Below are 57,523 nucleotides of genomic sequence, written 5' to 3' on the forward strand. Positions count from 1 at the left end.
GCAGTCAGTCTTAGCGCAGGACCTCGCGCTGCCAGCGGCGGGTCCACTCGGGCAGCTTCTCGGCCATTTCCGCCGGATCGAGGAACAGCATCTTGTCCAGCGCCTCGCCGGCCGGAACGATGGCGGAAACCTCGTCGGAGAGCACGACATTCTTGTTCACCGGACCGATGAACTGCTTCTCGGAGAAGCACTTCTGGTTGTCCGCATCGAGGATCGTGTCGATGAACTTGTGCGCCAGCTCTTCCTGCTTCGTGCCCTTCGGGATGGAGATCGTCGGACGGATGCCGACTGCGCCCTCGGCCGGATAGGCGGCCGCGAGCGGCAGGCCGTTGGCGGCGGCGACGCCGGCGCGATCAGGATACCAGACCGCCATGTCGATTTCGCCGCGCTCGAACAGCGCGACCACCTGGTCGGCCTGCGAGTAGAGCAGCACCGACGACTTCGCGAGCGGCTTGATCTTCTCGATGCCGGGGGTGATGTCGTCGAGCGAGCCGCCCTCCATCTTGTTGAGCGCCGCGAGGAACTGCCAGCCGGTGGTGCCGGAAATGTCGCCGATGGTCACGCGGCCCTCGTACTTCGGATCGAACAGGTCGTTCCACGAGGTGGGCGGCGTGGTGACCTTCTCCTTGTTGTAGATGATGGTCGTGGCGCCCAGCATGGCGGCGACATAGGCGTCGTCCTTGCCCCAGGCGCCGTCGATGATTTCCGGCGCATTGGAGAGCTTGGCGCGGTCGAGCTGCACCAGCAGGCCTTCATTCGCCATCTGCACGGCAAACGCATCGTCGGCGAACACGACGTCCATGTCGGACTGTCCGGCGGTGGCGCGGACCGCGGCTGCATGTTGCGACGAGCTGCCGAGCTTCATGACGACATCGGCGCCGGTGGCGGCCTTGAAAGGCTCGACATAGCAGGCCGTCACATTGTCGGCGAAGGAGCCGCCGAACGCGCCGAGGACGAGTTCGTCCGCAGCCGCGATGCTTGTGGCCGACACGAGGGCAGCGATTGCGGTTGCAGCCGAGAGGAAGGAGTTTGATTTCATGATCAGGTTCCCTTTGCGGATGCAGGCCCGGGCCTCTCCCGCCGTGCATCGCAAGAAAAAGGGCTATCACCTGTCCATTTGTCTTTCAAGAAAGATATTGTGAAGGTATCCTGTCTTGTTACTAGCTTGGTGCGCGGTGGCCGCCTATTAGCTTAGTGCGCGATGGCCGCATTGCGCAGCGAGCGCTGCCCTATGCCCTGCGCGGCCGAGTGTGAAGGAGGGGGACTTTGGAAGCAGGCGAGGTCGACTATTGGGAGCTGGACCGGGTCGGGCGCGGGATGGAGAACTGGCGTCGCGAGCGGCCGGACATCGACTGCAGCGGCAAGGCTGTGGTCGGGCGCATCCTGCATCTGCACGACATCATCCTGCGTGCTGTCGACAGGGCGCTTGCGCCGCACGGACTGAAATATCCCACCTACGCGGTCCTGGCGACGATCCGGGCTTACGGTGCGCCCTTCCGCATGTCGCCGAGCGAGCTGCTTTCAACGCTGCTCCTGTCGTCCGGCGGACTGTCGAACCTCCTTCGGCGCATGGAAGAGGACGGTCTGATCAGACGCCTCGCCGATGAGCGCGACGGGCGGGGCGTCATCGTGGAACTCACCGAGAAGGGGCTTGCGGCCGCCGATGCAAGCATGGCGGACCATGCTGCGGTCGAGCGCGAGCTGTGCAAAAGCCTGCCGCCCGAGCTGCAGCGAACCGTCGCCCAAGGCCTTGGCATGATGATTGGGGCAGCCCAGCGCTAGGCTGCATCCATCAGGCATGTAGCGAGCCGGTAAGTGGTTTCTGAGGCTGTCTGGACGGGGGGATGAACCGCCCGCGGCGGCGCAGCCGCACGTAGTCGAAGAGCGGTGGCCACGAACGCACGCTCCTTTTGGCCGCATGGGGTTGCGAGATGCTGCGGCTCGCTCGCCGGTTGGCGCGGCATGGACCTGTTCCGCGCCCGCTGAGGAAGCAATTCCCGCGAAGTCGTTGGTCGGCGTTGCGGACCCTCCGCACGGCGTCGGCTCGCGAGACCGGGTTGCCGACTATTTGCCCGGCTTGATGACGCCAGCCTTCGGCGAGAACTTGAAGACGCGCTTGTGGGTTTCGAGGATGGCGCGCGTGTTTACCCGCACGATGCCTTCCACATTGGCGAGCTGATTCGTCAGGAAGTCGACGAACTCCGCATTGGAGGCGAAGGTCGCGCCGGCGAAGATGTCGAAGCTGCCTGTGGTGATGTAGACGAAGTAGATCTCCGGCAGGTTCGACAGCTTCTTGGCGACACGCCGGATGCTCTTGGTCTCGACCTCGATCTCCATCATGATCCAGGTCGTGTGGCCGAGATTGAGCGGATTGGTCAGCGCCACGAACTCGATGACATTCGACTTGATCAGCCGGCCGAGCCGGTTGCGGACGGTCGATTCCGGGACACCGAGCGAATCTGCAATCGCCTTGGCCGGCGCGCGGGCATCGTCATGCAGGTGCTTGATGATGCCGACGTCGAGGTCATCAAGGTTGATTGCCGTTTCCATCGGCGAGCTCCGTCTCTGTTTCGGTGGCATTATTACGGAGCGCGTCTCGCGAACGCAACGAAGGCCTCCGGCATCTCCGTCGCTTACATGCCGCATCTGCCGCTTCTGGCCGCCCGCTGCAATCCGCTCCGTCCACGCGGCAGCGGGTCTGATGCGCCAAATTTGGCATTATCAACGTTCGCAAGTACGAATATGTGCGATATCAGCAAAAACAGTTGCGCATATTGGCGAAAAACATCATATTGCCTGAAGTGAAGCAGAGGATTCCGCCAAGGCGCCGTGCCGGCTCAGCGGGGAGAAACGTGATGTTTGGCATATCGCCGGACGGCCGAGCAGGGATGGAGGACGCAGCGGACGAGACGCTGCGGGCAGGCGCGACCGCCGAGGCCTACGGCCGCTGGCTGTCGGGGGCCTATGCCAGCGATCTTGCAGCGCGCGGCCCCCGAAAGTCCTTCCGCACCGATGTCGGCATCGAGATCGCGCCGCTCTATACGCCAGCCGATCTCGATCGCATCGGCTTCGACTATGGCCGTGATCTCGGTTTCCCCGGCGCCTATCCGTATACGCGCGGCGATCGCGCAGGCATGTTCCGCACCGAAAGCTTCGTCGTCTCCGCCTATGCCGGATTCGGCGACGGCGAGGTCTGCAACAGGCGTTTCAAGCGGCTTCTCGGCATCGGCGCGGAGCAGATCCTCGTCGCCCTCGATCTGCCAACGCAGTGCGGCTACGATTCCGACCATGAAATGGCCGCGGCCGAAGTGGGGCAAGTGGGCGTCGCCATCGACACGCTTGCCGACATGGAAGCGCTTTTCCGCGGCATCCCCGTCGACACGGTCAAGCGGGTTGGCACGCTCGGCAATTCGATCGGTCCGATCGTGCTCGCGCTCTATGCGGCGCTGGGCGAGAAGCAGGGGATCGCCTGGAAGGACTATACGGTCAACCTCCAGAACGACCCGTTGAAGGAATACATCGCCCGAGGCACGCAGATCCTGCCGGCGGAGCCCGCCGCCCGCCTGGCCTGCGATGCGGTGACCTGGTGCATCAACAGTGCGCCGCACTGGTCGCCGATGACGGTCTGCGCCAACCACATCAACGCCGGCGGGGCAGGGGCCTCCATGGCGCTGTCGATCGCGCTTGCAAACGCGCTCCACTACATCGACCTCATGCTGGCGCAGGGCCATGCGATCGACGATGTGGCGCCACTGATCCACATGTTCCCGGACGAGCGGCACGACTTCTACATCTCGGTCGCCACGCTCAGGGCGCTTCGCCGCATCTGGGCTCGCCTGATGAAGGAGCGCTACGGCGCCACCCGGGGCGAAGCGCTGGCGCTGCAGACCACGGTCTACGGCCACGGGCAGGAATCGCTCCAGGAACCGCTCAACAACATCGTGCGCACGGCTTTCGGCACGCTGGCCTATGTGCTCGGCGGGGCGAGCTACGTCTATCTCGCCGGTTATGACGAGGCAGTCTCGACACCCGGCGAGGAATCCATGCGGGTCGCCCTGAGGACGCTGCAGATCATCGCCAACGAACACGGGCTCGCCGACGCCATCGATCCGATGGGCGGCTCCTATCTCATCGAAACGCTGACCGCCGAGGTCGAGACCCAGATCCTTGACGGGCTCGCCGAGATCGAGCGAAACGGTGGAGCGCTCGCCGTCATCGATACCGGCTACGGCCGCCGGCTGATGACCGATGGCGCCGTCCGCCGCCAACGGGCGATCGACTCCGGCGAACGGCCCTGGATCACCGTCAATCAATGGCCGGTCAAGCCCAACGTGCCCAATACCGCCTTCCGCGGCGATCCCGAGGCGACGGCGCGCCAGTTACGGCGGCTTGCCGAGGTGAAGGCCGGGCGTGACGGCGCACGCGTGAAGGCGCTGCTTTCCGATATCGACCGTGCCTGCGCCGAGGGGCGCAACTGCACCTCCGCCGTGCTCGACGCTGTGCGGGCCTATGCGACAGTCGGGGAAATCTGCCAGGTCTGGCGGGACCGTTTCGGCTTGTTCACTCCGTCGACCGATTTTTGAGCAGGATCGAGCATGACGGGAAGACGGCTGCGCGTACTGATTGCGAAGGTGGGGCTCGACGGCCACGACGTCGGTGCGCGGGTGGTCGCGCGCGGCCTGCTCGATGCGGGGATGGAGGTCATCTACACCGGCCTGCGCCGAACGCCCGAGCAGATCGCGCGCGCGGCGATCGAAGAGGATGTCGACTGGATCGGCATCAGCCTGCTGTCCGGCGCCCACCGAATACTCGTGCCGCGCATCCGCAAGCTTCTCGACGAAAGCGGGGCGGGCGACATCCGTCTGATCGTCGGCGGCATCATTCCCCAGGAGGACGTGCCGGAACTCGAGGCTGTCGGGGTCGCGCGCGTCTTCCTTTCCGGCACGCCGATCGCAGAGATCGTCGAATTCCTCAAACAGACCCGCACGGACGCCCAGAATGCTTGACGCGAACCTCGGACACGGCAGCACGGTCGGCCGGCTGATGAGCCAGGCGACGCGCCGCTTCGGATCGTGCACGGCGCTGGTCGCAGGCGGCCGGTCATGGACGTTCGCGGAGTTCGAGGCCATCGTCGCGCGGCTCGCCGAAGGACTTGCCGCACGGCTCGCGCCCGGCAGCCGGGCGGCGCTGATGATGCGCAACTGCGCCGACTACATCTTCCTGCAGATGGCGATCGAGCGAACCGGTCTCGTTCGGGTGCCCGTGAATGCGCTGGCGACGGCCAATGACGTCGCGCTGATCGACGCCGATTGCGCGCTGGGCGCCATTTTCCATGACCAAGCCTCGGCAGATCGTATCCCGGTCCGCGACGGGCTGTGGCGGGTCTGCGTCGATGGCGACGGCGCAGCCGGCGGGCCATCCTTCGCCGAACTTCTCGCAACCGGGCTTTCTGGAGACGCTGGCGCGCGCGAGGGGCCGCGCCTCGACGACCTCGCCTCGATCAACTACACCTCCGGCAGTTCCGGCCGCCCGAAGGGCGTGATGCTGACGCATCGCAACTGGGCGGCCGTCTACCGCAACATGCTGATCGACCGCGACATCCGCGCGGACGACACGATCGCCCACATCGGGCCGCTCACCCATGCGAGCGGCACATACTTCGTTCCCTGGTTCCTGCGCGGGGCGACGAATGTGCTGGTCGACGGCGGGTCAATCGACAACCTCCTCGCCGCCATCGAGCGTCATCGCGTCACCGTCTTCACCTGCGTCCCGACCGTCCTGACCCGCCTCGTCAATCATCCACGCCTCGGAGAATTCGACCTCTCGTCGCTGCGGATGATCGGCTATGGCGCGGAGCCGATCCCGCGCAACACGCTGATGCGCGCGCTCGATCTGTTCGGTCCGATCCTCGTGCAGAACTACGGATTGACCGAGGCAATGATGACCTGCACGACGCTGCCGCCCGAGGATCACTTCGACGACGCCGGCAATCCGCGTTTCGGGGCTGTCGGACGACCCTACACCTTCGTCGAGATCGTCCTGCGCGACGAGGCCGGGCATCCGGTGCCGGCCGGTCATATCGGCGAGATCACCGTGCGCTCCGACCACGTCACCAGCGGCTACTGGGGCATGCCCGAGGCGACCGCCGAGGTGCTGCGCGACGGCTGGCTCTGGTCGGGCGATCTCGCGCGCATGGGCGAAGACGGGATCATCTCGCTTGCCGGGCGCTCCAAGGACATGCTGATCTCCGGTGGTTTCAACATCTATCCTCAGGAGATCGAGGCCGCGCTGACGAGCTGCGCCGACGTGGTCGAGGCGGCGGTCATAGGCCTTCCCGATCCGGCATGGGGCGAGATCGCGGTCGGCTATGTGGCGCTGTCCGCCGGCTCGCCGCGCAACCGCGACGACATCCTCGCCGAGATCAAGCCGAGGCTGGGCATCCGCACGCCCAAGCGGCTCGATATCGTCGAGCACCTGCCGAAGAACGCCAATGGCAAGGTCGACAAGAAGGCGCTGCGGGCGGCCTCCCAGGAGGCCGAGGCGCAATGAGCGGCGGCGTCGTCATCGCAGCACCGGGACGCACGCCGTTCGGCAGGTTCGGCGGTGCGCTGAAGGACATACCTGCGCCCGAACTCGGCGCCTTCGTCATCGATGCGATCGTTGCACGCGCCGGCCTGCCGTCCGAGAAGATCGATGCGGCCTATTTCGGCGTCGGGATGATCGGCTCAGGCATGCTGACGCCCGTGCGCCAGGCCATCCTGCGCTCGAAGCTGCGCCAGGAAACGCCGTCCTTCGGCGTCGACCGCGCCTGCTGTTCGGGCATGACGGCGATCGGTCTGGCCTTCAAGGACATCAGGGCCGGCGAGGCGTCGCTTCTCGTTGCCGGCGGCTTCGAGAGCCTGTCGCGCACGCCGCAGCTTCTGCCGCGCAGCCACGTCCATCGCGTCGGCCGCGTTGCACTGGACGATCCGCTGATGATGCGCGGCGACGTGGTGGAGGCATCGATCTCCGGCTATACGGCGCGCGAGGCGCTGCAACTCGGGGTCGACCGGAGGATGCAGGACGAATGGGCGCTTCGCAGCCATGAGCGGTACTTCGAAGCGGACGCCCGCGGGTTCTTCGATGCCGAACGGGTCGCCTACGAAAGAGGTCCGGTGCGGCTCGAGCGGGACGAGCCTCCGCGCCGCGATACCTCGCTGGAAAAGCTGTCAAAACTCAGAACCGTTTATGACAGCGAAACCGTGACCGCCGGTAACGCGCCGGGCCTTTCGGACGGCGCGGCCGCGATGATCGCCGCCGATGCGGTGGCCGCGCGGGAATGTGGGCTGGAAGTCCAGGCGGAAGTTCTCGCCTATGCGCAGGTCTGCGGAGCGCCGACCTCGGGCTCGTATACGCCGGCGGTGGCGATCCGCGAGGTGCTGCGCAAGGCGGATGTCCGGCTTGACGACATCGCACTCATCGAAATCAACGAGGCCTTCGCGGCCACCCCGCTCGTTTCGACGCTGAAGCTTGCCGATGGCGACAAGGCCGGTGCGGAACGCCTACGCGCGCGCACCAATATCCACGGGGGGGCTGTCGCGATCGGCCACCCGCTGGGCGCCAGCGGAGCGCGCCTGGTCATGACCCTTGCCGCCGGCCTCAGGGCGCGCGGAGGGGGGCTCGGCGTTGCCGCCATTTGTGGAGGCTTCGGCCAGGGCGATGCCATCCTCATCAAGTCGGTCGGGTAGATGGAGGGAAGCGAACGACGGCGGATTGCACGCGCGATCAGCGCCGCGGAGAACCGCGGCGACGATTGCGAGGCAGTTCTTCGCGCTGCCTATGCGGCACGCGGGCGGGCGCGCATCGTCGGCGTCACCGGTCCGCCGGGGGCAGGCAAGTCCACTTTCGTTGACCGCCTCGCCACGCATCTCGCGCGCGCCGGACGACGGATCGCCATTGTGGCGATAGATCCGTCCAGCCCGTTTTCGGGCGGCGCGCTTCTGGGCGATCGGGTGCGCCAGGGTGACAGCGCCGCGGAGGAAAACGTCTTCTTCCGCTCTGTCTCGGCACGCGGCTATATCGGCGGTCTCAGCGAGACCGCCGTCGACGTGATTGCCGTCCTTTCCGGCTTCGGCTTCGACTACGTGCTGCTCGAAACGGTCGGCGCGGGCCAGTCCGACGTCGAAATCCGCGAGATCGCCGACTGCACGCTCGTCATGACCGTGCCCGGTCTCGGGGACGGCGTGCAGGCCTCGAAGGCCGGGCTGATGGAAACCGGCGACATCTTCATCGTCAACAAGGCAGACCTGCCCAACGCGGCCGATACGGCCAAGCACATCCGCGCGGCGGTTTCGGCCGCCTATATGGGCAAGCCGGGGCTGAATGACGTGCGGCCGGCCAAGATGGTCGCCGCGCATGGCCAGGCCAGTCCGGGTCAGCGCGCGTTGATGCGCAGGCACGGCGACATGGCTGCCGATCCTTCCATCTGGGTGCCGCCGGTCCTTTCCGTGTCGGCTGCGCGCGGCGAGGGAATCGCCGAAGTCGCCGCGACCGCCGACACCTATCTGGACTGGCTGTCGCAAACCGGCCGGCAGGGAGAGCGGGAGCGCGAGCGTCTCTACCGGCAGATCCTGCGCACGCTCTCGACCATGCTGATGGCGCGCTTCTCCGCGCCGGCCGGTGCGGAGACGGCGGTTGCCGAGTGGGTGGAGCGCATCATTGCCGGTCGTGCGAGCCCGCTAGAGGCCGCGCGGTCGCTGGCGAGCCAGGGGCAGGGCAGATGACAACAGGCACTGAGGGAGGGTGACATGGCGACTGTCGAACTCGAAGGCGTGCGCAAGAACTTCGGCAATCTCGAAGTGGTCCACGGCGTGGACCTCTCGATCGGCGAAGGAGAGTTCACGGTGCTCGTCGGTCCGTCCGGTTGCGGAAAGTCGACATTACTGAGGATGATCGCGGGCCTGGAGGAAATCACGTCCGGCGCGGTGATGATCGACGGCGAGGTCGTCAACCACCTGCCGCCGAAAGACCGCGACATCGCGATGGTGTTCCAGAACTACGCTCTCTATCCGCACAAGACAGTGGCGGCGAACATGGAGTTCGGCCTGAAGCTGCGCAAGGTGCCGGACGCCGAGATCAGGCAGCGCGTCGCCGCTGCGGCCGACATCCTCGGGCTCGGCGAATTGCTGCACCGCTACCCGCGGCAGCTTTCCGGCGGCCAGCGTCAGCGCGTCGCAATGGGCCGCGCCATCGTGCGCGATCCGCGGGTATTCCTGTTCGACGAGCCGCTCTCCAATCTCGACGCCAAGCTGCGTGTGCAGATGCGGACCGAAATCAAGGCGCTTCAGAAGCGGCTTGCCACGACCTCCGTCTACGTCACCCACGATCAGGTGGAGGCGATGACGATGGCGGATCGCATCGTCGTCATGCGCAACGGCCACATCGAGCAGTCAGGCGCGCCACTCGACCTCTACGAAAAGCCCGCCAACATGTTCGTGGCCGGCTTCATAGGCTCGCCGGCGATGAACTTCATGCCTGGCTCGGTCGTGCGCAACGGGGTGGGCCGGGTGCTCCAGGCCGATGGCGGCCTTGTGATCCCGCTCCGCGACGACTGCGCCTGCGACGAGGGGCGCTCGGTCGTCTGCGGCATCAGGCCCGAGCACCTGGCGATCTGCGGCGAGAGCGAGCCGGACGCGTTCGCGGCCCAATTGCGCTACATCGAGCCGACGGGTTCACAGACTTTCGTCTTCGCCGATATCCCCGGGGGGCAGCAGGTTTGCCTCATCGCATCGCAGCCGCGCGCTCTGACGCCGGGTTCCGCGATCCGGCTCCGCGCGGACCGCGAGGCGATCCACCTCTTCGACCGGGAAAGCGGCGCCTCGCTGCAGTGAGCGGCGTCAGCCCGCCGGCATGTCGAAGGGTTCGGGATCGGCGAAGCGCCGAAGCACATTCCCCGTCAGTCGCGCAATGTCATTGTCGAAGCCATTGTGCGACAGGGCGCCCGCATAGGCGATCGAGCCTGTCGAGAACACTGCTCCGCCATTCGGGCATTCGAAGAACACCATGTCGGCCTTGACCGCCGGGTTGAACAAGGCCCCGGTCCCCAGGTGCGGCACCATCACCATGTCGTTCGCTGGCTGGTAGGCCGGCGAGTGGTTTTCAGAGGATGCGAGCACCAGTGCGTGCGCGGGCGAGCCCAGGCGGGGGTCGAAACTGTCGAGTTCCTCGCCTGCAGCCCCGCCCGAGGCGCCGAAGTCGCCGAGGATTTCGCCTTCGATGCCATCGAAGATGAAGGCCGCGCGCGGATCATGGCTGCCGTTCGCGCGTCGAAAATAGCTCGACCTATCAAAACCCTGGCCGGAGAAGCCGATGCCGACGAGGCGATGCGGCGAGCGGCCCTGCCGACGCCAGAGCCCGCTCATTTCGCCGGAGAAGCCCATATAGTATTCGCCAGGGTCGGCGTCCCAGGCGCGCGTGCCGTCCTCGGCGCGGCGGGTCTCGATGATGCCCTGGTTGTCCGGGTGGTAGGCGATGCGCCAGTAAAAGCCGTTGCCGCCGAGATACATCAGCCGCCCGCCGTCCGTGAGATAGCCTTCGACCGCATCGTACATCTCGGTCGAGTAGTATTCAGGGTGAGCACCGGTCAGGACGACACGGTAAGGTTCGAGCAGCGCCTTTCCCTGCACATGCAGGTCGTCATCGGTGATGACGTCGAAGTCGACGCCAAGCATCTCCAGCCACTCCACGACGAACAGGTCTTCGGCGAAATTCCAGAGCCGACCCTTGGGACGGAAATTGGTCACCGGCCTCAGCCGGGTGCCGTAGGCGACGCCTGAGCCGTCGGAGTGGACGCAGTAGGTCGAGAGCCCGAGCGGATAGTCGAGCAGTTGCAGGTCGGCGACGTCGAAATCGAGCACCCGGCCGCGGATGAGCTCCGTCGTGGGCAAGAAGAAGCGGGCGCGGTTGTTGGCGTAGACCGTGTAGGTCGCCGTCGGCGCCAGGAAGGCGACCTTCGCCTTTTTCTTCGCCGGCCGGACGAAGAAGGGGATGTAGGCCTCTGCAGCGCCGCCCCGCAAGCGGCAGGCGTAGACTCCGCTCGGCCAGTCGTCCGCGACACGAATACTGACGTCTGTCCGCCACCCCGCGTCGTCGATGTCGTCGTCATGAAAATGAATTGCGCCGTAGTGCGAGGGAGCGGTGGTGAAGTCCCGCGCCGCGCCGTCCCAGAGATGGCCTGCCATGGCGCGCGCCGGCTGATTGAGGAGGCGTCCGTCATGGCGGTTCGGGCCGACGTCGACGGCCCGGCCCGTGCCGATCTCGCGTGAAAAATCCCAGGCGGCGACGATGTCGCGACGCACAGCGAGCTCGGCGGAGAGCAGCGGAAGTGCGGAAAGGCCTTCGGCATCAAGGGCGGAACCGAGGATCGCAGGGGCCTCCACCTTGCCGTTGAAGTGGCAGCCATGGCTTTCGCCATGCGCATCGTCTTCATGCCGTGCGGCGATGAGGACCGCGCGTCCGGAGGCCGTCGGCGCGAGTGAAATCCTACCTTCCGCCACCGCGCGGCGCGCCGCGACGAAGCCTTGGCCGGGCAGAGGCTCCTGGACGAGGCGGACAGCGCCGGTCGCCGCATCGTAGCTCGCGGCGACGCGGCTCCATGTACGAAGGGGAAGCGCAACGCCGGTGGTCACCTCCTCGACCCGCTCGCCGTCGCCGAGCTTCAGTGTCAAGGCGCCCGCAGCGTCGAGGAAGAGGGTCACGCCGCTTGCCTGGCTCTCGGACCAGTCGCCCAGAAGCGTGCCCGGATTTCCGTAAAGCGTCGGCCAGACGAACACCTGGATGCTGAACGAGGCCGGCAGTTTCAGCGCATCCGGCATTTTCGCGAAGGAGCCGAGGCGGAGCGGCTGCGTTCGCCCGGCAAAAACGCCGAGGCTTTCGATCTCGCTTTCGCGAAAGCCGGCGTCGTTTACCCCTCGCGCCGGCGCGTGCAGCCGCACCACGTCGGCGCTGTACGTCTCTATACCAGGCGTCGAGACCTTGATCCCAACCGTATCGCCGGAACCGGCCGTAAGCGTGTCGGCATAGGCCAGGATCACGCGGCTTGTGTCGGGAGGCGGGACCGCTTCGGATGCAAGCGCTGCCGCCTCGCCGAGATCGGTGGCGAGGTCGTGGCCGGTCAGAACGTGCCAGCGCAGCTTGAACACGGCCCATTCGGCCTCTTCAATCGAGGAGAAGACGTGGCCCGGCACAACCTGCGGGCGCGGCGGCGCACCGGAGATTTGCGCGAGCAGCCATTTCTCGCGCGGTTTCGCGACGATCAGGCAGTGCTTTCCGTCGATTGGCAGACCGCGCATGCGCGTGAGTACGGCGGTCAGCTCGGCGCTATGCGGTCCAAGCGGCGCTGCACGGAACTCGCGGGCCAGATCGAGGCGGCTGGGATCGATCTCATACATGGAAATCTCGCTGATGGCGTGAGGGCGCCGGTTTCCTGGCCGGCGGCGCGGGCTGTCATTTCTTGCCTGATCCCGGCGCAGTGGCAATACCGCCCGCCGGAGGCTCGGGATAGCTGAAAACGCTTCATGAATAATCAAATTCTGCGATATGCGCAATAATTACCATTAAAATATGTTGAAAGCGCACAAATGCTGGCATATGGTAATCGGCATCGGCAAGAGCGTCAGGAGGGATGTCATGTCAGACGGTAGCGTTTATCGAACGACTCGCAGGGAGTTCATCCGCAGCGCCGGCCTGGCAACATTGGGCGTCGCTGCCGGCGGCCTATCGCTGCCAAGCCTGGCCCGCGCCGCGCCGAAGATCGCGCTCGTGGGCTGGACGTTCCGCCCGGACATGGTCCAGGCCTATATCGACATGTTCAACCAGAAGTACGCCGAGGACGTCGACTATTCGACGCTGCCTTGGCCGACCTTCCACCCGACGCTGGAGCAGCGCTTCTTCGCGGGCGACATCGTCGATGTCATGTATTGCACGCACAACAACCGGCAGCGCTGGTTCGAGCGGGGCATGATCCGCAATCTTGAAGATCTTGAAGGGTTTGAGGAAATCAAGTCGGCGATGCTGCCGGCGGCGCTTTCGAGCCTGACGAGCAAGGACGGCAAGCACGTGATCGCGCTGCCCTACTACTCGGCCTATTTCATCATGATGTACAACGACCCGATGCTGAAGCAGGCGGGTTTCGAGAAGCCGGGCGCAGGCTGGGACGAGATCATCGAGCAGTGCGTCAAGCTGAAGAAGGACGGCATCTCGGAATATCCGATGCTGCCGAACTGGAATCCGACGCAGACCGGCACAAATCCGCAATTCCTGAGCGACTGCTTCGCGGAGGGCGTGGCCCTGTTCGACGACGCCAACAAGCTTCAGGCGGACCAGGACGGCGTCGCCCATGTGATGGAGCGGTGGCAGAAGATGTACGAGCTTGAGCTCGTCACGCCGGAAATCTTCACCCAGGCCTCATCGACCGATACGCACCGGATGATGTTCACCGGCAAGTACGCCTTCCATTCCAATCACTGCAATTACCTTCAGGACACGGCCACCGACGAGAAGCAGTCGCAACTCGCCGGCAAGAAGGCGCGCATCACGCCTTATCCGGGCAAGACCGGTGACACCTATGCCTGGACGGACTCGTATGTCCTCAACGCCAAGACCGAGGCGCTCGACAGCGCCTGGAAGCTGATGCGCTTTCTCGGCGCCAACCTGAACAGCGACTGGCATGTCCAGAAGGAGTGGGCGATCTCGTCCGGCGTGCAGAACCCGTATCCGTCCTTCTACGAGGACCCGGCAGTGATCGCATCGACCGACACCTGGGTCGATCCGGAGATCCTCAAGCAGCAGGCGGCCAAGGGCAAGGTCATCAACGCCTTCAAGGAAGCCTGGTATCCGGAATACGACACGAAGGTCGTTCCGATCATGCACGACATGATCCGAAAGAAGGCCACGGTGCCGGACACGATCAAGGCAATGACCGACCTTTACAGCTCGCTCGCCTGATGCGGCCGCATCGCTCGATCCGTTAGCAAAACCAAGGGGAAAGAGCGGCCGATGGCCGAAATTGCGCAACGCGACAGGACGAGGGCGCCGCTGCGTGCGGGCGCGAAGGGAAGCGGCGGACTTGCCCGCCGCTTCCATCTCTACGCGAATTCGCAGGGTGGATTCGCGACGCTGCTGATCCTGCCGGCGCTGACGGTGATCTTCGCCGTCGTGTTCTTTCCGCTCATCTATTCGATCTGGCTGAGCTTCGCCGAAGTCGACCTGCTCGACACCTCGGGTCCGAGCCTCGATTTCCTCGGCGTGACATTGCCGCTCTACAAATTTGTCGGGCTGGCCAATTACCGCGAGCTCGCGGGAGATCCGCTCTACTGGGACGCGCTGTGGCGCACCGTCTATTTCGTCGCGGCCTTCGTCATCGAGGCGACGGTGATCGGGCTGGCCATGGCGCTGGTGCTCAACACCGAATTCTTCGGCCGGCCGTTGCTCAGGGCAGCGTTGCTGATCCCCTGGTCGATGTCGCGCGTCGTCGTGGGGCTGCTGTGGTTGGGCATGCTGTCATCCGATTTCGGCGCGCTGAATGCCGTGATGCACCGACTCGGACTGATCGACGGCTACATCGCCTTCTTCAAGAACGGCTTCTCGGCGCTCAACACGCTGGTCCTCGTGTATGTCTGGAACCAGGCGCCTTTCGCCACCGTGCTCTTCCTTGCCGGCCTCCAGTCGATCCCGAAGGATCTCTACGCCGCGGCCGAGGTGGATGGCGCAGGTTTCTGGCGCAAGCTCTGGCACGTCACGTTGCCGTCGCTCAGGCCGATGATGTTCCTCGTGCTGGTCCTGTCGACGGTGAACGGCTTCCTGATGCTTGACCTGATCTTCGTCATGACCTTCGGCGGACCGGGCAACGATACCACCACGGTTTCCTGGCTCGGCTACCGCACGGCCTTCAGCTTTTTCCAGTTCGGTCCCGGAACGGCGATCCTGTTCACGCTCACGCTGATGTGCGTGGTGCTGACGGTCGTCTACCAGCGGCTGATCCTGGCGAAATTCCAGGCGGAGTAGAGAATGGCCGCCGTCGTCGCCAACTACCGCCGCCCGCTCGCTCCAAGGATCGCCTCGGGGCTCGGGATCTATGCGCTCGCCGCCCTGGTCGCGATCTGGCTGATGGGGCCGTTCCTGTGGCTGTTCATCACCTCGATCAGCTACCAGCGCGACCTGATGGCCATGCCGACGCCGCTCCTGCCGGTCAATCCGACCCTGGAGAACTATCAGAAGATCCTCGGCCTGACCGAGTTCGACCATGCCGATCAGGCGCGGCTGGTCATCGCCTCGCTCTCCAATTCCTTCATCGTGGCATTCGCGGTGACCGCGATCAACATCGTCTTCGGCTCCGCCGCCGGCTATGCATATGCCCGCCACCGCTCCCGGGCGATGAGCCTGTCCCTCTACCTCGTCCTCTTCACGCGCATGTTGCCGGTCGTCGTGTTGATCCCGGCGCTGTTCCTGATGCTGAGACAGGTCGGGCTGCAGAACTCGCTGACCGGGCTGACGATCGCCTACTGCTCCTTCACCTTTCCGTTCACGATCTGGATCATGAAGAGCTATTTCGAGACGATCCCGCGCGAGCTGGAGGAGAGCGGCCTCGTCGACGGCTGCACGCGGTTCCAGGTCTTCGTGAAGCTGATCGTGCCGATCTCGGGGCCGGGCTTCGTGGCGGCAGGCGCCTTCACGTTCGTTCTGGCCTGGAACGAATTCCTGGTCGCCCAGGTGCTCAATTCCAAGCGTGGCATGACCACGCTGCCGCCGGCGATCGCGGGCATGCTCGGCCAGGCCAATATCGACTACGCGATCATCGCCGCCTCCGGCTTCATCTCAGCGCTGCCGGCGGCCCTGCTTGCTCTCATCTTCCAGCGATACATGGTGCAGGGGCTGACCGCCGGCTCGGTGAAAAGCTGAACCGTCGGCAAATCGGGCCATGGCCCCAACCATCCATCGGCGCCCCCGGGACGCTCACGATCAGGAGACCGAAACGATGAACGTCATGGCAAAAACCCTTCCTGCCTTCCTCACGACGGGTCCGAAGAGGCTCCTCATCGGGGGAAGATGGGTCGAAGCGGTCTCCGGCAAGACGTTCGAGACGGTCAACCCCTCGACCGGCGAGGTGATCGCGAGGATCGCGGAAGCCGGCCGGGAGGATATCGACCGCGCCGTCGTTGCGGCGCGCTACGCCTTTGACGAGGGTCCGTGGCGGAAGTTCAAGCCGTACGACCGGCAGGACATCATCCTCAAGCTGGCCGACCTCGTCGACCGCAATTTCGAGGAGTTCGCCCTTATCGATGCGATGGAAATGGGCGAGCCGATCACGCGGCGCAACAACGCGCGCCGGCGGGTGCTGAGCCTGCTCCGCTACTATGCCGGCATGACGACCGCGATCCACGGCGAGACGATCGAGAATTCGATGCTTGGCGGCGAGTTCTCGACTTTCACCCGCAAGGAGCCGGTCGGCGTGGTCGGTGCGATCGTACCCTGGAATGGGCCGATGGTGTCGTGGATCTGGAAGCTCGGACCGGTCCTCGCGACCGGCTGCACGGCCGTCTACAAGCCGTCCGAGGAAGCCTCGCTCTCGGCGATCCGCCTCGCGGAACTGCTCTGCGAGACCGGCATACCTGACGGCGTCGTCAATATCGTCACCGGCTCCGGCAGCGTTGCGGGCGCGGCGCTCGCCGAACATCCCGGCGTCGACAAGATCGCATTCACCGGTTCGGTCGAGACCGGCCAGAAGATTCTGATGGCATCGGCCGGCAATCTGAAGCGCGTTACGCTCGAACTGGGCGGCAAGTCGCCGGACATCGTCTTTGCCGACGCAGACATGGATCTCGCCGTGCCGGGCACGGCCATGGCCTGCTTCGGCAATACGGGCCAGGTCTGCTCGGCCGGAACGCGCCTGCTGGTCGAGGACAAGATTTACGACGAGTTCAACGAGAGGCTGGCGGCCTACGCCAAGACACTGAGGGTCGGCAGCGCGCTCGAAGCGGAGACGCAGATCGGCCCGCTCGTGTCGGAGAAGCAGCTCAACCGCGTCACCGGCTATCTCGCTCTCGGCCGCCAGGAGGGCGCGAAGGTGATTTCCGGCGGCGAACGCCTGACCGACGATGGCCGCGACAAGGGTTATTTCGTGCCGCCGACGGTGTTCCGCGACGTGAAGCCCGAGATGCGCATCGTTCGGGAGGAGATATTCGGCCCCGTCGTCGGCACCATGCCGTTCTCCTCGATCGAGGAGGCTGCGAAGCGCGGCAACGACACGCAATTCGGCCTCGGTTCGGGCGTGTGGACCCGTGACGTGAGCAAGGCTCACTACCTTGCGAACAATATTCGTGCAGGGTCGGTGTGGATCAACTGCTATCAGATGATGGATCCCGCCATGCCATTCGGAGGCTACAAGATGAGCGGATACGGACGCGAATCCGGCATTGCCCAGTTCGACGACTATCTGAACGTCAAGGCAGTGTGGATCAGGACCGCGTGACCGTGTCGAGGCTCTTCTCACCGATCACACTCGGCGGCATCACACTGCAGAACCGCGTGGTCGTGTCGCCGATGTGCCAATATCGCGCGACCGACGGATCGGCGCGCGATTGGCATATGGTCCATCTTGGCCAGTTTGCCCTGTCGAATGCCGGGATGGTGATGATCGAATCGACCGGCGTCGAGCGCGAGGGGCGGATCACGCCGGGCTGCCTGGGACTTTACTGCGATGACACTGAGCGTGCGCTGGCGCGCGTCGTCTCCACGTTCAAGTCGGTCGGGCGGATGCCGGTCGGCATCCAGCTCGGTCATGCCGGACGCAAGGGATCGAGCCATCTCCCGTGGGAGGGCGGTCACGGCCTTTTGCCGGGGGAGGGGGAATGGCGGACGGTTTCGTCATCGGCGATCGCCTATGACGATCGCCACCCCGTCCCGGCGTCGCTCGACGAAGCCGGGATGAACCGCGTCGAGACGGCTTTTGTCGATGCTGCGCGGCGCGCCCACCGCATCGGCCTCGATGTGGTCGAGCTTCACGCCGCGCACGGCTACCTGCTGCACCAGTTCGTGACGCCGCTCGTCAACAAACGCGCGGATCACTATGGCGGCAGCCGCGAAAACCGCCTGCGCTTTCCTCTGCGCGTCGCCGCGTCGCTGCGTGCCGCCTGGCCCCGCGACAGGATCCTTGGAGTGCGCATCAACGGGCCCGACGGCCTTCCGGACGGCGCGACGATTGACGACACGATCGCCTTCGCCCGCGGATTGAAGGCACTCGGCTACGACTATGTCTGCATCTCCGTCGGTTCGCTCGCCGGCGGACAGCGTTTTCTGGCGTCGCCCGGCTACCTGCTCCCCCATGCGGAGGCGGTTCGCCGTGCGACCGGAATGACGGTCATGGGGGTTGGCATGATCGTCGACCCGTTCCTCGCGGAAGAAGCTTTGGCGACCGGACAGGCCGACATGGTCGCCATCGCCCGCGGTTTCCTCGAGGATCCGCGCTGGGTCTGGCACGCCGCCGAGCGGCTTGGCGTGAAGATGCCTTTCCCTCCGGAGTATCGCGGCGCGGACCCCGCGATCTGGCAGGGCGCGCCCTATCGACCGCTTCTCGTCGATGGCCAGCGGCACAAGGCCGAGGCTTCATAGGTGAAACATGCATCCGGGCCGCCGAATGCGCGACCCGGAACCGGAACGGAGGCTATGATGACGAAGAACATCCGCCACAACCCTGCCGGCATGGCCCCGCCGACGCAGAACCTCTACTCGCACGGCGTCGAGGTGCCCGATGGCGCCCGCCGGCTCTATGTCGCCGGCCAGGTCGGAGTTCGCCCGGACGGAACCCTTCCCGATACGCTCGAAGGCCAGACCGAGCAGATGATGGAGAATTTCCGCATGATCCTCGCTTCGGCGGGAATGGAATTCTCCGACGTGGTCAAGATCACCGCCTACTGCCTGAAGGCGGAAGACATCATCACCTATGCCGGTCTGCGCAACAGGTATTTCGACGGCAATCCTCCGGCAACCACGGCGGTCGTCGTCGCAGGTCTGGCGCTCGCGGACTGGAAGATCGAGGCAGATCTCGTCGCTGCCCGGCCAGCCTGACGCGGACGCCTGTAGGAGGCCTAGTTCCCCGATGAAGCCGCACAAGGGTCCAGTAGATGTGCGTGGTGCTGAATCGTTATTATTAGTGCCGTCATATGGCTGAATACGCAAAATCAATTGACAATTTTGGGCGATTTGGCAAGATTGTTAGGTGGGGCGTTGCGGAGGGCTACGAGGCGGCGCGAAACATGGAAAGGGCAGGACCGTAAGGGAGCGGAGGGCCGTATCTGGCGGGGAGAGCCGGACGGCCAGCGTCCGTTCCGCATTCTGGGAGGAAACCAATGCGCAGACTTATTGCATATGCCGCCATGTGTGCGGCGGCCGTCGCCGGCTCGGCGACGGAGAGCCGGGCGAACAAGGCAGACGATACGCTGACCTGGGCGACCGGCACGGAAATCGACACGTTCGATATCTACTACCAGGGACTGCGCGAGGTCGTGATCGCGTCGCTCTACAATTGTGACTCGCTGATGTTCCGCGATCCGAAAACCAATGAATACAAGCCGCTTCTTGCCAAGTCATACGCCTGGTCGGACGACAAGACGCTCGACGTGGAGCTGCGCGAGGGCATCAAGTTCACTGACGGAACCGACCTCGACGCCGAGGACGTCGCCTATACGTTCAACCATGTCATCAAGCCGGATAGCGGCATCAACGTGCGCCTCACCGTCGACTGGATGGAAAGCGCCGAGGCGATCGGGCCGCACAAGGTGCGCATCCATGCCAAGGCGCCGACGCCCGCCGCGCTCGAATATCTCTCGGGCAACACGCCGGTCTATCCCTCCGGCCACTGGGATTCGGCGCCCGAGGTGCAGGCCGGCGACAAGACGCGGCGCGACTGGGGTGCGGTTCTGCCGGTCTGCGCCGGCCCGTACAAGATGACCGACTTCGAGCCGGGCCGTTCGGCGACCTGGGAGAAGAACCCGGACTATCCTGCCGACAGCCCGAAGGGGCAGCCGCAGATCGGCAAGATCGTCTATCGAACGATCAGCGACAGCGAGGCGCAGCTGGCCGAACTTCTCGCTGGCTCGGTCGACTGGATCTGGGGCGTGCCGCCGGAGAACATGGATCAGCTCTCCGCCTACGACAACATCACCGTCAGCGCGGCTTCGACCACCCGCATGGCCTTCCTCGCGCTCGACGCGGCCGGCCGCTCGGGCGACACGCCGCTCAAGGACGTGAAGGTGCGGCAGGCGATCGCCCATTCCATCGACCGCGAGGCGCTGGCAAAACTCGTCGGGAATTCGGCAAGCGTGCTCAAATCCATGTGCTACGCCGCGCAGGTGGGCTGCACCGAGGATGTCACGCAATACGAGTACAATCCCGAAAAGGCCAAGGCGCTGCTGGCCGAGGCGGGCTTCAAGGACGGGCTGAAACTGCCCTTCTACGCCTATCGCGACAAGCGCTACTCGGAGGCGGTTCTCGCCTATTTCCGAGCCGTCGGCATCGAACCGGACTTCCAGTTCATCCAGAACGTCGCGCTACGCCCGCTGGTCATCGAGGGCAAGATGCCGCTCGCGCATCTGACCTGGGGATCGCAGGGCATGATGGACGCCTCTGCTTCGGTCAGCCTCTACTTCAGGTTCGGCGTCGACGACTACGCGCGCGACGAGGAAGTGAAGAAGATACTCGAGGCGGCGGACACCTCCATGGACCCGCAGAAGCGCAACGAACTCTACGCCGAGGCGCTGAAGCGGATCGCCGACCAGGCCTACTATATCCCGCTCTACACCTACGGCCGCGGCTACGCCTTCTCGAAGGAACTCGGCTACGAGGTGACGCCCGACGAGATCGCCCACTTCTATCTCGCGAAGTGGAAATGACGGGCTGACCCTTCATCCCGCTCTCCCGGCCGGCGTCGCTTCGCCGGCCGGGCCGCATCGGGCGCAGATGCGCTGCGATCGTGGCGTTTCAGGCTTCGGAGTACGGAATTGTTGGTATTCATAGCAAAACGTCTCGGCGTGACCGCTCTGGTCCTCCTGGTGACGTCGATCCTGTCCTTTTCGCTGGTCCATCTTGCCGGCGATCCGGCGGTCGCCATGGCCGGCGAGCGCGCGACGCCTGAGCAGATCGAGGCGATCAGAGGCATCTACGGCTTCGATCGTCCCTTCCACGAACAGTACCTGCAGTGGATGGGCGATGTGCTGAAAGGCGATCTAGGCCGATCCAACTATCTGAAGATGGACGTGGCGCCGGTGCTGGCGGAGCATCTGCCCGTGACGGCGAAGCTCGGCGTGTTCGCCCTGTTCTTCGCGGTCGTCCTTTCCGTCCCGCTCGGCGTGATCGCGGCGCTCCGGCCCAATTCGCTGATCGACCGCGCGGCGCTGATCATCTCGGTGACCGGCCAGTCGATGCCATCCTTCCTGTCAGCTATCGCCTTGATCTTCGTGTTCGGCGTGATGCTGCGCTGGCTGCCGATCTCGGGCAATTCCAGTTTCACCCACTACATCCTTCCGGCGGTGGCGCTCGGCTACTATGCCTCGCCCGCGATCATGCGGCTCACCCGCTCGGGCATGATCGACGTGCTGCAATCCGATCACGTCAAGACGGCGCGCGCGTACGGCCTTTCAGCGTGGCAGACAATCGTGCGGCATGGCTTGAGGCACGCCATCATTCCGGTCGTCGCGGTGGCGACGGTGCAATTCGGCTACATGCTCGGCGGCTCGGTTGTCATCGAAGCGGTGTTTTCGATGGATGGCATCGGCAACCTCGCATGGCTGTCGATCCGCCGCTACGACGTCGAGGTCATCCAGGCGATCCTCCTGATCGTCGCCGCTACCTACGCGGTGCTCGCCCTTCTCGGCGATCTTCTCAATGCCGCACTCGATCCGAGGATCAAAGTCTGATGAGCGCGACCGTGGAGAATGGCTCCGACATGGCGACCTACGAGACGGCGGCCGCGGACGAGGGGAAACGAATCCTGTCGCCAGGGCGGCTGGCGGTCCGGCGCGCGCTCGGTCATTCCGGCTTCTGGATGGGCAGCGTGATGCTCGGCGTCATCCTGATCGCGATCGTCTTCGCACCGCTCGTCACGGGGGCCGATCCATCCACGCAGGATCTGGCGCTCCGGCTGGCGCCACCGATATGGCACGCGCAGGGCGCCTGGGCGCATCCCCTCGGCACCGATCACCTCGGCCGCGACTACCTTGCGTTGCTTCTGCATGGCGGGCGCATCTCGCTGCTGATCGGCGTATTGACCATCCTGCTCTCGACGCTGATCGGGGTAACGCTCGGCGTGGCCGCCGGCTACTTCGGCGGCACGGTGGATCTTGTCGTCAACTTCATCCTGACGGTGAGGCTGACCTTGCCCGTGGTGCTGGTGGCTCTGGTTGCCGTCGCCGTGCTCGGCCAGTCGCTGCCGCTGCTGGTCCTCGTCATCGGCGGGCTGATGTGGGACCGGCTGGTGATCGTCACCCGCGCGACGACGCAGCAGCTTGCCAGTCGCGACTTCATCACTGCGGCGCGGGCGCTCGGCGCATCGACGCCGCGCGTCGTCCTGCGCGAGCTGCTGCCCAACATCACCGCGCCGCTGATCGTGGTGTGCACGCTCGAGCTTGCCCGCGCCATCCTGCTGGAATCGACACTGTCCTTTCTCGGGCTCGGTGTGCTGCCGCCGCTGACGTCGTGGGGGTTGATGATCGCTGAAGCCAAGAGCCAGTTCCTGTTCCGGCCCTGGCTGATCGCCATTCCCGGGGTGGCGCTGGCAGCGCTCGTGCTGTCGATCAATCTCCTTGGCGACGCCCTGCGCGATGTCACAGCCCCGGACGGAAAGGCGTGAGCATGGCACCACTTCTCGATGTCCGTGGACTCAAGATCTCCATCCCGACCCATGGCGGATTGCTGCATCCCGTGCGCGGCGTCGACCTTTCGGTGGGGCGGGGCGAGACGCTGGCGATCGTCGGCGAATCCGGTTGCGGAAAGAGCATGATGGCGCAGGCGATCCTTGGCCTGCTGCCGCGCAATGCCATCCTATCCGCTGAACGGATCGATTTCGACGGCGCCTCGCTGCTTGGACTGTCGGTGAGGCAATGGCGCCAGATCCGCGGCCGGCGCATCGCGATGGTGTTCCAGGATCCGATGACCGCATTCGATCCTTGCTACCGGATGGGGGATCAGATCGCAGAGATCGTGCGCTGGCACCGGCCTGAAAGCGCCAATCCCCGGGCGATCGCCGACATGCTCGCGCGTGTCGGCATCTCCGCACCGGGCGACAGGCTCGGCCAGTATCCGCACCAGCTCTCCGGCGGCCTCAGGCAACGCATGATGATCGCCACCGCGTTGCTTTGCCAGCCGGACGTGATCATCGCGGACGAGCCGACGACGGCGCTCGACGTGACGATCCAGGCGCAGATCCTGAAGCTTCTGGCCGATCTCCAGAAAGAGACTTCGGTGGGCCTCGTCGTCATCACCCATGATCTCGGCGTGGTCGCCGGCATCGCCGACCGCATCGCTGTCATGTATGGCGGCGAGGTGGTCGAAGCGGGAGCTGCGGACGCGATCCTGGGCAGCCCCAGCCACCCCTACACGCAAGGGCTCCTCGATTGCATCCCGACGCCAGGGGAAACGGGCCGGAGACAGACGCTCGGCTGTATTCCCGGTGTCGTGCCGCGTCCGATCGGCGAGCTATCAGCCTGCAATTTCGTCGATCGCTGCCCGCGCGCCGAAGCTGTGTGCCGCGAGGGCAGGGTTCCGCTCAGCGTCCTTGCCGACGGACGCGCGACGCGCTGCAGGCTTGTCGGCAGCGCGGTGCCCGGCCATCGCCGGGACAGGGAGGTACAACCGGCATGAGTTTCGTCGCTGTCAGGGACGTCCAGCGGTCCTATGTGCTCAATCCGGGCTCGCCCTTCAGGAAGGCGGCGGTGCTGAAGGCGTTGCGCGGCGTCGAACTGGATGTCGCCGAGGGCGAGATTCTCGGCCTGGTCGGGGAATCGGGCTGCGGCAAGTCCACGCTCGCCCGGCTTCTCCTCGGGATAGAGGCGCCAACCGAAGGCGAGGTGAGGATCGGCGGGCGCGCGATTTCCGCCTTTCAACCGCGCGAGCGGGCAAAGCTGATCCAGCCGATCTTCCAGGATCCCTATTCATCGCTCAACCCGCGCGTGACGGTTTCGGCGGCGATCGCCGCGCCGCTCGAGATACAGAAATGGGGCGATGCGCGCTCGCGCGCGGCGGCGGTCAGCCGCATGATGGACGCCGTCGGCTTGCCGCGCTATCTCGCGCATGCCTATCCCGTGCAGTTGTCGGGCGGCCAGCGCCAGCGCGTGGCAATCGCCCGAGCACTCATCGGCGAACCGAAGATACTAGTGTGCGACGAGCCGACATCGGCGCTCGACGTCTCCGTCCAGTCGCAGATTCTCAATCTGCTGAGCGAGTTGCACCAGACCTTCAATCTGACGATGGTGCTGATCAGCCACAACCTTGCGGTGGTCAGCCATCTCGCCGACCGCGTGGCGGTCATGTATCTCGGCCGCGTCGTGGAGATCGGCGAAACCGATGCGATCTTCAGCCGGCCGCGGCACCCCTATACGCGGGAACTGTTGCGCGCCATGCTTCTGCCGAAGCAGGGCAAGGGCTTGCCGGAACTGGCGCTCAACGCCGAGTTTCCCAGCCCCGTCTCGCCGCCGCCCGGATGCTCGTTCCACCCGCGCTGCGCCTTTGCGAACGAAGCCTGCAAGGCCCAGTCCCCAATGCTCTCGCGTGTCGACGGGCGCGAGGTCGCGTGCCACCATCCGCTGAGGGGTTGACGAGGGGCGAGCCGCATCTTCCACGTAAAGAAAAAGCGTGAGGCGGTTGAAACCTCGCGCTTCTTCCGAGAAGCCCGCAGACTGTCCGAATGGCTATTCAGAGACGATACGCTCCCAGGTCAGGGTCGCGCGCACGACGCGGCCGTCCCAGGGATTGTTTGAGGGGCCTGCAATCAGCGTCAGCGTGTTGCCGTCGATCCTGAAGCGGCGCGGCTGGTCGGTGTTCGCCCAGGCTTCATTCCAGGAAATTTCGGTGCGGTGGATGAGCGTGTCGGGGCCGGTCACGACATAGCTGCCCGCATAGGCAGTCAATCCCCTGAACAGCGCGAGCGCCTCCTGGTCGGTGGGCGAGAGACCCTTCGGCGCCTCCCGCTCGCCCGGGACATTGAGGATCGAGAAGCGTCCATCATCGGTATAGGTGACGAGGCCACGCGGATTGGCGCCGCGCGGATAGGTGATGGCGCCGGTCTCCATGTCCTCCTGCTTGTGGCTGGCGAGCCGCCACGTGGACACGAGTGGCTTTCTCGCCTCGAACTGGTCTCGATCCGTCAAGTCCTGCTCCTCATGATGCTGCGTGCGCGCGCGATCATGCGCCCGGCACACCCTGTGTGTTGACATAGAGAGAATAGAGCGACCGGCCGGTCACGATGAAGAGCCGGTTGCGCTTGGGGCCGCCAAAGCAGAGGTTGGCCGCCCGTTCCGGCAGGCCGATATGGCCGATTGCCTTGCCTTCCGGGTTGATCACCAGGACGCCGTCCCAGCCTTCCTTGACCGCGCCATAGGCAGCCCAGACATTCCCGTCGACATCGCAACGGATGCCGTCGGGCGCCTCACCTTCGCCGCAGGTGAAATAGACCCGGCCGTTCGACAGCGCCTTCTTGTCGTCGGAGACGTCGTAGACGCGGATCGTCACCGGCTTCGAGCCGGAATCGACGATGTACATCAACTTCTCGTCGGGCGAGAAGCACAGGCCGTTCGGCGCCTTGACGTCGCTGGCGGCGACGGTTGCTGCGCCGCTGGAAGCGTCGAGCCGATAGACATTGTTCGGCAGCTCCGACTTCGCCTTGACGCCGGAGTAGTTGCCGCCGATGCCGAAGGGCGGATCGGTGAACCAGATGCCGTCATCGGTGGCGACAACGACGTCGTTGGGCGAGTTGAGGAGCTTGCCCTCGAAACTGTCCATCAGCACACTGATCGAGCCGTCATACTCGGTGCGCGTCAACTTGCGGCCGTGCTCGGCGGAGATCAGCCGCCCCTGACGGTCGCGTATCAGTCCGTTGGCATAGTTGGAAGGTTCGCGGAAGACGGTGACCGCGCCGCTGGACTCCTCCCATTTCATGATGCGGTTGTTCGGAATGTCGGTCCACAGAAGGAACCGCCCGTCGCCGTAATAGACCGGACCTTCGGTGTACCGCATGCCGCCGGTGTAGAGTTGTTCCACCGCGGCGAAAAAGACGATGTACTTCGAAAAGCTCGGATCGAGCGCCCTTACGACACTATCAGGGTATCGGGCTGCGGGCGTGAACTCAGCCATCGTGCGCGAGGCGACGGTGGTGGCTGCCAATGTCATACCCAATGTCTGCAAAAGCCTGCGTCTGCTGGTTCCTGACATGATGTTTTCCCCTCGGGTTGCTCCCTCAGCCATATTGCACCATGAAATGCTCGATTCAACATATTTTTGGTAAGTTTATTGCGATAAGCGCAGAATTGTAGCTTTAATGCGGTGTAAACGGTGGATCTTCGAGTGGGCTGTCGTGCTGCGGCGGGCCGCTCGAGTTGAAAATCGTTACAAGTCCGAACGCGGCTGATAGCCTCGCCGCGCCAACGCCGTGGGGGAGCGCGAACAACATGTCCGATACGTCAAAGCCAACCATCGCCATCATCGGTGGAACCGGCGATCTCGGTTCCGGTCTGGCGAAAGGCTGGTCGGCGGCAGGCTACAAGGTCGTGATCGGTTCGCGCTCGCGCGACAAGGCTGTGACCGCCGCGCGGGCGCTTGGCGACGGCGTGATGGGCGACGACAACGTCGGCGCCGCCAGAGCGGCCGACATCGTGGTGATCGCCGTCCCGTTCGCCAGTCATGAGGAGACGATCAAGGAGCTCAGGCCGGTGGTGCAAGGCAAGATCGTGGTGGATGCCGCCGTGCCGTTGGCGCCGCCCAAGGTCTCGACCGTGCAGCTTCCGAGCGGCGGGTCGGCGGCGCAGATCGCGCAGCGCCTGCTGGGTGAGGGCGTGCGTGTCGTCTCCGCCTTCCACAATGTCGGGGCCTCCAAGCTCCATGCCGGGGGGCGCGTCGAGTGCGACGTGCTGGTGTTCAGCGACGACAAGGACGCGCGCAACGCGGTGATCGAACTTGCCGGCGTGGTCGCAACGCGCGGCATTGGCGGCGGCGCGCTGGCCAATTCGGCCGCGGCCGAGGCGCTGACCTCGGTGCTGATCTGGATCAACCGCCAGTACAAGGTTGCGGGCGCGGGCATCGCCATCACCGGCCTCGAGAGCGCCACGCAGCCAGCCTGAACAGACGGTGCGGCAGCGGTCGACCGGGGGAAGCGGAAGTGTTCCCGGCACCGCGCCGCCAGTGCCTGCCTCAGGACGCGTCGACCAGCTCCACGGCCCGCGCCAGCCTCTCGAGCTGATTGAGATGGTCATACATCGGGTGCAGGACGATCTCGTCCACACCCTCGTCGAGGATCTTGCGGAGACCTTCGGCGCATTCCTCGACCGGACCGTAGACGGCAACGCGTTGCGCCATGTCGTCGGCGTCGTAGACGGGGTTGGACCTGAAGCCGGCCGACAGAATCTCCTGCACACGGGTGCGGGCATGTTCGCGGTCCGGCTCGACAGCGACATAGACATTGACCGCGATCTTGAAGGATGCGGGGTCGCGGCCTGTCGCTTTCAACTCGTCGTGCAGGATCGCCAGTTCGGCCTGGCGTTGCTCGGGCGGGATCATTGCCGCGCCGGTCCAGCCGTCAGCGATCGAAACAGCGCGGCGCAGCGCCGGTTCGCTGCGCGCGCCGATGAGGATCGGCGGTCCGGGGAGCTGGATCGGCTTCGGCTGCGAGCGGATGCCGGAGAATGAATAGATCTCGCCGTGAAACGCCGCTTCCTCCTGGCTCCACAGCGCGCGCATGACGCCGATCCCCTCGACGAGACGGATCGCCGGCCGGTCCGTGTCGATCCCGAGCGAGGCGAGGCGAGGGCGATGGTAGGCGTTGCCGATGCCGATGCCAACGCTCAGCCTGCCGCCCGAAAGCTGGTCGATCGTGGCGAGATCGCGGGCCAGAACCGCCGGATTGCGGTAGCCGGAGAACAGCACGGAAATGCCGAGCCGCATCCTGTCGGACACGGCTGCCGCGTAGGAAAGCTGATGCAGCGGATCGAGCGAGAAATTCGTGGGCATCAAGGAATCCTGGGTCCAGACGCCGGAGAAACCAAGCTCGTCGGAATTGCCGATGAAGGTCTTGAAGGTAGCCGGATCGCCTCGCAGGGCGATAGAAAATGCCCGGCGCTTTGATCTCGTTCCGGCCGTTTCGGATGTGGAGTGCGCCAACTTTCTGTCCTCCGTAAGGGATGACGTGGAGCCGTCAGCCGGCTTCCTTCCCGCCTTCTGAACCTGCAGGCAACCGGGGATTGCGAAGCGCGGCTTTCACCGGAACAGCTCCTGATCCAGGGGTCGCAGCACGTCGCGCGCGCTCGCCGTAGGCGTATCCGTCCAGTCGAGCCCACGGATCACCACAACCGGCAGGCCGGCGTCTTTCGGCATGAGCAAACCGGTCGCCGCGGCGACCTCGTCGGCGAATGCCGGCAGCGTTGCCTTGAGGTCGCGACCATAGGCGTCCTGTCGCCCCGCCCAGTCGACCAGAGCCGGCACGCCGGCCACGCCGATGGCGATGTTGACCAGACCATTGCGCCAGGGCCGGCCGAACGTATCGCTGACGATTACGCCGATGGGGTCGCCGAACCGGGTCTCGAGGCTGGCGCGGATCGCGCGTGCGCTGGCATCGGGATCCTCCGGCAGAAGCAGGAGTATCCCCTCGCGACCGTCGCCAAGGTTGGATTCGTCGATCCCGGCATTGGCGCAGATCCAGCCATGGCGGTGGCGGGTGATCAGCAGCCCATCCGGCGGTTGGCGACGCGCGCGCAGCACCTCGCTGGATTCAGACAGGATGGCTTCAACCTTGCCGGGGTTCTTGCCGATCGCCTCTGCCAGTTCCAACGCCCTTTCCGAGGGGTGGAAGGCGGCTTCCGCGAAGAGACGCCCTTCGCTCTTGGAGACGACCTTCTGCGCCACCACGACGATGTCGTGACGATGCAGGCTGACGCCGATCCGTGAGAGCGCGTCCGCAATCAGACGCCCGATGTCGTCGCCCGCCTCGATCTCCGGCACGCCTGCGACGGCGAACGCCGTCACTGATCCCGGGGCAGGTGGGCGGGCTGCGCCGCTGGCGAGATGAGCGGCGAGATCGTTCGGCGTATCGATGTCCCTCGAGAGATGAGGCAGGAGCAATCGTTCGCAGGAGCGCCCGAGCTTTCTTGCGGCCGACTGATGGGAGCGCGCCGAGCCGCTGCCGTAGTGGAACGGGATTGCATCGGGTGGCGTCAGGAGCATCGCATTGGTTCCGCCATCACGCGACGCGCCTATGATCACCGAACGGCGCTCGCCGGCGCGCAGCAGGCACGAGAGCTCGTCATCGACAAGCGTCGGGATGTCCGCATGGATGATGAGCAGGGAGGCCGCGCCGATCCCGTTCGCCCAGTCGACCGCGTAGGTCGCTGCGGCATTGATGTCGCCGCCTGGACGATCGGCGATGACAGTCGCGCCTTGCTGCGTGGCGAGCATCCCCACCCGGCCCGAACTGGTTACAACCCCGATCGGCTTGCCGGCATGGACGCGCAGGAAGAAGCGCAGCGTGTTCTCGAAGAGGAGCAGGGCCAAGCGCTCGCGCGCGTCGTCGCCCAGCGCCGAATTGAGACGCGACTTCGCATCCGTCGGATCCTTCATGAGGATGGCGACCGCGACCGTCATGACCTGCTCCGTATGTTGTCGTTGGCGAGGTTCGCGGCCCCCCAGCCGAGAACTTCGGCGGCCAGCCGCTCGGCATCGGCGGGGTCGCGCATGAGAATGTCGGTCTCCAGCACGGCAAGCCCCGTCTTGCGCAAGCTGTCAGCCTGGGCGCCGTCGGAGGAATCGACGACGAAGGCCTGGAGCAGCCCGGCGTAGCGCTTCGCGACGCTCTCCGCGCAGGCGGTCAACCCGAGATCGGCCATGAGCCGGGCAAGCGGACCCTTGACGGCCTTTCCGCCGATCAAGGGGGAAATGCCGATGCGGGTCGCGCGCGCTGTCGCCAAGGCATTGCGGATGCCGTCGACGGCAATGATGGGCTCGAGCGACAGCAGGGGATTGCTCGGCGCGAAGACGATCAGCTCCGCCGCCGCGATGGCGGCCACTGCCGCCGGACTGGCCCTTGCGGCGGAGGCGCCCTGATATCGCAATTCGTGAACTCTTGGCTCGCAGCGCCTGCCGACAAACCACTGCTGAAAATCCAGCCATCCGTCGTCGGTCCGGATCTTGGTCTTCAGCTCGTCGTCGGTCGCGGGCAGAACTCGCGCCGACGCGCCAAGCCGGCGTGCTGCCTCCTCTGTGATGTCGCTCAATGTAGCGCCCTGCGCCAGCCGCCATGAGCGCCAGATGTGCAGGCCGAAGTCGGCATCGCCGAGCTTCATCCAGACCGGTGCGCCGAGCGTATCGAGCACGCCCAGCGCGCGCACGCCGTCATCGGCCACGCCCCACCCCTGCTTGCGGTCGATGCGGTTGGACAACGTGTAGATCAGCGTATCGATGTCGGGCGAGACGTGCATGCCATAAAACTGCTCGTCGTCGCCGACGTTGGCGATCACGGTCAAAGAGCCCGGCGACAGCGCCCGCGCCAGCCCTTCCGCCATGCGAGCTCCGCCGACGCCGCCGGCGATGAGCACGACATTTTTCGGGAAGCAGGGTATCGTCACTCAGCGGCCTGCACGTGCGCGGGCAGGCGGTCGAGGAAGTCCAGCGGATCGGCCTCCGAGTGCCGCTGGACGAGTGGGGCGACGTCGGGCGGGTCGTGATCGGAAAAATCCTCGATGGCGCCGTAGAGCGTGTTGCGCTGGAGGGGGATGCGGCCGGCGGCGCGGATGATGCGCACCATCTCGGCGGATGTGATCTCCTGGCCATGCCTGGCGCCTGCGGCGCGCGAGATGCTCTCGTTCATCAGCGTACCGCCGAGATCGTTCGCTCCTGAGGCAAGCATGGCGTGCGCCATTTCGGGGCCGAGCTTGACCCAGGACGCCTGGATGTTGTCGATATGCCCGGCGAGCATCAACCTTGCGACGGCATGCATCTTCAGGCTTTCGGCAGCGGTGGGACCCGGGCGCGCATCGGGATGATCGCGATAGAGCCGGGTCTGCTCGTGGATGAAGCCCAGCGGGATGAATTCGGTGAAACCGCCGGTATCCTTCTGGATGGCGCGGATGCGGTCGATGTGGGCCGCCCAGTGAGCCGGTCCGTCGATGTGGCCGTACATGATGGTTGCGGTGCTGCGGATGCCGACGCGGTGCGCAGCGCGGATGATGGTTTCCCACTCCTCGGCGGACAGCTTGTTGCGGGTAAGCTGGAGGCGGATTTCGGTGTCGAGGATCTCCGCCGCCGTGCCGGGCATGGAGCCTAGTCCTGCATCCTTTAGCCTCAGCAGGTAGTCGGCGAGCGGCAACCGGCTCTTGCGGACGCCGTACCAGATCTCGAACGGCGAGAAAGCGTGCACGTGCAAGCCGGGGACGCGACGCTTCACCGCCTCGAGGAGCCCGAGGTAGTAATCCGCCGGCAGGTCAGGATGCAGCCCGCCCTGGATGCAGACCTCGGTGGCGCCGCGCCGCCAGGCCTCCTCGGCGCGATCGGCGATTTCGTCGAAGGACAGCCATTCGGCATTGGCCGCGTCCTTGCGCACGCCGAAATTGCAGAATTGGCAGGCCATGTAGCAGACGTTGGTGAAGTTGATGTTGCGCACCACCACGAAGGTGGCCTTGTCGCCCACCTGTCGCCGCCGAACGGCGTCCGCGACCCGCAGCAATGCCGCCAAATCTGAACCCTCCGCGTGAAAGAGCGCCTCGCCATCGTCGCGTCCGATCTCGTGGCCCGACAGGGCCGCTTCGAGGATGCGGGCGATGGCCGGGCTTGCCGCCGAGAGGCGAGCCTCGAGCGGAAGCAGGGGATCGAAGCCGGTGGGGCGCGGAAGAACCATCGAGATCAGCTCACGATCTGGTGGCGCGCGAAGCCATCGGCCGCGGCATGGCGCGACAAAGCGGCGGCAAGCGGCGAGGCGGCGGTGAGGAAGGCGGGATAGACGGTGAGCCGTTCCACCAGCCGGTAGCCTTGCGCCGCTGTACGGCGGGAGAGCTCTGCGAGCTCGGGCCAGGCGCGCTCAGGGTTGATGTGGTCGATGGTCAGTGGCGAGATGCCGCCCCAATCGTTGATGCCCGAGCCGATATAGTCATCGAAGGCGTCGTCGAGATTGGGCGGCGCCTGCAGGCTGATCGACGGGTCGAGGACGAGCCGCGCCATCGCCAGGGTCCGCAGCATGTCCTCGTGCGTCGGCTCGCTCCATCCGGCCATCGCGGTGCCCGGCTTGGCGCGAAAATTCTGGACGATCACTTCCTGCACGTTGCCGTAGCGCTGGTGGATGCGGTCGATGGCGACCAGGCTTTCGATACGCTCGTCGAACGTCTCGCCGATGCCGATCAGGATGCCGGTGGTGAAGGGCACGCCGAGCCGGCCCGCCGCCTCGATGGTGCGCAGTCTCAGCGCCGGCGACTTGTCCGGGCAGGCGTGGTGCGCCATCCCACGCTTCATCAGCCGCCTGGACGTCGTCTCCAGCATCATGCCCATGGAGCCGGCAACCTCACGCAGTCGCGCAATCTCGGCTTCGCTCAGCGCGCCGGCGTTGACATGCGGAATGAGAGAGGTGCGGGCGAGAACCAGCCGGCAGGCGTCGACCAGATAGTCGATCGTGGTGCTGTAGCCGAGGCGACGAAGGGCTTCGCGCGACTCCTCGTAGCGCCGCTCCGGTCGCTCGCCGAGGGAGAACAGCGCCTCCTTGCAGCCGAGCTGCTCGCCCTGCAGCGCGATTTCCAGGACTTCGTCCGGCGACAGGTAGTTCGCACCCGGATCGTCGGGATGCTTCACGAAGGCGCAATAACCACAGGTGTTGCGGCACATCGTGGTGAGCGGAATGAACACCTTGCGCGAATAGCTGATTGCCTTGCCCCAACTGCGGTCGCGCACGGCGCTGGCCTGGCGTCTCAGACGCGCCGTCTCGGTAACCTCGGCGGCGATCGTTCCGTTCTGCTGATGTTTCATTCCGGCGCGGTCATCACTGGAGCCTGCAGGGGCCGGAAGGAGTGGAAAATGACGTTTTCGGCCCCTGCAGGCGGGTCGTCTGGGAGGATGCTTCCGTGGCGGAAAATGATGCGTGGAATTGCTTCTGGTCAAACGAGTTAAGCAAAGGAGCGATTGAGGCCTGCTCAACGATCGGCGCCGGCTCCTTCTGAGTAACGGTTGATCGCACGTCACTCGCGCGTTCCCTTAACTCGTTTGACCCCGGCGCGGATCAAGCCGCAAAAACAGCCGCTGATGAAACGGGCCATTCCGACATGACTGCCCGATGGATCGAGGCAAATGGCGTTCAACTGCGTTACGACCTCACCACAGGCCCGCGCCTGACCGTCGTGCTCATCCATGAAATGGGCGGCACGCTGGAGAGCTGGGACGATGTCGTCGGGCCGCTGAGTGAATTCGCGTCGGTTCTGCGCTACGACCAGCGCGGTGTCGGCCTGTCGGAGAAGGTTCCGGGACCGGTAACGATCGAGCAGCTTGCCGCGGACCTTGCAGGCCTTCTCGACGCGCTGGGAATCCGCCAGCCTGTCGCTGTGGCGGGCGTTGCAGTTGGCGCAGCCGTCGCCGCTGCCTTCGCCGCGCTCTATCCGTCCCGCATCGCCGCGCTGCTGATGCTGGCCCCGGCGACAGACCTCAGGGGAGCAAAGCGTGTCGCCGCCCTGCGCCGCATCGAGGCGATCGAGCGCGCCGGCGTGCGCGCCGCATTCGCCGATGCGCCGTCGAACGCGCCGGCGCGCTTCGCGGTCCTGCGGCTGACCTCCGACCCGATGGGATTGTGCGCGATCTGGCGCATGCTGGCCGATCTCGAAATGAGCCACCTCTTCTCCAGGATTGCCTGCCCGACGCTGGTGGCGGCGGCAATGCGCGACGCCGCGCGTCCGCCAGAGCACGTCTCGGACGTTGCAGACAGGATTCCCGGTGCGCGGCTGATTGCAATCGACACCACCCACTACATGGCTATCGAGACGCCGCAGCTGGTGGAGCGGACGATCGTCGGCTTTCTGAAGGATCGCGGCCTCGGGTGAAACCTGCTCGACCGAAACTCAAGGATATGCGCGGCCACGTCTGATTGCCCTGGGTCAACGAGTGAGGAAAAGTCAAGCGGCGTCCTGGATTAGTCGTTTGACGCTGCGACCGACCATTTCTACCGTCCGGCTAAATTCGAAACGTGTGTGCAGGGGCCGGCAGGTGGGTACGGTAGGTTTCTCGATAGAGGGGAATGTGGCGACGGTGACGCTCGACCGTCGCGAGGCGATGAATGCGATCGACCCCGAGACCGAGGCGGAGTTGCGCGCCGTTTGGCATCGCATCGATACCGATCCCGCAATCCGCGCCGCCGTGGTGACGGGCGCCGGCGAGAAGGCATTTTCGGCAGGCGCGGATCTGAAGACGATGCCGCCGGCCGAAAGCTATGCGGGCAAGGCTTTCGGAGCGGGCGACGACAGTTTCGTTGCCGCCATGCCCAGGGAGAAGCCGCTCATCTGCGCAATCAATGGCTATGCGCTGGGCGGAGGTCTTGAGATCGCACTTGCCTGCGATATCCGCATTGCTGCGCCGCATGCCCGCTTCGGACTTCCCGAGGTCAAGGTCGGCACCATTCCGGGAGCCGGCGGAACGCAGCGCCTGCCGCGCACCATCGGCGCCAGCGACGCCATGCTGATGCTGCTCACGGGCGACATGGTCGACGCGACGGAAGCCTTGCGTCTCGGCCTCATAAGCCGCATCGTGTCTGTCGACAGTCTCCTCGCCGAAGCACAATCCCTGGCTCACAGGATCGCCTCGAATGCGCCGTTGTCGGTCCGTGCGATCAAGCGGCTTGTCGCCGACGGCGGCGCGCTGCCGATCGACCAGGCCGTCCGGCTGGAGCGGCTTGTCTGGGGGGTGCTACGCGACACCGAAGACCGCATCGAAGGGCGGCGCGCCTTCCAGGAGAAGCGCAAGCCGAACTATGTCGGAAAGTAGCAGCGATCTTCGCGGGGGGGCGAAGGATGACGGACTGTTCCGGTTATCAGAAGAGTTGGAACGCGGGATGATCGACAAGCATGTGGAGGACGTCGCACAAGCGCTGTCGGGCATCGCCGACGGTGCGTCGGTGCTCGTCGGCGGCTTTGGTGCGGTGGGCCAGCCGAATGTGCTGCTGGACGCGTTGGGCGACAGCGGGGTCAGGAACCTCACGGTCATTGCCAACAACGCTGGTTTCGAACCCGAACTGGGACTGGGGCGGCTGATCGGGAGAGGCTGCGTCAGCAAGATGATCTGCAGCTTTCCACGCGGCTCCTCGACCTTCGACACGCTCTACCGAGCCGGCAAGATCGAGCTTGAGGTGGTGCCCCAGGGCACGCTGGCCGAACGCATTCGGGCGGGCGGCGCTGGCATACCCGCGTTCTATACGCCGACCGCCGTCGGGACGCAGCTTGCCGAGGGCAAGGAGACGAGGGTCTTCAATGGCCGCACCTACCTGATGGAACAAGCGCTTACCGCGGACGTCGCCATAATCGAAGCCTGGAACGCGGATCGCTGGGGCAATCTCACCTATCGCGGCAGCGGCCGGAACTTTAACCCGATCATGGCGATGGCCGGGCGGCTGACGATCGTGCAGGCGCAGCACCTGGTTCCACTAGGGAGCATTCTCCCGGACGATGTCGTCACGCCTGGCATCTTTGTGAACCGTGTCGTTCACGTGCCCTGCGGCGACCCGCCCGTCGCCAAGGTGGCAGCCGTGCAAGGAGGCAAGAAATGACCGCGGGGCAGACCTATCGGGCATGGGACAAGGGCGAAATCGCCAAGCGCGTCGCCTCCGACATCCCGGAGGGATGGTATGTGAATCTGGGCATTGGCCTGCCGACGCTGGTTGCCGATCACATTCCGCAGGACCGGGAAGTCGTCCTTCATTCCGAGAACGGCATTCTTGGCATGGGTCCGATCCCGACCCCCGACGAGGTCGATACTTGGCTGGTGAACGCCGGCAAGGAAAACGTCACGCTGGTTACCGGCGCTGCGCTCTTCCATCATGCCGACAGCTTCGCGATGATACGCGGCGGCCATCTAGACCTCTGCGTCCTGGGCGCCTTCGAAGTCGGGCAGAACGGGGACCTGGCCAACTGGACGACTTCCCTCAACGATCGCGTGCCGGCAGTGGGCGGCGCGATGGATCTTTCGGTGGGCGCCCGCAATCTATGGGTCATGACAGCCCACACGACGAAGGACGGCGAAGCCAAGCTGGTGGAACGCTGCAGCTATCCATTGACGGCGTCGCAGGCTGTCACGCGTGTCTACACCGACCTTGCCGTGCTCGACATATCGCGGGGGGGATTTGTCGTCCTCGACATGGTCGAGGGACTGACGCGTGCGGCGCTGCAAGAGCTTACAGCCGCGCCGCTGCATTTTGCATAGGGCAGAGGGGGCGATGGACGTCACCGCGCGCATTCCGCGGGACGACGCCTGACGCCAGCCGGGCGGAGGCCGACCCGGCCACCGCGCGGCGATTGTCGAGCCAGCGGCAGGGAACAAAAAGGGGAAGGAAATGAACAAGGCATCGACATCGACGCTGGAGGTGACCGGCCTCAGCAAAATCTACGCGGTCACCGACGACAGCATCGCCGGCGGCATCCACGAGGCGACGTTCTCGCTGGAGCCGGGGACCTTCTTCACCCTTCTAGGCCCCAGCGGCTGCGGCAAGACGACGACGTTGCGATGCATCGCGGGTCTCGAGCGTCCTGATCGCGGCGTCATCCGCCTGGGCAGCGAGGTCCTGTTCGACAGCGCGCGCGGCGTGGCCGTTCCCCTCAACCGGAGAAACGTCGGCATGGTCTTCCAGTCCTACGCGATCTGGCCGCACATGACCGTCTTCGAAAACGTGGCGTTCCCCCTGCGTGTCTCGAAGGATCGCAGATATAGCAAATCCGAAACGGCCAGCATGGTTGGCGACGCCCTGAGGCGCGTCGGTCTCGACGGGTTCCAGTCGCGATCGTCGACGCGGCTTTCGGGCGGCCAGCAGCAGCGGGTGGCGCTGGCCAGGGCGATCGTGCGCCAACCCAAGCTGTTGCTGCTGGACGAGCCGCTTTCCAATCTCGACGCCACTTTACGCGACGAGATGCGGACCGAACTGAAGCGGCTGCAGCAGCAGGTGGGCATCACGACGATCTATGTGACGCACGACCAGACCGAAGCGCTCGAAATGTCCGATCTGGTGGCGGTCATCGACAAGGGCAGGGTCGTGCAGATGGGGCCGCCCCGCGATATCTACAACCGCCCGACAAACGCGTTCGTGGCGGGCTTTGTCGGAGCCACCAACCTCGTGCGGGGCACGGTGCTGAGGGAAGCCGACGACAGCGGGCTCGGCGCCGTGGTGATCGAGGGCGGGCAGGAAATCGACTGCGCATTGAAGAAGAGACTGCCGGCAGGGCAGGAGATCGCGGTATCGATCCGTCCGGAGTCGATCGACCTCAAGGCGATGTGCGTCTCCGACAAGCCGGGCGTCAACCGCCTGAAAGGGGTGGTCACGCTGAGCGGCTTCCTGGGCAACATGATCCGCTACAACGTCAAAGTCGGCGACCGGATCTTCCAGGTCAACACGGAGCCGGAAACCGCCTTCGAGATCGGAGCCGAGGTTCTGATCGAGTTCCCCAAGACGGCCGCGCTCGGCGTGCCATGGGAAGTGGCCGCAGCTCACCAGCCGGGGATGATCGGACAGGAGTAGAACCACGACCTTGTGGAAAAAAAGCGCGGGCCGGTGATCCGGCCCGCGCTTTCTGATGTCCGGGACTGGCGGGCTCAGGCCGCGAGCTCTGCGACTTTCCTGACGTCCTGCAAATGCAGCAGCCGATCAAACAGACGCCGGGCCTTCGGTTCGTCGAGCTGGGCTCGCGAGCAGGCTGCGAACTTGGTCCACAGCTCGTCCTCGCTCATGCGCCGCGTCCAGTGCCCCCGCGCATAAGGCACGCTCGGGCTTTCAAGCATCGTCCCGTTCTTCAGGTGGATGCGGATGCCGCCGCTGTATCCCAGGTTGGGCTGGGTATCGGCCGGGATCGTCTTGTCGGTCGCCGGCCTGATCACCTTCATCAGGGCCCGCACCTCCGGCCGGCTGTAGAATGCCTCCGACAACTCCTCGAACGTGCCCTGGCGGTTGACGATCGCACCGGCGACGGCGAGCTGGATGCTATGGCTCGGCACGAAGTTGATGGTCGACGGCGACTTCGAGACGACGGCGTATTGCGCTTCGCTGATGAGCACGTCGACATGTTCCACGGCATCGGGTGAAACGTCGTGCTGCTTGACCAGATCGATGGCGCCGTCGATGGCGCGCTGGTTCATGTTGCCGAACGGGTACTGCTTGATGTTTATGCCGACGGTCTCGAGGCGCCATGCCTTGCCGAGGTCGGTGATGGGCGTGTCGAGATCGACTGCTCCTTTCGGCGACAGCGCGACAAGCATGCCGCGCCCCGACCGTTCCAGGCCATCTTCGGGCGCCGTCATCCCGGCCTTGGCCAGGCGCGCAGCCAATACGCCGGCGGCGGACCCGCGCCCTACCTGGAAGGGGCCGACATCCGTGTCGAAGCTTGCGGTGATGCCGCCAGGCATTGCAGCTGCGATGCTGATCGCCCGCAGCGTCGTCTCCGTGTCGTAGCCGTGCAGGCTGCACACTGCGATGGCGGCGGCCGTAGGGCCGAAAGCAGCCGTCGCATGCCAGCCCTTGCCGGCATAGGAGTCCGGGTCGCGTTCGGACAGCCGCGCCCAGGCTTCGTATCCTGCCGCGTAGCCGCGCACCACGTCGCGTCCGGATGCGCCCGCCGCTTCGGCTTCGGCGATGAGCGCCGGCATCAGGATCGTGCTGGTGTGGCATCCCGAGAAGGCGACGTCGTCATAGACCACGCTCGTCGTGGTGGCCGAATTGACCAGCGCCGCATCGACCGTCGAAGCGCGTTCCTGGCCGAGAAAGATGCTCGCGTCGCCCGTGTTGCCGCGTGTCCCGATCGCCTCCAGCGCGATTGTGGATACGGACGTGCCGATGCCCGACATCATGACGCCGACCGTATCCGTCATGCCTATGTTGATCGCCTCGACCGCGATTGCGGGAAGCTCTTCGAACTTCAGATTCGCCGCAAACTCGGCCAGGGTGCGGGAGATAGGTGCAGGCATCGCAATCTTTCCTCTTCCTTGGATCTTGCATCGGACCATTGGACCGCCTGCCGCCGTGAGCAACCGAAGTTTCGGCAAGGGCGCGTGAGAAATCGTCCGGCGATCGTGGCGAGCCAACGCCGCGATCGCGCGAAAACCTGCGCCGCGTCAGGCCAGCTTGAACATCGGCAGACTTTCGTCGTCGGTCGTCTTTCGGATGGCGACCTCCACAGGCTTGCCAATTGCGATCGCCTCGAGGTCGCTGTCGACGATGTTGGTCATCATCGTAGGCCCCTCTTCGAGCGTCACGTAAGCGATGGCATAGGGCGGCTTCGCCACGCGCATGATGCTGTAGGAATAGATGACGCCCCGACCGCTGGCGTTCCGCCATTCCGTGTCCGGGCTATCGCAGAAGGGGCAGATGGCGCGCGGATACCAATGGGCTCGGCCGCAGCCGCGGCAGGCTTTGAACAGGAAACGTCGTTCGCCGAGCGCGGACCAGAAGGGTTGCGTTTCCGGATGGTGGTGGAGCGAACTGGACAAGACTGACATCGATTTCTACTCCCGCTCCATGATGAGTGTCGCCGATCCGTGCCGCGTGCCGAGAAGGCCGCCGGTGCCGTGCGCCAGCGCCAGGTCGCAATTGGCAACCTGTACGGCCGGATGCGCCTCGCCACGCAATTGACGAACCGCCTCGATGATCTTGGTCATCCCGCCTCGATGGTTGGGATGGTTGTTGCACAGCCCGCCGCCATCGGTGTTGAAGGGCAGCCTGCCGACGCCGGAAATCAGGTTGCCGTCGGCGACGAACCGGCCGCCTTCGCCCTTCCGGCAGAAGCCGAGGTCCTCCAGCTGGATGATCACGGTCATGGTGAAGCTGTCGTAGAGCGAGACATACTTGATATCGGTGGGCTTCAACCCGGCCTCGGTGAAGGCAAGCGGGCCGCTGCGCGCCCCGGCGGAATAGGTCAGGTCGACGTCGCCGCCTGATAGGTGCTTGATCGCCTCGCCGGCGCCGCGCACTTTCACCAACGGACGCTTGAGGCTGCGGGCTATCTCGGGCCGGGTCACGATCACCGCGCCGCCGCCGTCGCTTATGACGCAGCAATCCAGGCGTCGCAAGGGATCGGCGACCACCGGCGAATTCGCCACGTCCTCGACGGTGACGACGTCACGCAGCATTGCGTTCGGATTGTGCTGCGCGTGGTGCGAGGCGGCCACCTTCACCCAGGCCAGCTGGTCGCTGGTCGTACCGAATTCATGCATGTGCCGCATCGCGCACATCGCATAGGCATTAAGCGTCGTCATGCCGAAGGCCTGTTCCCAGGGGAAGTCCGGCTGGACGGGGTTGTCGGTGCGCTGAGGCGGACCCTTTTGCAGGCTCTCGCTGCGCGGGCGTCCAGCGAGCGTGATCAGCGCGACATCACATTTGCCTGCGGCGATCGCCTGGGCGGCATGATTGACATGGAGGATGTAGGAGGAGCCGCCGATGTTGGTGGAATCGGCATGGCGTACCTTGAGGTTCATGTACTCGACCAGCGAAAGCGGACCGGTGCCGGGCGCATCGCCGCCGCAGAAATAGCCGTCGACGTCATCCTTGCTCAATCCGGCATCCGCCAGCGCGCCGAGCGCGACCTCGGCATGGAGTTGGGCAACGGATTTGTCGGGGGCCTTGCGGGTAGGATGTTCGTAGGCGCCGACAATGTAGGCCATGCCATTGATGCTCATGTTGTCCCTGTTTTCTCTGCCTGCCCCGCCTTCAAGAGGGCCTGTTCATCGAAATATGTTGTCGCAACAACCGAAGGCCGCTTGCCGATCTCTTCGAACCAGCGCGCCAGAGCCGGAAACCGAACGCGCCACGTCGCTTCCTCCTGAAGACGGAAATCCAGGTAGCAAAGTGCAGCGACAATGGAGATTTGCGCCATGTCGAACGGCGCCCGCGTCATGGCCGCAGCGTCGTCGTCCAGCGTGGTGAAGATGCGCGGCAGTTTATGCCGGATGACGTCGATGCGCCTCTCCGAATGCCCTGGCTGGCGTCGGCTGTATTCCGACAGCAGGGCCATAAGCAGCGCGATGAGGCCGTCTCCCAGCGCCAACCGCCGCATCATGGCAATCTCCGCCGCGGGATCGCGCGGATGCAAAGCGCCGGTTCCGAGAATGAGATCGAGGTGGCGACAGATGACCGCCGAATCGTAAAGGACGGAGCCATCGTCCAGGGCAAGAGCCGGAATCTGGCTGAGCGGGGTGACGTCGAGCAGCGTGTGATTGGATGTCAGCGTGCTGACGACCACAGGCTCCAGCACGATGTCGTCGATCGTTCCCGTCTCGTGGGCGGCGATCAGAACCTTGCGGACATAAGGCGATCTGGACGACCCGTAAAGTTTCATCGTTCGCCGTCTTCCATCATTCGAAAAAGTCAACAATACAGCCGTTTACCCGGACGTGGCGATGGAAGCCTAGCGACTCTGCGGCTGTTACGAAGGGATGTAAGAATCGCAGCTACAACAGTTGATCGACAACCCGAATTGCGTCAACATCGACAACAACCGCGCGCCTAAAGAAGTCGAATTCGCGCCAGCGGTCAATTGACCATTCGGAATGTTCAAATGAGCAATTCTCAAGGATAGGCATGTCAAAACGACTCCCTCCGCTGAATGCGCTGCGCGCCTTTGAAGCCGCGGGACGCCACGTCAGCTTTACCAAGGCTGCCGAAGAGTTGTTCGTCACCCCCGGCGCCATCAGCCGTCAGATAAAGTTGCTTGAAGACGTGCTGGGATTGGAGCTGTTCGAACGCACGAGCCGCGACCTGCGGATTCCCGACGAAACGCGGGAATATGCGATCGCGCTCGGCGACGCCTTCGAGCAGATCAACCGCGCGACCAAGCGGCTGCTGACCGCGCATCGCGCGCGCTCAATGCGCATTCATTGCCCGATGACGTTCACGCTGCGGTGGCTGATGCCGCGCCTCCCGCTGTTCCATCGCCTCTACCCGACGCGGGAAATCCAACTGACGACCACGCTTTTGCCGATCCCCGCCAACCTGCTCTATCTGGGGGATGTCGATGTCGTCATCCAGATGGGCAAGGGCGACTGGCCGGACCTGGTTGCGCATCGGCTTGCCGGCAGTGCGCTGATCCCGGTCTGCAGCCCGGCCTACGTCGCTGCTATGGGCGGAAAGATGACCGTGGAGATGCTGGCGGAAGCCACCTTGCTTCGGTCCATGGCCCGTCCCGACGACTGGCGCGACTGGCTCGACGCCGCCGGTGGCCAAAGCATCGACGACCAACGTGGACTGCATTTCGAAAGCTCGAGCCTCGCCTATCAGGCGGCGATCGAAGGCATCGGCATCGCCATCGGCCAGGTATCCCTGATTGCGGAGGACCTGGTGGCTGGACGCCTGGTGACGCCGATCGATTTCGTCCACGACAACGGCAACGCCTACTACCTGACCTATGCCAAGCACTCGGAGAGCGACCCGAGACTGGTCGAATTCCGGGAATGGATACTGGGTCAGGTGGTCGAGTTCGAGGCCTGGCTGGCGAAATCCGAACAGCGCCCCGCCGGCCTGGCGCTCAGCTAGCCCCGATCTCGATGGCGCCGGCCTCGACCAGCGCGGCGATTTCGCGCTCGTCGTAGCCCGCCACGTCGGACAGGATCGACTGCGTGTCCGTGCCCACGCTTGGTGCGCCTCGTTCGATGCCGAGTGGCTGGCCGTCGATCTGGAAGGGGAAACCCTTGACCATCTTGCCGTCGAAGCGCTGGATGGCGTGCGACCAGAATTCAGTTTCGAGACCCAGGATGCCGCCGCCGTCGAGGACCGGCGCGGCCGCCACGCCGGCCTGACGCAGAGCCGCGATCGCGCTTTCCGACCCAATGCAGGCGATATGGCGTTCAAGCGTCCCCCGCAGCGCGGCAACGCTCGATTGCGGATCGATGCCAAGAAGAGAACAGATCGCTGCAAGTTCGGTTTGGCGGACTGATACGGCGATCCAGGCGTCGTTCCTCGCCTTGAAGCAATCTTGCAGCAAGTACGCCTCCTGCGCATTGCCCTTGCGGCCGCCCGGATTGCCGGCGGATGCGGAGACGAACGCCTCGCCGATGAGGAACGAGGTCAGGTCGCGTTGCGAAAGGTCGAGGTGGACGGCGGGGCCGCCGCCGTTGACCGAGCGTAGCGCGGCCATGATCATCCCCGCGGCAAAGACGGCGGCCACCTGATCGGGATAGTTGACGTCGCGGCCGCTGATCAGCGGGTCTTCGCCGGCATATCCGGTGCCCCACGCAAATCCCGCGACGGCCTCCAGCGTGGAGCCATAGGAAACATGCCGCGCGTCCGCTCCGGTTTCCCCCTGGCTGGACACGGAGGCGAGCACGATCTTTCCGTTCGCCGCGCGCAGTTCCTCAAAGGAGAGCCCGAGCTTGGGCAGCACGCCGCGGCGGAAATTCTCCACGACGACATCGCTTGACGCGACGAGGCGCAGCATGACCTCGCGGCCCCTGGCCTGCTTCAGGTCGATGCTGATTGCCCGCTTGTTGCGGTTGGTGGCGCGAAACAGCGGCGGCAGATCACCGGGATTCGGCCCGTTCCCCGTCCAGACGCGAAACGGATCCCGGTAGGTCGGAGATTCAATCTTAATCACTTCGGCGCCGAGGTCGGCCAGGATGGCGGACGTGGCCGCTCCGGCGGTGATGATCCCGAGATCGAGAATGCGGCAACCCTGGAGTACACTCACGACTGGCCGACCGCGATTGTCGCCGGCCCTGACTCGGGCTGTGCGGAAAGAGAGACGCCGTTCCAGAGCACTGGCAGTCGGGGAGCGTGGACGGAATGCGATTCACCGGGGAACTGGGAAAGTTTCTCGAACAAGGCGCGTTCGACGTTGTGCGGATCCGCGATGACCTCGCCGGGGTTCCATACCGGGCCGAGCGGCAAGCGCAGCAACGACGCTTGCTGGTGGATTTGCTGCCTGGTGCGCGACAGGAACGCCGATTCGACGATCTCCGCCAACTCCACGAGATTGTCGAGGCGGTGCTGACGGGTCGCAAATCTTTCCTGGCGCAGGCGGTGGTCTCCCACCATGTCGCACAAGTGCGGCCAGTCGGGTTCCTGGTAGACCAGCGCGACCCATCCGTCGGCGCAACGCACGACCTGCCATTCCGCGGCTGGTCCGGAGCGTCCTGGAGGAATTGGGGCGTCGCCGTCGAGCGGCACGGCCTTCCAGTTCAACCACACGACCGTGTCGAGCAGGCTGGCCCGGACGGTCAGCGCCTCATGCGCGCTTCGCTTACCCGCCAGAAGCCCGGCGAGGCCGCAGAACGCGGAGAGACCGAGGGCGTAGGCTTCCTGATGTCCTCCGAGCCGCAACGGCGCCCGATCGGGGTCGCCCACCATATTGAGAAGCCCGCCAAGGGCCGAGATGGTGAACTCGCTGGCTGGACCCGCGGTGTCGGCCTGCCGCCCGCTGAAAAGGGTCAAAAGCGCGATGTGCTTCGGCAGTGCGTCGGCTCCGATTGCTCGCTGGGCCTGTTGGTCCAGTATGGCCACGTCGGATTCTCGCAGGAGGCGGGAGGTGAATTCGGGGTTAGAGATGTCGCCACGGACCACCGATTTGCGTGCCGACAAGAATCGATCAATCGCGCCATTTTCGGGGGCAGGGGAGGCGTCGAAACGACCGCTGTCGTCGATGACCTGCACGACATGCGCGCCCAGGTCGGCGAAGATGCGGCCGGTCATTGCAGCCGCAAGCCGGAGCGCGCCGTAAGGAGCGCCCGTCACGGCCTCGACCACGGAGAGACCTTCATAGGGACGCTGCATCTTCATCTCAGAGTGCGTTCCCAAAGCATGAACATCTTTGCCCAGGTCGCTTCCGCAGCCTGCGGCTGGTAGGCGCGACCGGCGGCGAAGCAGTAGCCGTGGTGGCTGTCGGGATGAATCTCGATTTCGTGCTTGATGCCGGATGCTTCGAGCGCCGATCGCACCGCGGCGACGGTTTGCGGTGGAGTGGCCGTATCGGTTTCCGCTATGCCGAAGTAGAGTTCGCCCCGCACCTGCGACATCAGCTTGTGCGGCGAGCCGTCGTCTTCGGTCACAAGCCCGACGCCGTAGAGTGAAGCCGCGGAGGCGAAGCGTTCGCCGAAATAGGCCATCAGCGATACGACGTAGCGGCCGCTCATGCAGAAGCCTACGCAGGAGACCTTGTCGGACTTGGCTTCCGCCTCGCCGTCGAGGAACGCCAGCAAACCGGCCGTGTCTTCGTTGACGAAATCGTTGTCGAGACTGCGCAGGCAGGCGCCTACCACCGCCGACATGCGCTCGTCGCGCCGGGGCAGGTCGAAACGGACGACGCCCAATCGGTAGTACATGTCGGGCAGCACGCAGTAATATCCCCGGGCAGCGATGCGCCGCGCCATGTCGCGCAGCTCCTCGCGGATCCCCGGGGCGTCCATGTACAGGATGACCACCGGGTACGGCCCGTTTCCATCCGGCCGAACCGCAAATGTCGGCATCCGGCCATGCTTGGTGACGACGGCTACTTCCTTCTCATGCATGTTCTTCACGTTTCGACTTTGGGGTTGGATGGTCCGCCAGGCTGAAGGCGTGCTGGGTTCGGTTGAGATGCGGACGATAGGTGATGGTAACGGGCTGGTCGATCCAGCTTCCCTCGGGCTCCCCGCCCACCAGATTGGAGACGACGATCGGGCCTTCGGCAAGCCGCACCGCTATGACGTTGTATGGCGGCGGATGATCCTCGAAGTACTGCCGGTGGAAGACGACCCAGGACAGGATTTTTCCCTCTCCGGAGATCTCGGTCCACGCATAGTCCAGCGAGTTGCATTCTGCGCATACCGGTCCCGGCGGATAGCGGAACGTTCCGCAATGCGAGCACTTCGGGAGAGCCATCCTTTCCCGCTGGATGCTTTCCCACATCGGTTGGTCGTAGAGTGTCAGGATACGTTGCGCGTTGGCCATCGTTCTAGCGTCCGTAGATGATCGCGACGGCCTTGCCGGCGACGTCGGAACTGTAGTGGACATGGCGACAGTTCGGGACCTGGCGTTCGCCGGCTTCACCGCGAACCTGCCGCACGGCTTCGATCTGGTGGTTCCAGCCCTGCATGTAGCTTTCCGAGAGATGGCCGCCGCCGGTGTTGAGCGGCAGTCCCCTGGCGAGCGAGATGCCGTGCTCGCGCATGAACTTTCCGGCCTCGCCGGTTCCGCAATAGCCATAGCCTTCGAGCGCCAGCGGGATGTGCAGCGAAAAACTGTCGTAGATCTGCAAGGCGTCCATGTCGCCCGGCCCGAGCGACGCCATGCCGAACACCTGCTCGGCGACCAGCTTCTGCGCGGGCTGGTAGTAGTCGGTCAGGCGCGGCTCGAGGCTCGTGGCGCCACGATTGAGGTCGTGTCGCCCAACCGCGTGGATGGCCACCGGAGCCCGGCCGATACGCTTGGCTCTCTCCGCCTCGGCGACGATCAGGGCGACGCCGCCGTCATTGATCAGGCAATAGTCGAAAATGTGCAGTGGCTCGCAGATGAAAGGCGAGGCAAGATAGTCGTCGATGGTGATGGGCTTGCGCATCAGGGCGGCGGGATTGCGCGCGGCCGCCATTCGCTGCGCCACCGCCACTTCGCCGAGCTCTGCATGGCTCATGCCGCGCTCCTGCATGTAGCGGCGCGCCATCAGCGCATAGAGCGCGCCCTGCGAGGTGAACCCCCAGGGAGCGTGATAGACGTATGAAAGAAACGCGCCGCCGCCCTGGGCGTCGGCGCCGCCGTAGTTGACCGCGGCGGAGCGCTGATCGTTGCCATAGACGAGGGCAACGACCTCGGCCAGGCCGGCATGGATCGCCTGGCAGGCCTCCATCACTCCCAGCATCGCATCGGCCTGTCCGCCCCAGCGCACGTCCAGGCCAAGCAGCTCGCCGACGCGCTCATAGGCCGTGGTCGGACCGACGATCAGGCCGTCGATGTCGTTGCGGGAGATGCCGGAATCCGCGAGCGCGGATACAAAAGCTTGCGCGGCATAGCCGTTGGAATCGTGAGGTTTCTCGCCGGACCTGACGCGCGCGTGATCGCCCACCCAATCCGTCTGGCCGATGCCGATAACCGATGCTGTTCTGGGCGCCATTCCGGCAATTGTCATTGGTTCCACGTCACGGCCAGTCGTTCAAAGGGCGGCCGCCTCTCTTGTCATTCGGTAGGGCGCTTTCCCCGCAGGTTAGCCCGCGTGGAAACCTCTCATCACGGTCGCAAGCCTTCTTGGATCACCGCTGCCAGTCAACCGACTTAACCGTAAGCCTGGTTGAGCTAATCTCACGCGGGGCATGTCGAGCGGTTCCAGGCTGGCCCAAGAGAACTCAAGCGCTGCTCAGATTCTATCGGTTGACGGCGATGCCCCGGTGTCGTGCCTTGCGTAACGGAAAGTAGGGGGCTGTCTTCTGGTGAACATGCAGTGGCTCGAGGCGAATGGCGCACGGTTTCGCTACGACCATCGGCGGCGGTCCGCCGGCACCATCGTTTTCCTTCACGAGATGGGCGGGACGCTGGAGAGCTACGATGCGCTCGTGGAGAAGATTGGCGGCCGCTGGAGCATGCTGCGCTATGACCAGCGCGGAGCAGGGTTTTCCAGCAGGTTCTCCGGACCGCTGTCCGTGGATGGTCCAGCCGGGGATCTGGAAGCGCTCCTCGACGCGCTGTCGATAGACAAGCCCGTTGCCGTGGTCGGCGCGGCCGTTGGCGCCGCGGTTGCGATACGGTTCGCAACCCGCTGTCCCGCAAGAACAAGCGCGCTCGTGCTGCTGGCGCCGTCAACGTGTCTTCTTCCCGAACGCCGCACGGCAACGCTTGAGAAGATCGCCAGGCTGGAGCGGGAGGCCCTGTTGGCCGACGGCGGCGGTGAACCGACAAGCTTCGATGCTGGACCGCCGCCGCGGGACGCGGCGAGCTACGCCGCCACCTGGCGGATGCTGGCCGAGCTCGACCTCGAAGCGGATCTCGCCAGCATCGCCTGCCCGACCCTGGTGGTCGCGGGGCTGAACGACGTCGATCGCCCGTCGGCCCACGTGGCGGAGGTGGCCGGCAAGATACCGGGTGCGCGCCTGGCCACTCTCGGGGCCGGACATGTGATGGCCGTCGATGCCCCCGACCTCGTGGCTGCGACGCTCACCGCGTTCCTCGACGGTGCGGGCTTCAAATGATGGCCATCGGCTACGCGGATTGCTCTTGCGGCTGCCGCCGTCCTTTGAGGAAACCTCATGGGTGCGGTCTATTTAGTCGTTTGACGATTCCGGGCTCCGGCAAGCAACATGCAGCCAGCATGAGCCAGCGGAAAGCCTGCGGCTCGGCGCATTGAGCTTGCCAAATCGTGAATGGGAGGGACCAGACATGCAGACGAGACGGGGCATTCTTAAACTGGCGGGCGCGGCGTTGGCGATTTCGGTCGCCGGCGCCGCTGCACAGGCCGAACCATCGCAGCAGTTGATCGATGCGGCCAAGGCCGAAGGGCAGGTTGTGTGGTACACCGGGCTCATCGTGCCGCAGGTGGTCCGCCCGCTCGCGGAAGGGTTCGCCGCCAAATACGGTATCGAGGTGAAATACGCCACGACGAGCGACGCGGATACCGTCCTGAAGGTCACCAGCCAGGCGCGCGCCGGAAAGATGGAAGCCGATCTGTTCGATACGCCCGGCACGGCCATTCCGCCCTTGGGCGCTGCGAACCTGATCGAGCCCTATGTTCCCGACGCACTGGCGAACTACGACAAGATCTTCAAGCCCGATTCCAAACTCTACTCAGGCATTTACACGCTCTTCCTGACGACCAACTACAACACGGACCTGGTCAAGGCCGAAGACGCGCCCAAGACCTACGATGATCTGCTCGACCCGAAATGGAAGGGCAAGATGGTGTGGACCGATACGCGCGGCGTGTCCGGCCCTGCCGGGTTCATCGGCAATGTGCTGACGACCATGGGCGAAGAAAAGGGCATGGAATACCTGACCAGGCTCAGCGAGCAGGAGATCGCGCGCGATCCCGGCAACCAGCGGGTCGTGATCGACAAGGTAATTGCCGGCCAGTACGAGATCGGCCTGATGACCTACAACCATCACGCGGTGATCAGCAAGGCCAAGGGGGCGCCGATCGCGTGGGTCAAGATGGAGCCGCTCACGGCCAATCTCGGCGCAATTTCGATCGTCAAGAACGCGCCTCATCCCAATGCCGCGAAACTGTTCCTCGAGTACATGTTCTCAAAGGAAGGGGCGACGATCATCCGCGAGGCGAACTATCCTCCGGGTCATCCCGACGTGCCTGCAAAGGAACCGTCGATCAGCCCGATCACCGGAAACTTCAAGTTCACGCTGCTCGCGCCCGATATCGCTTCGCAGGAAGCGGATCCGCTGAAGACATGGCTCAAGATCTACGACGAGCTGTTCAAATGACAGCCATCGTTGATGGTTCAGCACAAGATGCGCGGCCTCCGGTTCTGGAGGCCGCGCATCGTTCCCGCTATCAGGACCCGTTGTGGCTGCTGTCGCTGGCGATGGTTGTGATCGTGGCGTGTCTCGTGTTGCCGCCGTTCTTCAGCCTGGTGCGGAACAGTCTTTTCGAACTGATGCCGGACGGCTCGGCGGGCGCCTTCACTCTCGACAACTTCGCACGCCTGTTCTCGACCGGGCAATTCGTGCAGAGCACCATCAACTCGTTCGTGTTCGCGTTCCTGTCCACCGTCCTGGCGATCCTGATGGGGGGCGGCCTGGCGTGGATCGTCGAGCGCACCAACGCGCCGTTCCGCGATCTCGCCTATCTGATGACGGTCGTGTCGCTCAGCATTCCGGGCGTCATCTACGTGCCGGCCTGGCTGTTCTTCCTCGGCCCCACCGGCCCGCTGAACGACCTCTACCGGCTCGCGGGCGGCGACGGCATGCTGTTCAACGTCAGTTCGATGACCGGCATGGTGATCATCGAAGGCTTTGCCTGGATTCCGCTGACCTTTCTGCTTTTTGCCGCAAGCTTCCGCATGGCAAATGCCGAACTCGAGGAAGCCGCGCGCATGAGCGGCGCGAGCGTCTTCGAGATGATGCGCCGTGTGTCGATCCCACTCGCGGCGCCGGCGGCCTTTGCGGCCGCGCTGTTCATCTTCATCCGTTCGCTGCAGGCCTTCGACATCCCGAAACTGGTCGGAACCGGGGCCGGCATCAAGCTCCTGACCACCGACATCTACGACAGTATCCGGTCGGTGCCGCCGCAAATCGGTCACGCCAGCGCGTTCTCGGTGGCGCTCACCGTCCTGGTCGCCGGGCTCCTGCTCCTCTACAGCCGGCTGGCCCTGAACGCCTCGCGCTATGCGACGGTGACGGGCAAGGGGTACCGGCCGAGGCCACTTGCGCTCGGCTGGGCGCGGTGGATCTGCGGCGCCATCGTCATCATGAACGTGATGGTCGTTCTGGCGCTGCCCCTGTTGACCCTGCTCTGGATCGCGGTGACGCCCTTTGTGCGGCCGGTACGTCTGGCGGCATTTTCTTCCCTAACATGGGAGAACTTTGCCACGGTGCTTTCCGATGACCGCTACTTCGAGCTGATCACCAATACGCTGATCGTGTCCGCGTCGGCGGCGACCGTGACGATGATGCTGACGGTGGTCTGCGGCTGGCTGGTGGCCAGGCGGCGCGTGTACCATACGGTGCTCGACCAGATGATCGCGTTGCCGATGCTCATCCCGTCGATCGTGCTCAGCGTGGCGATGATGGATCTGGCGCTTCGTTCGCCGATCCCGCTCTACTCAACCCTGACCATCGTCGTCATCGCCTTCGTCGTGCACTATCTGCCCTTCGGCATGCGATATACGTTCACCGGCGCCCTCCAGCTCCATAAGGAACTGGAAGAGTCGGCGGGGGTGTGCGGTGCGTCGCCGCTCGTCATGCTGCGCCGGGTCGTCATCCCGCTGCTGATGCCGTCGATCGTCGCCGGCTGGCTGTTCGTCTTCCTCAACGCGTCGCGCGACCTGTCGACGGCGATCATCCTGGCCGGGCCGGACACCAAGACGATCGCGGTGGCGATCTTCGACCAGGCGATCAACGGCCAGTTCAGCGAAGTCGCCGCCCTCGGGTTGCTTTGGTCGCTGATGATGAGCGTCGTCGCCATGGCCTTCTATTTCCTGATGCAGCGCCGCTCGGGCAACGGCATGTCGTTCTGAACGCGTGCGGCAGGCGGCTTTCCGCGAGCGGTGGGGGGAGACGGCGTCATGACGGATTTTGCCGACTGGATCGGCCGGAGAAGCGAGAGCGAAGACATCGTCACGGGGCGGCTGGTCGACAGCTTCCGCGCCATCTTCGAGCCGCATCTGGCGCCGCCGCCGCCCGGCGTCGCCCCGCCGGGCATTCACTGGTGCCTCGCGCCGGCCATTGTCGCGATGGCGGAACTCGGACAGGACGGCCATCCGGCCAGGAACCGCGATCTTCCGCCCGTGCCGCAGCCGCGCCGCATGTGGGCGGGCGGCCGGGTGGAGCACATCGATCCGTTGCGGATCGGCGACCGGGTTCGCTGCGCGTCGACCATTGCCGGCATCGCACGCAAGCAGGGCCGGTCGGGCGAACTCTGGTTCGTGGCGGTGGATCGCGACTATCTGACGGAGCGCGGACCTGCCGTGCGGGAGCGCCACGACATCGTGTATCTGGAAGCGCCCAAAGGGCGCGCCGAAGGGAAGGGGACCGCAGGCGAGGCGCCGCAACGGCGCAGGGTAGATCGGTCGTGGACCGTCCTGACGTCGTCGACTTTGCTGTTCCGGTATTCGGCGATCAGCTTCAACGGTCACCGGATCCACTATGACTTCCCCTATGCCGTGAATGTCGAGGGACATGACGGCCTAGTGGTGCATGCCCCGATCCAGGCGACGCTGCTTCTCAACCTCGCCTGCCGGGATGGAACGCCGCCGCCACACTTCACATACCGCGGCGTGTCGCCGGCGATCGCCGGGAACGACCTCATGGTCTGCGCCGACGATGAACACGGCAGCTTCTGGATCGAAGGGCCAACCGGCCGCGTCTCGATGATCGCTAGCGCGACCCGGCAACCCGGATGACCGCACCGTCCTTCGACGCCAGTCATTCCGCATGGCCTCGAACCCTCCCAGCCTCACAGCGTCGGCCTCATGCAACTCACCGCTCTCAGCAGCACAAGCTTCCGCCTCTACATCGCGGCCAATTTCGTGTCGGTCACCGGCATATGGGTGAACCGCGTGGTGATCGGGTGGTTCAGCTGGGCGCTGACGGAGTCGGCGACGTGGGTGGGCGTCGTCTCTTTTCTGCTCTTTGCGCCGACCTTGTTCGCCGGACCGTTCTTCGGCGTGCTTGCGGACCGCATCGACATCAAGCGCGGCGCACTGGCCACGCAGGCGCTGCTGGCGATGCTCATGCTGGCGCTCGGCATCCTGTTCGCCCACGGCATTCTCGACATATGGATGCTGAGCGGGCTCTCGTTCCTCTTCGGGTTGACGTCTAGCGCCAACACGCCCATCCGCCTCACCCTCATCCCGATGATCGTGCCGCGCGAGGCGCTGGCCAATGCCATCACCCTGATCTCCATCAATTTCAATGCCGCGCGGCTGATCGGGCCGGCGATCGGCGGCGTCATGCTGGAGAAGATCGATCCCGGATCGACGATCGCTGCAAGCATCGTCATGACCTTGCCGATGCTGGTGGCGCTCGCCTTCCTCAAGCCAAGGGCAAGGGAAGTCGCGTCAACCGAGCAGGCCGGCATTGCGGGGCAACTCGTCGAGGCGGTCCGCCATGTCTGCGCCAGTAACTGGCTCGTCCAGGCAATGATCGTCACCACCATCACCGCGGTGGTGGCGCGCGGCGTTCTCGAGGTGCTGCCGGCGGTTGCCGACGGCATGTATCACCGGGGTGCGAGCGGGCTCGGCCAGATGCTGTCGGCTGCGGGCGTCGGAGCGCTGATTTCCGGCATTTCCATCACGTTCCGCGAAGGCAGCCGGCCGCATCTCGAGCAGTTGCGCCAGAGCTACCTCTGGATGATGCTCGGCATCCTCGCCGTCTTTGCGATGGGATTGGCGGACAGCTGGCTGCTTGCGCTGGGCCTCGTTGCGCTGATGGGGGCGTCCGGCACCTTCACGGCCATTGCGACCCAATCGGTCATGCAGCTGGAAACGCCGGATGCCTATCGCGGCAGCACCATCGGCCTCTGGCTGTTCGCCGGCATCGGCGGCAATGCACTCGGCGCCATCGCCTTTGGCGCCATGGCGGACGCGTTGACGATGCGGACGACCCTGCTGGCCCTTGGCGCGATCGGCACGCTGGCCGCCGCCGCGGCCTGGCTATGGTCGCGCGTGAGGTGAAACCGGCGGATTGTCCGGCGGCAAGTCGACGTTCGGTCCGATAATCCAGATTCGGCGGCCGCAGAATAGATTTCGTCAAACGGCATTGCGAATTAGTTGTTTGACGATTTGTCCTATTCTTTCGACCATCCCCCTCGTTCAGAGCGAAGTCCAGCAGCCAGCCGAGCGGATTAAAGCACCGCCACGGTGAAGTGTGCTCGAAAGAGGGAGGAATGTAATTGACTGATCAACTTGGTGTCATCAATCGCCGCTCGGCGTTCAAGGCCGCTTTGCTGGGCGTCGCGGCTTCGGCGATCGCCGCGCCGTGGCAGCCGGCAGCGGCCCAGGCTGCCGAGGATCCCGGCGTCGTGCCGACGCCCTTGCCGCAGCAGAAGCCCCAGAAGGAAGAACTGCTCGATGTCGGCGACGGGCATTCGATCTGGTATTTCGACACGGGCGGCGACGGCGAGGCGGTGGTGTTCCTGCACGCCGGCACCGGCAGCGGCGCGGTGTGGGGCTATCAACAGCCGGTGTTCGCAGATGCGGGCTATCGCGTCATCGGCTACTCGCGACGCGGCCGGCTCAACGCGAAGATGGGCGATCCCGAAAAATCGGGCACGGGAGCCGATGACCTGCTGAAGCTCATCGACCACCTCGGGCTGAAGAAGGTCCATCTCGTCGGCACTGCCGCCGGCGGCATGGTCGCGACCGACTTCACGGTTTCGCATGAGGACCGCGTGCAGTCGCTCGTGCTCGCCAACACCATCGTCGGCATCACCAACGAAGAGTATCGCGCCATCTACAAGCTGATCTATCCGGAGGGCTTCGACGATCTGGCCGGCGATTTCAAGGAGCTCAGCCCGTCCTATCGCCATCTGGATCCAAAGGGCCATGCGACCTGGAACGAACTGGAGCACAAGGCCAAGATTGGGAAGATGAAGAGCCAGAGCTACGCCAACAAGGTGGTGTGGGAGCATCTCGCCGCCTGGAAGCTGCCCGTGCTCGTGCTTACCGGCGATGCGGACCTCTATACGCCGCCGTCGATGCTGCGCGTCCAGCACGGCGCCATTCCCGGCGCGGAGAAGTTCATCGTTCCCGAATGCGGCCATTCGGCCTACTGGGAACGGCCCGAGATCTTCAACCGCATCGTTCTCGACTTCATCGGCCGCAACAAGGCGGCCTGACGGCGACCAGCGGCAGCCAGCCGAAATGCAGGGAGCGCGCGATCATTCGTGCGCTCCCTGTGGCTTTCGGTACGCCGCTGTCTTTCCGCGCCTACGCCCGGGTGTTTGGCGCTGACCGTTCCGGCAGGGCTCAATCAGGCAAGGTCAGGCCCAGATGCCCGTGGCCAAATGCCAGAACCACATCCTTGCCGCCATGCGACGGGCGGATCACCGGCACCGAGTTGGACGCTGGTCTTCGTCTTCCTCGCCTACCTGCCGGTGGTGCTTCTGACGACGTTCATCCCGAGCCTGTCGCCGGCGCTTCCGCGCATGCTGCTGGTCATGCCATAGACAAGAGCCGGAGGCTGTTTCGAGCGGCCCCGGCCCGGACGACCCTTCCCGTGTTCAACGAGCAGCCCTTTCCGGCGGGTCACCCAGCGCCAGCGCGCTCCTCTTCGGCGTCCACCAGTTCGAACAGCTCGACCTGCTCATGCCTGCCTTTGGCCTGGGCCAGGCCGAGCGACCTGAGATTGAATGTCCCGGAACAGCGCGCGCGCACCGCACCGCTGACCAAGATCGTGGTGCCGAACTGCTTGTTCATGCCTTCGAGGCGAGAGGCGACGTTTATCGTATCGCCCATCCCGGTGTACTGACGGCGCGATTGTGCCCCGACGCTGCCGACCACGGCCTCGCCCGTGTGCAGGCCGAAGCGGGTGATCAACACGGGGCGCCCCGCCGCGGCGTGGCTGCGGTTGAGCTCGTCGATCGCCTGCTTGAGTGCGAGGGCGCAGCGGCATCCATGCTCGACGTGGTCCGGATCCGCCACTGGCGCGTTCCACATCGCGTAAATCGAGTCGCCGAGATACTGGACGATGACTCCTTCGTGGCGCTCGACGATGACGTTCATAAGCTCGAAATACTCCGACAGCAGGCCGACCACTTCCTCGGGGCTGTGCTGTTCGGAGATCGTGGTGAAGTCGCGGATGTCGGTGAAGAGGACGGTGACCTCCTGTCGCGTCGCCTGAGCGGCGCTTTCCTGTCCCGCCGACACGATCTTGCGCACCAACTCGCGGGGAACGTAGAGCGCAAACGTGCGGATCGCCTCGCGCGCCGCGGCAAGCGCCGATTCGAGCGTGTTGATCTCCGTGATCCAGGAGTATGACCTCGGCCGTTCCTGGAGTTCGAGGTTGCCGATCTGGCGAGCGTCGCCAGCCAGTGCATAGAGCGCGCGGCTGATGAGGCGGGCAATCACCAGGGCTGCCAGCACGCCTACCACCAGCAGGAGCCCCGATATCCAGAGGGTGCGCTGCAGCAGCGCCATGGCGGAGCCGGTGAAATCCGAAAGCGGCGCGGCGATGACGATGGTGTTGGTGAGCAGCCCGCCGATGTCGACGGTCGAGGCCCGGCCGAGATAGGGTACGCCGCCGCTCATGAAGTTCAGCGCGACGCCATCGGCCTCGGCCGTCCTGGGAAGCCGGGTCTTCACGTCATTGACGACAGGATCGGCCTCGGCGACGAAAGCGGCGCCCGCCCTCGGCGCAGTCGAGAAGGTGTCGAGGATCTTCTGCATGATCGCTGGATCGGAGTGGGCGAGCAGCTTTCCCTGATGGTCGAAGACGTAGCCCCTGGCGTTCTCGGAGATCGCCTGGCGGGAGAGCAGCCGGCTCATGGTCTCCAGGAGGACGTCCACGCCGGCGATGATGCCGGGGTCTTGAGGCGTCGGCACTGCGAGCGTCAGGCTGAGCGAGTTGGTCGATGCGCTCACATAGGGACCGACGGACGCGGGCCCGCGCGCCCGGCTGGCCGCCCGGTACCACGGCCGCTGCGTCGGATTGTAGTTGACCTGTCGGGTGGCGCGCTGTCCGATCTCGCCGCCTTGCCCGTCCAGGAAGCGCCACGTGGCTTCGGTCCCCTCATCGTCGCGAACGATGGTGCGCAGCGCGAAGGCCGTCTCGGGCGGCGCGGACAGCGCCTTGATCCAGCGCGGGTTGGTGGCGACGTTGACCGTCTGCACGAATGACCCGTCGGGATAGCCGACATAGATGTTGTCGAGGTAGGGCGACGCGTGCAGCGTCTTCAGCATGTAGGCCTTCTTGGCGTCGAGATCCGCAGGCGGCTTCGACCGCATCGACGGGAGGACCGAGGTGGTCGAGACGGCCGAGTAGCCGTCGCCGAACACCGTGCGGTAGCGATCGATCGCGTGCGAGCTGAGCAGCTTCATCTGCTGGGTCGCTGCGCTCACCGCTTCCCGCTTGCCTTGCTGGTGGCTCAACCAGATCAAGGGCAGCGCGATGCTTATCAGCAGGAGCACGATGACGACGCTGAGATGGACCCTGAGCGGCCGCGCCCATCTTGATGCGAATGCGTCACCTGGCATGTCGCGACCCCGGGGCGAGACGAGAGGAGGGCCGCCCATTGGAGCGAGGCAATCTCGGAAAAACGCCGCAGGCGCACAGCACGCCGGCTTGCGGCTTGCGGTCGCTGGCGGCCCTCTCCATCAGCGGCTCGAGACCATGGACACTACTCACCGATCCCTCGGCGGGGCTGATGGCTGGCCAATCACCCCGACTGCGATTGCGCGTGCAAGCTGAGGCCGCCGCGGATCAGGGCGCTGACGTCGTCCGCAAGCCCTTGAGCCACCGCAACTTCGC

52 protein-coding genes are annotated in these 57,523 nt (G+C 64.9%); 32 read left to right on the forward strand and 20 right to left on the reverse strand.

Going from position 1 to position 57,523, the window contains the following annotated elements; translation table 11 throughout:
• Window positions 1–10: 10 nt before the first annotated feature.
• Window positions 11–1,039, reverse strand: coding sequence for an ABC transporter substrate-binding protein (locus PD284_RS10620; protein WP_274628168.1), 1,029 nt, complete (start codon window positions 1,037–1,039; stop codon window positions 11–13).
• Window positions 1,040–1,266: 227 nt separating this feature from the next.
• On the opposite strand from PD284_RS10620, the gene PD284_RS10625 reads away from it, so the two are divergent.
• Window positions 1,267–1,782, forward strand: coding sequence for a MarR family winged helix-turn-helix transcriptional regulator (locus PD284_RS10625; protein WP_274628169.1), 516 nt, complete (start codon window positions 1,267–1,269; stop codon window positions 1,780–1,782).
• Window positions 1,783–2,064: 282 nt separating this feature from the next.
• Here PD284_RS10625 and PD284_RS10630 read toward each other — a convergent pair whose 3' ends face one another.
• Complete coding sequence (locus PD284_RS10630) at window positions 2,065–2,550, reverse strand: Lrp/AsnC family transcriptional regulator (protein WP_274628170.1); 486 nt, start codon at window positions 2,548–2,550, stop codon at window positions 2,065–2,067.
• A gap of 305 nt (window positions 2,551–2,855) precedes the next feature.
• On the opposite strand from PD284_RS10630, the gene PD284_RS10635 reads away from it, so the two are divergent.
• The 6 genes from PD284_RS10635 to PD284_RS10660 are packed head-to-tail and all read left to right on the forward strand — an operon-like array spanning window position 2,856 to window position 9,869.
• Window positions 2,856–4,583 carry a methylmalonyl-CoA mutase family protein gene (locus PD284_RS10635; protein ID WP_274628171.1) on the forward strand — a complete coding sequence of 576 codons (1,728 nt, stop codon included), beginning with the start codon at window positions 2,856–2,858 and terminating at the stop codon, window positions 4,581–4,583.
• Window positions 4,584–4,595: 12 nt separating this feature from the next.
• Entirely contained in the window at window positions 4,596–5,006 is a 411-nt protein-coding gene (locus PD284_RS10640; protein WP_274628172.1) for a cobalamin B12-binding domain-containing protein, read from the forward strand.
• Complete coding sequence (locus PD284_RS10645) at window positions 4,999–6,549, forward strand: class I adenylate-forming enzyme family protein (RefSeq protein WP_274628173.1); 1,551 nt, start codon at window positions 4,999–5,001, stop codon at window positions 6,547–6,549. Before PD284_RS10640 ends, PD284_RS10645 begins: the two co-directional genes overlap by 8 nt.
• Entirely contained in the window at window positions 6,546–7,727 is a 1,182-nt protein-coding gene (locus tag PD284_RS10650) for a thiolase family protein (protein ID WP_274628174.1), read from the forward strand. The genes PD284_RS10645 and PD284_RS10650 overlap by 4 nt, the downstream gene beginning before the upstream one ends.
• On the forward strand, window positions 7,728–8,762 hold the full coding sequence (gene meaB / locus PD284_RS10655; protein ID WP_274628175.1) for a methylmalonyl Co-A mutase-associated GTPase MeaB: 1,035 nt from the start codon (window positions 7,728–7,730) through the stop codon (window positions 8,760–8,762). It begins immediately after the preceding gene.
• Between the two features lie 24 nt (window positions 8,763–8,786).
• Window positions 8,787–9,869: an ABC transporter ATP-binding protein gene (locus tag PD284_RS10660; protein ID WP_274628176.1), complete on the forward strand. Its 1,083-nt coding sequence runs from the start codon at window positions 8,787–8,789 to the stop codon at window positions 9,867–9,869.
• 6 nt (window positions 9,870–9,875) lie between these two features.
• On the opposite strand, the gene PD284_RS10665 is transcribed toward PD284_RS10660, so the two are convergent.
• Window positions 9,876–12,428 carry a N,N-dimethylformamidase beta subunit family domain-containing protein gene (locus PD284_RS10665; protein WP_274628177.1) on the reverse strand — a complete coding sequence of 851 codons (2,553 nt, stop codon included), beginning with the start codon at window positions 12,426–12,428 and terminating at the stop codon, window positions 9,876–9,878.
• Window positions 12,429–12,666: 238 nt separating this feature from the next.
• Here PD284_RS10665 and PD284_RS10670 point away from each other — a divergent pair, with 238 nt between their 5' ends.
• From PD284_RS10670 to PD284_RS10720, 11 genes are all read left to right on the forward strand, one after another.
• Window positions 12,667–13,983, forward strand: coding sequence for an ABC transporter substrate-binding protein (locus tag PD284_RS10670; protein ID WP_274628178.1), 1,317 nt, complete (start codon window positions 12,667–12,669; stop codon window positions 13,981–13,983).
• 51 nt (window positions 13,984–14,034) lie between these two features.
• Window positions 14,035–15,042 (forward strand): carbohydrate ABC transporter permease, encoded by a 1,008-nt coding sequence (locus tag PD284_RS10675; RefSeq protein WP_274628179.1) that lies wholly within the window; start codon window positions 14,035–14,037, stop codon window positions 15,040–15,042.
• A 3-nt stretch (window positions 15,043–15,045) separates the two neighbouring features.
• Window positions 15,046–15,936 (forward strand): carbohydrate ABC transporter permease, encoded by an 891-nt coding sequence (locus PD284_RS10680; RefSeq protein ID WP_274628180.1) that lies wholly within the window; start codon window positions 15,046–15,048, stop codon window positions 15,934–15,936.
• A 76-nt stretch (window positions 15,937–16,012) separates the two neighbouring features.
• Complete coding sequence (locus PD284_RS10685; RefSeq protein WP_274628181.1) at window positions 16,013–17,506, forward strand: aldehyde dehydrogenase family protein; 1,494 nt, start codon at window positions 16,013–16,015, stop codon at window positions 17,504–17,506.
• Complete coding sequence (locus PD284_RS10690; RefSeq protein ID WP_274628182.1) at window positions 17,503–18,645, forward strand: NADH:flavin oxidoreductase/NADH oxidase; 1,143 nt, start codon at window positions 17,503–17,505, stop codon at window positions 18,643–18,645. Before PD284_RS10685 ends, PD284_RS10690 begins: the two co-directional genes overlap by 4 nt.
• 57 nt (window positions 18,646–18,702) lie before the next feature.
• On the forward strand, window positions 18,703–19,101 hold the full coding sequence (locus tag PD284_RS10695; RefSeq protein ID WP_274628183.1) for a RidA family protein: 399 nt from the start codon (window positions 18,703–18,705) through the stop codon (window positions 19,099–19,101).
• A 281-nt stretch (window positions 19,102–19,382) separates the two neighbouring features.
• Window positions 19,383–20,924, forward strand: a complete 1,542-nt coding sequence (locus tag PD284_RS10700; RefSeq protein ID WP_274628184.1) for an ABC transporter substrate-binding protein — start codon at window positions 19,383–19,385, stop codon at window positions 20,922–20,924.
• A gap of 108 nt (window positions 20,925–21,032) precedes the next feature.
• Window positions 21,033–21,947 carry an ABC transporter permease gene (locus PD284_RS10705; protein WP_274628185.1) on the forward strand — a complete coding sequence of 305 codons (915 nt, stop codon included), beginning with the start codon at window positions 21,033–21,035 and terminating at the stop codon, window positions 21,945–21,947.
• A 29-nt stretch (window positions 21,948–21,976) separates the two neighbouring features.
• Window positions 21,977–22,879: an ABC transporter permease gene (locus PD284_RS10710; RefSeq protein ID WP_411956264.1), complete on the forward strand. Its 903-nt coding sequence runs from the start codon at window positions 21,977–21,979 to the stop codon at window positions 22,877–22,879.
• A 2-nt stretch (window positions 22,880–22,881) separates the two neighbouring features.
• Complete coding sequence (locus PD284_RS10715; protein ID WP_274628187.1) at window positions 22,882–23,889, forward strand: ABC transporter ATP-binding protein; 1,008 nt, start codon at window positions 22,882–22,884, stop codon at window positions 23,887–23,889.
• Complete coding sequence (locus PD284_RS10720) at window positions 23,886–24,842, forward strand: ABC transporter ATP-binding protein (protein ID WP_274628188.1); 957 nt, start codon at window positions 23,886–23,888, stop codon at window positions 24,840–24,842. The genes PD284_RS10715 and PD284_RS10720 overlap by 4 nt, the downstream gene beginning before the upstream one ends.
• Before the next feature lie 93 nt (window positions 24,843–24,935).
• On the opposite strand, the gene PD284_RS10725 is transcribed toward PD284_RS10720, so the two are convergent.
• Window positions 24,936–25,394 (reverse strand): lipocalin-like domain-containing protein, encoded by a 459-nt coding sequence (locus PD284_RS10725; RefSeq protein ID WP_274628189.1) that lies wholly within the window; start codon window positions 25,392–25,394, stop codon window positions 24,936–24,938.
• A 34-nt stretch (window positions 25,395–25,428) separates the two neighbouring features.
• Complete coding sequence (locus PD284_RS10730) at window positions 25,429–26,412, reverse strand: SMP-30/gluconolactonase/LRE family protein (protein ID WP_274628190.1); 984 nt, start codon at window positions 26,410–26,412, stop codon at window positions 25,429–25,431.
• Window positions 26,413–26,690: 278 nt separating this feature from the next.
• Between PD284_RS10730 and npdG the strand changes: the two genes are divergently transcribed.
• Window positions 26,691–27,359 (forward strand): NADPH-dependent F420 reductase, encoded by a 669-nt coding sequence (gene npdG, locus PD284_RS10735; protein WP_274628191.1) that lies wholly within the window; start codon window positions 26,691–26,693, stop codon window positions 27,357–27,359.
• Between the two features lie 70 nt (window positions 27,360–27,429).
• On the opposite strand, the gene PD284_RS10740 is transcribed toward npdG, so the two are convergent.
• The 5 genes from PD284_RS10740 to cofG form a co-directional block, all read right to left on the reverse strand.
• Entirely contained in the window at window positions 27,430–28,395 is a 966-nt protein-coding gene (locus tag PD284_RS10740) for an LLM class flavin-dependent oxidoreductase (protein ID WP_274628192.1), read from the reverse strand.
• A gap of 96 nt (window positions 28,396–28,491) precedes the next feature.
• Window positions 28,492–29,871 (reverse strand): coenzyme F420-0:L-glutamate ligase, encoded by a 1,380-nt coding sequence (cofE, locus tag PD284_RS10745; protein WP_274628193.1) that lies wholly within the window; start codon window positions 29,869–29,871, stop codon window positions 28,492–28,494.
• The gene (gene cofD, locus PD284_RS10750) at window positions 29,868–30,851 is read right to left on the reverse strand and encodes a 2-phospho-L-lactate transferase (protein ID WP_274628194.1); all 984 of its coding nucleotides are present in this window, start codon (window positions 30,849–30,851) and stop codon (window positions 29,868–29,870) included. Before cofD ends, cofE begins: the two co-directional genes overlap by 4 nt.
• A complete protein-coding gene (gene cofH, locus PD284_RS10755; RefSeq protein ID WP_274628195.1) occupies window positions 30,848–32,119 on the reverse strand; it encodes a 5-amino-6-(D-ribitylamino)uracil--L-tyrosine 4-hydroxyphenyl transferase CofH in 1,272 nt (423 codons plus the stop codon). Before cofH ends, cofD begins: the two co-directional genes overlap by 4 nt.
• 5 nt (window positions 32,120–32,124) lie before the next feature.
• Window positions 32,125–33,234: a 7,8-didemethyl-8-hydroxy-5-deazariboflavin synthase CofG gene (gene cofG, locus PD284_RS10760; RefSeq protein ID WP_274628196.1), complete on the reverse strand. Its 1,110-nt coding sequence runs from the start codon at window positions 33,232–33,234 to the stop codon at window positions 32,125–32,127.
• A gap of 293 nt (window positions 33,235–33,527) precedes the next feature.
• Here cofG and PD284_RS10765 point away from each other — a divergent pair, with 293 nt between their 5' ends.
• From PD284_RS10765 to PD284_RS10785, 5 genes are all read left to right on the forward strand, one after another.
• Window positions 33,528–34,295 carry an alpha/beta fold hydrolase gene (locus PD284_RS10765; protein ID WP_274628197.1) on the forward strand — a complete coding sequence of 256 codons (768 nt, stop codon included), beginning with the start codon at window positions 33,528–33,530 and terminating at the stop codon, window positions 34,293–34,295.
• A 163-nt stretch (window positions 34,296–34,458) separates the two neighbouring features.
• Window positions 34,459–35,232, forward strand: a complete 774-nt coding sequence (locus tag PD284_RS10770) for an enoyl-CoA hydratase/isomerase family protein (protein ID WP_274628198.1) — start codon at window positions 34,459–34,461, stop codon at window positions 35,230–35,232.
• Between the two features lie 70 nt (window positions 35,233–35,302).
• Window positions 35,303–36,010, forward strand: a complete 708-nt coding sequence (locus tag PD284_RS10775; RefSeq protein WP_274630601.1) for a CoA transferase subunit A — start codon at window positions 35,303–35,305, stop codon at window positions 36,008–36,010.
• The gene (locus PD284_RS10780) at window positions 36,007–36,663 is read left to right on the forward strand and encodes a 3-oxoacid CoA-transferase subunit B (protein ID WP_274628199.1); all 657 of its coding nucleotides are present in this window, start codon (window positions 36,007–36,009) and stop codon (window positions 36,661–36,663) included. Before PD284_RS10775 ends, PD284_RS10780 begins: the two co-directional genes overlap by 4 nt.
• Window positions 36,664–36,793: 130 nt before the next feature.
• Window positions 36,794–37,969 (forward strand): ABC transporter ATP-binding protein, encoded by a 1,176-nt coding sequence (locus tag PD284_RS10785; protein WP_274628200.1) that lies wholly within the window; start codon window positions 36,794–36,796, stop codon window positions 37,967–37,969.
• Between the two features lie 74 nt (window positions 37,970–38,043).
• Here the strand turns inward: PD284_RS10785 and PD284_RS10790 are convergent, their stop codons facing one another.
• The 4 genes from PD284_RS10790 to PD284_RS10805 all read right to left on the reverse strand — a co-directional run bounded on the left by PD284_RS10790 (window position 38,044) and on the right by PD284_RS10805 (window position 41,774).
• A complete protein-coding gene (locus PD284_RS10790) occupies window positions 38,044–39,408 on the reverse strand; it encodes an MmgE/PrpD family protein (protein WP_274628201.1) in 1,365 nt (454 codons plus the stop codon).
• 147 nt (window positions 39,409–39,555) lie between these two features.
• A complete protein-coding gene (locus PD284_RS10795; RefSeq protein ID WP_274628202.1) occupies window positions 39,556–39,939 on the reverse strand; it encodes a Zn-ribbon domain-containing OB-fold protein in 384 nt (127 codons plus the stop codon).
• A gap of 6 nt (window positions 39,940–39,945) precedes the next feature.
• Complete coding sequence (locus tag PD284_RS10800) at window positions 39,946–41,115, reverse strand: thiolase domain-containing protein (protein ID WP_274628203.1); 1,170 nt, start codon at window positions 41,113–41,115, stop codon at window positions 39,946–39,948.
• Window positions 41,112–41,774 (reverse strand): glutathione S-transferase family protein, encoded by a 663-nt coding sequence (locus PD284_RS10805; RefSeq protein ID WP_274628204.1) that lies wholly within the window; start codon window positions 41,772–41,774, stop codon window positions 41,112–41,114. Before PD284_RS10805 ends, PD284_RS10800 begins: the two co-directional genes overlap by 4 nt.
• A gap of 242 nt (window positions 41,775–42,016) precedes the next feature.
• Here PD284_RS10805 and gcvA point away from each other — a divergent pair, with 242 nt between their 5' ends.
• Window positions 42,017–42,967, forward strand: a complete 951-nt coding sequence (gcvA, locus tag PD284_RS10810) for a transcriptional regulator GcvA (RefSeq protein ID WP_274628205.1) — start codon at window positions 42,017–42,019, stop codon at window positions 42,965–42,967.
• Here gcvA and PD284_RS10815 read toward each other — a convergent pair.
• The 5 genes from PD284_RS10815 to PD284_RS10835 all read right to left on the reverse strand — a co-directional run bounded on the left by PD284_RS10815 (window position 42,960) and on the right by PD284_RS10835 (window position 47,510).
• Window positions 42,960–44,117: a CaiB/BaiF CoA transferase family protein gene (locus PD284_RS10815; protein ID WP_274628206.1), complete on the reverse strand. Its 1,158-nt coding sequence runs from the start codon at window positions 44,115–44,117 to the stop codon at window positions 42,960–42,962. The genes gcvA and PD284_RS10815 overlap by 8 nt on opposite strands.
• On the reverse strand, window positions 44,114–45,118 hold the full coding sequence (locus tag PD284_RS10820; RefSeq protein ID WP_274628207.1) for a CoA transferase: 1,005 nt from the start codon (window positions 45,116–45,118) through the stop codon (window positions 44,114–44,116). The genes PD284_RS10815 and PD284_RS10820 overlap by 4 nt, the downstream gene beginning before the upstream one ends.
• An 83-nt stretch (window positions 45,119–45,201) precedes the next feature.
• A complete protein-coding gene (locus PD284_RS10825) occupies window positions 45,202–45,933 on the reverse strand; it encodes a dienelactone hydrolase family protein (protein WP_274628208.1) in 732 nt (243 codons plus the stop codon).
• Complete coding sequence (locus PD284_RS10830) at window positions 45,926–46,354, reverse strand: Zn-ribbon domain-containing OB-fold protein (protein ID WP_274628209.1); 429 nt, start codon at window positions 46,352–46,354, stop codon at window positions 45,926–45,928. Before PD284_RS10830 ends, PD284_RS10825 begins: the two co-directional genes overlap by 8 nt.
• 4 nt (window positions 46,355–46,358) lie before the next feature.
• A complete protein-coding gene (locus PD284_RS10835) occupies window positions 46,359–47,510 on the reverse strand; it encodes a thiolase family protein (RefSeq protein WP_274628210.1) in 1,152 nt (383 codons plus the stop codon).
• Between the two features lie 319 nt (window positions 47,511–47,829).
• On the opposite strand from PD284_RS10835, the gene PD284_RS10840 reads away from it, so the two are divergent.
• The 7 genes from PD284_RS10840 to PD284_RS10870 all read left to right on the forward strand — a co-directional run bounded on the left by PD284_RS10840 (window position 47,830) and on the right by PD284_RS10870 (window position 55,223).
• Window positions 47,830–48,579 (forward strand): alpha/beta fold hydrolase, encoded by a 750-nt coding sequence (locus PD284_RS10840; protein ID WP_274630602.1) that lies wholly within the window; start codon window positions 47,830–47,832, stop codon window positions 48,577–48,579.
• Window positions 48,580–48,766: 187 nt separating this feature from the next.
• Window positions 48,767–49,819, forward strand: coding sequence for an ABC transporter substrate-binding protein (locus PD284_RS10845; protein WP_274628211.1), 1,053 nt, complete (start codon window positions 48,767–48,769; stop codon window positions 49,817–49,819).
• Window positions 49,816–51,573 (forward strand): ABC transporter permease, encoded by a 1,758-nt coding sequence (locus PD284_RS10850; protein ID WP_274628212.1) that lies wholly within the window; start codon window positions 49,816–49,818, stop codon window positions 51,571–51,573. Before PD284_RS10845 ends, PD284_RS10850 begins: the two co-directional genes overlap by 4 nt.
• A 48-nt stretch (window positions 51,574–51,621) precedes the next feature.
• Window positions 51,622–52,458, forward strand: a complete 837-nt coding sequence (locus tag PD284_RS10855) for an HTD2 family dehydratase (RefSeq protein ID WP_274628213.1) — start codon at window positions 51,622–51,624, stop codon at window positions 52,456–52,458.
• 69 nt (window positions 52,459–52,527) lie between these two features.
• Window positions 52,528–53,730, forward strand: coding sequence for an MFS transporter (locus tag PD284_RS10860; protein ID WP_274628214.1), 1,203 nt, complete (start codon window positions 52,528–52,530; stop codon window positions 53,728–53,730).
• 218 nt (window positions 53,731–53,948) lie between these two features.
• On the forward strand, window positions 53,949–54,893 hold the full coding sequence (locus PD284_RS10865; protein ID WP_274628215.1) for an alpha/beta fold hydrolase: 945 nt from the start codon (window positions 53,949–53,951) through the stop codon (window positions 54,891–54,893).
• Window positions 54,894–55,061: 168 nt separating this feature from the next.
• Window positions 55,062–55,223 (forward strand): hypothetical protein, encoded by a 162-nt coding sequence (locus PD284_RS10870; RefSeq protein ID WP_274628216.1) that lies wholly within the window; start codon window positions 55,062–55,064, stop codon window positions 55,221–55,223.
• A 79-nt stretch (window positions 55,224–55,302) separates the two neighbouring features.
• On the opposite strand, the gene PD284_RS10875 is transcribed toward PD284_RS10870, so the two are convergent.
• The gene (locus tag PD284_RS10875; protein ID WP_274628217.1) at window positions 55,303–57,249 is read right to left on the reverse strand and encodes an adenylate/guanylate cyclase domain-containing protein; all 1,947 of its coding nucleotides are present in this window, start codon (window positions 57,247–57,249) and stop codon (window positions 55,303–55,305) included.
• Window positions 57,250–57,523 lie beyond the last annotated feature (274 nt).

This window comes from Mesorhizobium shangrilense (assembly GCF_028826155.1).
Lineage (GTDB): Bacteria > Pseudomonadota > Alphaproteobacteria > Rhizobiales > Rhizobiaceae > Arvimicrobium > Arvimicrobium flavum.

Bases quoted from the DNA above. Each gene is read 5' to 3' on its own strand.
- PD284_RS10620 (WP_274628168.1), bottom strand. From the start codon at position 1,039: ATGAAATCAAACTCCTTCCTCTCGGCTGCAACCGCAATCGCTGCCCTC.
- PD284_RS10630 (WP_274628170.1), bottom strand. From the start codon at position 2,550: ATGGAAACGGCAATCAACCTTGATGACCTCGACGTCGGCATCATCAAG.
- PD284_RS10635 (WP_274628171.1), top strand. From the start codon at position 2,856: ATGTTTGGCATATCGCCGGACGGCCGAGCAGGGATGGAGGACGCAGCG.
- PD284_RS10640 (WP_274628172.1), top strand. From the start codon at position 4,596: ATGACGGGAAGACGGCTGCGCGTACTGATTGCGAAGGTGGGGCTCGAC.
- PD284_RS10645 (WP_274628173.1), top strand. From the start codon at position 4,999: ATGCTTGACGCGAACCTCGGACACGGCAGCACGGTCGGCCGGCTGATG.
- PD284_RS10650 (WP_274628174.1), top strand. From the start codon at position 6,546: ATGAGCGGCGGCGTCGTCATCGCAGCACCGGGACGCACGCCGTTCGGC.
- meaB (WP_274628175.1), top strand. From the start codon at position 7,728: ATGGAGGGAAGCGAACGACGGCGGATTGCACGCGCGATCAGCGCCGCG.
- PD284_RS10660 (WP_274628176.1), top strand. From the start codon at position 8,787: ATGGCGACTGTCGAACTCGAAGGCGTGCGCAAGAACTTCGGCAATCTC.
- PD284_RS10665 (WP_274628177.1), bottom strand. From the start codon at position 12,428: ATGTATGAGATCGATCCCAGCCGCCTCGATCTGGCCCGCGAGTTCCGT.
- PD284_RS10670 (WP_274628178.1), top strand. From the start codon at position 12,667: ATGTCAGACGGTAGCGTTTATCGAACGACTCGCAGGGAGTTCATCCGC.
- PD284_RS10675 (WP_274628179.1), top strand. From the start codon at position 14,035: ATGGCCGAAATTGCGCAACGCGACAGGACGAGGGCGCCGCTGCGTGCG.
- PD284_RS10680 (WP_274628180.1), top strand. From the start codon at position 15,046: ATGGCCGCCGTCGTCGCCAACTACCGCCGCCCGCTCGCTCCAAGGATC.
- PD284_RS10685 (WP_274628181.1), top strand. From the start codon at position 16,013: ATGAACGTCATGGCAAAAACCCTTCCTGCCTTCCTCACGACGGGTCCG.
- PD284_RS10695 (WP_274628183.1), top strand. From the start codon at position 18,703: ATGACGAAGAACATCCGCCACAACCCTGCCGGCATGGCCCCGCCGACG.
- PD284_RS10700 (WP_274628184.1), top strand. From the start codon at position 19,383: ATGCGCAGACTTATTGCATATGCCGCCATGTGTGCGGCGGCCGTCGCC.
- PD284_RS10710 (WP_411956264.1), top strand. From the start codon at position 21,977: ATGGCGACCTACGAGACGGCGGCCGCGGACGAGGGGAAACGAATCCTG.
- PD284_RS10715 (WP_274628187.1), top strand. From the start codon at position 22,882: ATGGCACCACTTCTCGATGTCCGTGGACTCAAGATCTCCATCCCGACC.
- PD284_RS10720 (WP_274628188.1), top strand. From the start codon at position 23,886: ATGAGTTTCGTCGCTGTCAGGGACGTCCAGCGGTCCTATGTGCTCAAT.
- PD284_RS10730 (WP_274628190.1), bottom strand. From the start codon at position 26,412: ATGACATTGGCAGCCACCACCGTCGCCTCGCGCACGATGGCTGAGTTC.
- npdG (WP_274628191.1), top strand. From the start codon at position 26,691: ATGTCCGATACGTCAAAGCCAACCATCGCCATCATCGGTGGAACCGGC.
- cofE (WP_274628193.1), bottom strand. From the start codon at position 29,871: ATGACGGTCGCGGTCGCCATCCTCATGAAGGATCCGACGGATGCGAAG.
- cofH (WP_274628195.1), bottom strand. From the start codon at position 32,119: ATGGTTCTTCCGCGCCCCACCGGCTTCGATCCCCTGCTTCCGCTCGAG.
- cofG (WP_274628196.1), bottom strand. From the start codon at position 33,234: ATGAAACATCAGCAGAACGGAACGATCGCCGCCGAGGTTACCGAGACG.
- PD284_RS10765 (WP_274628197.1), top strand. From the start codon at position 33,528: ATGACTGCCCGATGGATCGAGGCAAATGGCGTTCAACTGCGTTACGAC.
- PD284_RS10780 (WP_274628199.1), top strand. From the start codon at position 36,007: ATGACCGCGGGGCAGACCTATCGGGCATGGGACAAGGGCGAAATCGCC.
- PD284_RS10785 (WP_274628200.1), top strand. From the start codon at position 36,794: ATGAACAAGGCATCGACATCGACGCTGGAGGTGACCGGCCTCAGCAAA.
- PD284_RS10790 (WP_274628201.1), bottom strand. From the start codon at position 39,408: ATGCCTGCACCTATCTCCCGCACCCTGGCCGAGTTTGCGGCGAATCTG.
- PD284_RS10795 (WP_274628202.1), bottom strand. From the start codon at position 39,939: ATGTCAGTCTTGTCCAGTTCGCTCCACCACCATCCGGAAACGCAACCC.
- PD284_RS10800 (WP_274628203.1), bottom strand. From the start codon at position 41,115: ATGAGCATCAATGGCATGGCCTACATTGTCGGCGCCTACGAACATCCT.
- PD284_RS10805 (WP_274628204.1), bottom strand. From the start codon at position 41,774: ATGAAACTTTACGGGTCGTCCAGATCGCCTTATGTCCGCAAGGTTCTG.
- gcvA (WP_274628205.1), top strand. From the start codon at position 42,017: ATGTCAAAACGACTCCCTCCGCTGAATGCGCTGCGCGCCTTTGAAGCC.
- PD284_RS10820 (WP_274628207.1), bottom strand. From the start codon at position 45,118: ATGACCGGCCGCATCTTCGCCGACCTGGGCGCGCATGTCGTGCAGGTC.
- PD284_RS10825 (WP_274628208.1), bottom strand. From the start codon at position 45,933: ATGCATGAGAAGGAAGTAGCCGTCGTCACCAAGCATGGCCGGATGCCG.
- PD284_RS10830 (WP_274628209.1), bottom strand. From the start codon at position 46,354: ATGGCCAACGCGCAACGTATCCTGACACTCTACGACCAACCGATGTGG.
- PD284_RS10835 (WP_274628210.1), bottom strand. From the start codon at position 47,510: ATGGCGCCCAGAACAGCATCGGTTATCGGCATCGGCCAGACGGATTGG.
- PD284_RS10840 (WP_274630602.1), top strand. From the start codon at position 47,830: ATGCAGTGGCTCGAGGCGAATGGCGCACGGTTTCGCTACGACCATCGG.
- PD284_RS10845 (WP_274628211.1), top strand. From the start codon at position 48,767: ATGCAGACGAGACGGGGCATTCTTAAACTGGCGGGCGCGGCGTTGGCG.
- PD284_RS10850 (WP_274628212.1), top strand. From the start codon at position 49,816: ATGACAGCCATCGTTGATGGTTCAGCACAAGATGCGCGGCCTCCGGTT.
- PD284_RS10855 (WP_274628213.1), top strand. From the start codon at position 51,622: ATGACGGATTTTGCCGACTGGATCGGCCGGAGAAGCGAGAGCGAAGAC.
- PD284_RS10860 (WP_274628214.1), top strand. From the start codon at position 52,528: ATGCAACTCACCGCTCTCAGCAGCACAAGCTTCCGCCTCTACATCGCG.
- PD284_RS10870 (WP_274628216.1), top strand. From the start codon at position 55,062: ATGCCAGAACCACATCCTTGCCGCCATGCGACGGGCGGATCACCGGCA.
- PD284_RS10875 (WP_274628217.1), bottom strand. From the start codon at position 57,249: ATGCCAGGTGACGCATTCGCATCAAGATGGGCGCGGCCGCTCAGGGTC.